The 57,671-nt window shown below is 40.4% G+C and carries 54 protein-coding genes, 2 tRNA genes and 1 pseudogene (2 of these 57 only partly in view); 26 read left to right on the forward strand and 31 right to left on the reverse strand.

Features of this window, described 5'->3' with window-relative positions; genetic code table 11:
* From BK009_RS09565 to BK009_RS09585, 5 genes are all read right to left on the reverse strand, one after another.
* Positions 1 to 320, reverse strand: partial view of a DUF3732 domain-containing protein gene (locus BK009_RS09565; protein WP_100909473.1) — the beginning only. 1,618 nt of this gene lie to the left of the window's left edge; the window shows 320 of its 1,938 coding nt (coding positions 1-320); it begins with the start codon at positions 318 to 320; the stop codon falls past the left edge of the window.
* Complete coding sequence (locus BK009_RS09570; RefSeq protein ID WP_100909474.1) at positions 317 to 814, reverse strand: three component ABC system middle component; 498 nt, start codon at positions 812 to 814, stop codon at positions 317 to 319. The genes BK009_RS09565 and BK009_RS09570 overlap by 4 nt, the downstream gene beginning before the upstream one ends.
* 8 nt (positions 815 to 822) lie before the next feature.
* Positions 823 to 1,995, reverse strand: a complete 1,173-nt coding sequence (locus BK009_RS09575; protein WP_100909475.1) for an ABC-three component system protein — start codon at positions 1,993 to 1,995, stop codon at positions 823 to 825.
* Positions 1,996 to 2,127: 132 nt separating this feature from the next.
* Positions 2,128 to 2,718: a hypothetical protein gene (locus BK009_RS09580; RefSeq protein WP_100909476.1), complete on the reverse strand. Its 591-nt coding sequence runs from the start codon at positions 2,716 to 2,718 to the stop codon at positions 2,128 to 2,130.
* An 88-nt stretch (positions 2,719 to 2,806) separates the two neighbouring features.
* Positions 2,807 to 3,310: a hypothetical protein gene (locus tag BK009_RS09585; protein WP_100909477.1), complete on the reverse strand. Its 504-nt coding sequence runs from the start codon at positions 3,308 to 3,310 to the stop codon at positions 2,807 to 2,809.
* Between the two features lie 95 nt (positions 3,311 to 3,405).
* On the opposite strand from BK009_RS09585, the gene BK009_RS09590 reads away from it, so the two are divergent.
* Both BK009_RS09590 and BK009_RS12880 read left to right on the forward strand, forming a co-directional pair.
* Positions 3,406 to 3,858: a transposase gene (locus BK009_RS09590; RefSeq protein WP_100907644.1), complete on the forward strand. Its 453-nt coding sequence runs from the start codon at positions 3,406 to 3,408 to the stop codon at positions 3,856 to 3,858.
* 52 nt (positions 3,859 to 3,910) lie between these two features.
* Positions 3,911 to 4,315, forward strand: a complete 405-nt coding sequence (locus BK009_RS12880; RefSeq protein ID WP_232728106.1) for a transposase — start codon at positions 3,911 to 3,913, stop codon at positions 4,313 to 4,315.
* Here BK009_RS12880 and BK009_RS12440 read toward each other — a convergent pair.
* Together BK009_RS12440 and BK009_RS09600 are read right to left on the reverse strand one after the other, a co-directional pair.
* The gene (locus tag BK009_RS12440) at positions 4,216 to 4,743 is read right to left on the reverse strand and encodes a hypothetical protein (RefSeq protein WP_157809724.1); all 528 of its coding nucleotides are present in this window, start codon (positions 4,741 to 4,743) and stop codon (positions 4,216 to 4,218) included. The genes BK009_RS12880 and BK009_RS12440 overlap by 100 nt on opposite strands.
* A 59-nt stretch (positions 4,744 to 4,802) precedes the next feature.
* Positions 4,803 to 6,692, reverse strand: coding sequence for an AAA family ATPase (locus tag BK009_RS09600; RefSeq protein ID WP_157809725.1), 1,890 nt, complete (start codon positions 6,690 to 6,692; stop codon positions 4,803 to 4,805).
* A 1,077-nt stretch (positions 6,693 to 7,769) separates the two neighbouring features.
* Here BK009_RS09600 and acs point away from each other — a divergent pair.
* Positions 7,770 to 9,674: an acetate--CoA ligase gene (gene acs, locus BK009_RS09605; RefSeq protein WP_100907205.1), complete on the forward strand. Its 1,905-nt coding sequence runs from the start codon at positions 7,770 to 7,772 to the stop codon at positions 9,672 to 9,674.
* Between the two features lie 279 nt (positions 9,675 to 9,953).
* On the opposite strand, the gene larC is transcribed toward acs, so the two are convergent.
* From larC to BK009_RS09620, 3 genes are all read right to left on the reverse strand, one after another.
* Positions 9,954 to 10,457 carry a nickel pincer cofactor biosynthesis protein LarC2 gene (larC, locus tag BK009_RS09610; protein WP_100907206.1) on the reverse strand — a complete coding sequence of 168 codons (504 nt, stop codon included), beginning with the start codon at positions 10,455 to 10,457 and terminating at the stop codon, positions 9,954 to 9,956.
* A gap of 16 nt (positions 10,458 to 10,473) precedes the next feature.
* A complete protein-coding gene (locus BK009_RS09615) occupies positions 10,474 to 12,255 on the reverse strand; it encodes a hypothetical protein (RefSeq protein WP_100909479.1) in 1,782 nt (593 codons plus the stop codon).
* A gap of 220 nt (positions 12,256 to 12,475) precedes the next feature.
* Positions 12,476 to 14,113: a bifunctional N(6)-L-threonylcarbamoyladenine synthase/serine/threonine protein kinase gene (locus tag BK009_RS09620; RefSeq protein WP_100909480.1), complete on the reverse strand. Its 1,638-nt coding sequence runs from the start codon at positions 14,111 to 14,113 to the stop codon at positions 12,476 to 12,478.
* A gap of 293 nt (positions 14,114 to 14,406) precedes the next feature.
* Here BK009_RS09620 and cobT point away from each other — a divergent pair, with 293 nt between their 5' ends.
* Both cobT and BK009_RS09630 read left to right on the forward strand, forming a co-directional pair.
* Positions 14,407 to 15,474 carry a nicotinate mononucleotide-dependent phosphoribosyltransferase CobT gene (gene cobT / locus BK009_RS09625; protein WP_100909481.1) on the forward strand — a complete coding sequence of 356 codons (1,068 nt, stop codon included), beginning with the start codon at positions 14,407 to 14,409 and terminating at the stop codon, positions 15,472 to 15,474.
* 109 nt (positions 15,475 to 15,583) lie between these two features.
* Entirely contained in the window at positions 15,584 to 16,318 is a 735-nt protein-coding gene (locus BK009_RS09630) for a cyclase family protein (protein ID WP_100909482.1), read from the forward strand.
* 98 nt (positions 16,319 to 16,416) lie between these two features.
* Here BK009_RS09630 and BK009_RS09635 read toward each other — a convergent pair whose 3' ends face one another.
* Together BK009_RS09635 and ilvE are read right to left on the reverse strand one after the other, a co-directional pair.
* Positions 16,417 to 17,262, reverse strand: a complete 846-nt coding sequence (locus tag BK009_RS09635) for an undecaprenyl-diphosphate phosphatase (RefSeq protein ID WP_100909483.1) — start codon at positions 17,260 to 17,262, stop codon at positions 16,417 to 16,419.
* Between the two features lie 372 nt (positions 17,263 to 17,634).
* Positions 17,635 to 18,555: a branched-chain-amino-acid transaminase gene (gene ilvE, locus BK009_RS09640; RefSeq protein ID WP_100909484.1), complete on the reverse strand. Its 921-nt coding sequence runs from the start codon at positions 18,553 to 18,555 to the stop codon at positions 17,635 to 17,637.
* A 243-nt stretch (positions 18,556 to 18,798) separates the two neighbouring features.
* On the opposite strand from ilvE, the gene BK009_RS09645 reads away from it, so the two are divergent.
* A tRNA-Val gene (locus tag BK009_RS09645) sits at positions 18,799 to 18,870 on the forward strand.
* A gap of 82 nt (positions 18,871 to 18,952) precedes the next feature.
* A tRNA-Val gene (locus BK009_RS09650) sits at positions 18,953 to 19,024 on the forward strand.
* A gap of 365 nt (positions 19,025 to 19,389) precedes the next feature.
* On the opposite strand, the gene BK009_RS09655 is transcribed toward BK009_RS09650, so the two are convergent.
* The gene (locus tag BK009_RS09655; RefSeq protein WP_335645304.1) at positions 19,390 to 20,217 is read right to left on the reverse strand and encodes a restriction endonuclease; all 828 of its coding nucleotides are present in this window, start codon (positions 20,215 to 20,217) and stop codon (positions 19,390 to 19,392) included.
* A 153-nt stretch (positions 20,218 to 20,370) separates the two neighbouring features.
* On the opposite strand from BK009_RS09655, the gene surE reads away from it, so the two are divergent.
* Together surE and BK009_RS09665 are read left to right on the forward strand one after the other, a co-directional pair.
* Positions 20,371 to 21,147, forward strand: coding sequence for a 5'/3'-nucleotidase SurE (gene surE / locus BK009_RS09660; protein ID WP_100909486.1), 777 nt, complete (start codon positions 20,371 to 20,373; stop codon positions 21,145 to 21,147).
* Between the two features lie 200 nt (positions 21,148 to 21,347).
* On the forward strand, positions 21,348 to 21,653 hold the full coding sequence (locus BK009_RS09665) for a DUF2098 family protein (RefSeq protein WP_100909487.1): 306 nt from the start codon (positions 21,348 to 21,350) through the stop codon (positions 21,651 to 21,653).
* A 271-nt stretch (positions 21,654 to 21,924) separates the two neighbouring features.
* Here the strand turns inward: BK009_RS09665 and BK009_RS09670 are convergent, their stop codons facing one another.
* The 4 genes from BK009_RS09670 to BK009_RS09685 all read right to left on the reverse strand — a co-directional run bounded on the left by BK009_RS09670 (position 21,925) and on the right by BK009_RS09685 (position 26,486).
* On the reverse strand, positions 21,925 to 22,917 hold the full coding sequence (locus BK009_RS09670) for a methanogenesis marker 12 protein (protein ID WP_100909488.1): 993 nt from the start codon (positions 22,915 to 22,917) through the stop codon (positions 21,925 to 21,927).
* Positions 22,918 to 23,007: 90 nt separating this feature from the next.
* Entirely contained in the window at positions 23,008 to 23,994 is a 987-nt protein-coding gene (ilvC, locus tag BK009_RS09675) for a ketol-acid reductoisomerase (protein ID WP_100909489.1), read from the reverse strand.
* Between the two features lie 252 nt (positions 23,995 to 24,246).
* A complete protein-coding gene (gene ilvN, locus BK009_RS09680; protein WP_100905210.1) occupies positions 24,247 to 24,747 on the reverse strand; it encodes an acetolactate synthase small subunit in 501 nt (166 codons plus the stop codon).
* Positions 24,748 to 24,749: 2 nt separating this feature from the next.
* Positions 24,750 to 26,486 (reverse strand): acetolactate synthase large subunit, encoded by a 1,737-nt coding sequence (locus BK009_RS09685; protein ID WP_100909490.1) that lies wholly within the window; start codon positions 26,484 to 26,486, stop codon positions 24,750 to 24,752.
* A gap of 269 nt (positions 26,487 to 26,755) precedes the next feature.
* Here BK009_RS09685 and purD point away from each other — a divergent pair, with 269 nt between their 5' ends.
* From purD to argF, 3 genes are all read left to right on the forward strand, one after another.
* On the forward strand, positions 26,756 to 28,066 hold the full coding sequence (purD, locus tag BK009_RS09690; RefSeq protein ID WP_100907215.1) for a phosphoribosylamine--glycine ligase: 1,311 nt from the start codon (positions 26,756 to 26,758) through the stop codon (positions 28,064 to 28,066).
* A gap of 22 nt (positions 28,067 to 28,088) precedes the next feature.
* Complete coding sequence (locus tag BK009_RS09695) at positions 28,089 to 28,664, forward strand: hypothetical protein (RefSeq protein WP_100907216.1); 576 nt, start codon at positions 28,089 to 28,091, stop codon at positions 28,662 to 28,664.
* Between the two features lie 146 nt (positions 28,665 to 28,810).
* The gene (gene argF, locus BK009_RS09700; RefSeq protein ID WP_100909491.1) at positions 28,811 to 29,716 is read left to right on the forward strand and encodes an ornithine carbamoyltransferase; all 906 of its coding nucleotides are present in this window, start codon (positions 28,811 to 28,813) and stop codon (positions 29,714 to 29,716) included.
* Between the two features lie 88 nt (positions 29,717 to 29,804).
* Here argF and BK009_RS09705 read toward each other — a convergent pair whose 3' ends face one another.
* The 4 genes from BK009_RS09705 to ilvD form a co-directional block, all read right to left on the reverse strand.
* Positions 29,805 to 30,356 (reverse strand): TetR/AcrR family transcriptional regulator, encoded by a 552-nt coding sequence (locus BK009_RS09705; RefSeq protein ID WP_100905205.1) that lies wholly within the window; start codon positions 30,354 to 30,356, stop codon positions 29,805 to 29,807.
* 131 nt (positions 30,357 to 30,487) lie between these two features.
* Positions 30,488 to 32,182 (reverse strand): arginine--tRNA ligase, encoded by a 1,695-nt coding sequence (gene argS / locus BK009_RS09710; RefSeq protein ID WP_100909492.1) that lies wholly within the window; start codon positions 32,180 to 32,182, stop codon positions 30,488 to 30,490.
* Between the two features lie 77 nt (positions 32,183 to 32,259).
* The gene (locus BK009_RS09715) at positions 32,260 to 32,679 is read right to left on the reverse strand and encodes a signal peptidase I (protein WP_232728098.1); all 420 of its coding nucleotides are present in this window, start codon (positions 32,677 to 32,679) and stop codon (positions 32,260 to 32,262) included.
* Positions 32,680 to 32,760: 81 nt separating this feature from the next.
* The gene (gene ilvD / locus BK009_RS09720; protein ID WP_100909493.1) at positions 32,761 to 34,416 is read right to left on the reverse strand and encodes a dihydroxy-acid dehydratase; all 1,656 of its coding nucleotides are present in this window, start codon (positions 34,414 to 34,416) and stop codon (positions 32,761 to 32,763) included.
* Between the two features lie 224 nt (positions 34,417 to 34,640).
* On the opposite strand from ilvD, the gene BK009_RS09725 reads away from it, so the two are divergent.
* The 5 genes from BK009_RS09725 to BK009_RS09745 all read left to right on the forward strand — a co-directional run bounded on the left by BK009_RS09725 (position 34,641) and on the right by BK009_RS09745 (position 40,743).
* Positions 34,641 to 35,879 (forward strand): MgtC/SapB family protein, encoded by a 1,239-nt coding sequence (locus tag BK009_RS09725; RefSeq protein ID WP_100909494.1) that lies wholly within the window; start codon positions 34,641 to 34,643, stop codon positions 35,877 to 35,879.
* Positions 35,880 to 36,216: 337 nt separating this feature from the next.
* Positions 36,217 to 38,052 (forward strand): threonine--tRNA ligase, encoded by a 1,836-nt coding sequence (locus tag BK009_RS09730; RefSeq protein ID WP_100909495.1) that lies wholly within the window; start codon positions 36,217 to 36,219, stop codon positions 38,050 to 38,052.
* Positions 38,053 to 38,173: 121 nt separating this feature from the next.
* Positions 38,174 to 39,367: a M24 family metallopeptidase gene (locus BK009_RS09735; protein WP_100909496.1), complete on the forward strand. Its 1,194-nt coding sequence runs from the start codon at positions 38,174 to 38,176 to the stop codon at positions 39,365 to 39,367.
* 171 nt (positions 39,368 to 39,538) lie between these two features.
* Positions 39,539 to 40,327 (forward strand): ParA family protein, encoded by a 789-nt coding sequence (locus BK009_RS09740; protein ID WP_100907222.1) that lies wholly within the window; start codon positions 39,539 to 39,541, stop codon positions 40,325 to 40,327.
* Positions 40,324 to 40,743, forward strand: a complete 420-nt coding sequence (locus BK009_RS09745) for an AAA family ATPase (protein WP_100909497.1) — start codon at positions 40,324 to 40,326, stop codon at positions 40,741 to 40,743. The genes BK009_RS09740 and BK009_RS09745 overlap by 4 nt, the downstream gene beginning before the upstream one ends.
* A gap of 134 nt (positions 40,744 to 40,877) precedes the next feature.
* On the opposite strand, the gene BK009_RS09750 is transcribed toward BK009_RS09745, so the two are convergent.
* Positions 40,878 to 41,999 (reverse strand): radical SAM protein, encoded by a 1,122-nt coding sequence (locus BK009_RS09750; protein ID WP_100905197.1) that lies wholly within the window; start codon positions 41,997 to 41,999, stop codon positions 40,878 to 40,880.
* 247 nt (positions 42,000 to 42,246) lie between these two features.
* On the opposite strand from BK009_RS09750, the gene BK009_RS09755 reads away from it, so the two are divergent.
* The 5 genes and pseudogenes from BK009_RS09755 (at position 42,247) to BK009_RS09775 (ending at position 46,652) form a co-directional block, all read left to right on the forward strand.
* Positions 42,247 to 42,468 (forward strand): hypothetical protein, encoded by a 222-nt coding sequence (locus BK009_RS09755; protein ID WP_100905196.1) that lies wholly within the window; start codon positions 42,247 to 42,249, stop codon positions 42,466 to 42,468.
* A 90-nt stretch (positions 42,469 to 42,558) separates the two neighbouring features.
* On the forward strand, positions 42,559 to 43,911 hold the full coding sequence (gene cfbB / locus BK009_RS09760) for a Ni-sirohydrochlorin a,c-diamide synthase (RefSeq protein ID WP_100909498.1): 1,353 nt from the start codon (positions 42,559 to 42,561) through the stop codon (positions 43,909 to 43,911).
* Between the two features lie 502 nt (positions 43,912 to 44,413).
* Positions 44,414 to 44,866, forward strand: coding sequence for a transposase (locus tag BK009_RS09765; protein WP_100907644.1), 453 nt, complete (start codon positions 44,414 to 44,416; stop codon positions 44,864 to 44,866).
* Positions 44,867 to 44,888: 22 nt separating this feature from the next.
* Positions 44,889 to 45,323: pseudogene (locus BK009_RS09770) on the forward strand (IS1595 family transposase); the annotation flags it as partial.
* Positions 45,324 to 45,491: 168 nt separating this feature from the next.
* Positions 45,492 to 46,652 (forward strand): oligosaccharide repeat unit polymerase family protein, encoded by a 1,161-nt coding sequence (locus BK009_RS09775; RefSeq protein ID WP_100909499.1) that lies wholly within the window; start codon positions 45,492 to 45,494, stop codon positions 46,650 to 46,652.
* A 510-nt stretch (positions 46,653 to 47,162) separates the two neighbouring features.
* Here BK009_RS09775 and BK009_RS09780 read toward each other — a convergent pair.
* Both BK009_RS09780 and BK009_RS09785 read right to left on the reverse strand, forming a co-directional pair.
* Entirely contained in the window at positions 47,163 to 47,423 is a 261-nt protein-coding gene (locus tag BK009_RS09780; protein ID WP_100909500.1) for a hypothetical protein, read from the reverse strand.
* 116 nt (positions 47,424 to 47,539) lie between these two features.
* A complete protein-coding gene (locus BK009_RS09785) occupies positions 47,540 to 48,070 on the reverse strand; it encodes a hypothetical protein (RefSeq protein WP_100905192.1) in 531 nt (176 codons plus the stop codon).
* 177 nt (positions 48,071 to 48,247) lie between these two features.
* On the opposite strand from BK009_RS09785, the gene BK009_RS09790 reads away from it, so the two are divergent.
* On the forward strand, positions 48,248 to 49,078 hold the full coding sequence (locus tag BK009_RS09790) for a F420-dependent methylenetetrahydromethanopterin dehydrogenase (RefSeq protein WP_100905191.1): 831 nt from the start codon (positions 48,248 to 48,250) through the stop codon (positions 49,076 to 49,078).
* 144 nt (positions 49,079 to 49,222) lie between these two features.
* Positions 49,223 to 50,419: an HD domain-containing protein gene (locus BK009_RS09795; protein ID WP_100909501.1), complete on the forward strand. Its 1,197-nt coding sequence runs from the start codon at positions 49,223 to 49,225 to the stop codon at positions 50,417 to 50,419.
* Between the two features lie 111 nt (positions 50,420 to 50,530).
* On the opposite strand, the gene BK009_RS09800 is transcribed toward BK009_RS09795, so the two are convergent.
* The 7 genes from BK009_RS09800 to BK009_RS09830 form a co-directional block, all read right to left on the reverse strand.
* Entirely contained in the window at positions 50,531 to 51,004 is a 474-nt protein-coding gene (locus tag BK009_RS09800) for a flavodoxin family protein (RefSeq protein ID WP_100905189.1), read from the reverse strand.
* A 65-nt stretch (positions 51,005 to 51,069) separates the two neighbouring features.
* On the reverse strand, positions 51,070 to 51,711 hold the full coding sequence (locus BK009_RS09805; protein WP_100909502.1) for a TMEM175 family protein: 642 nt from the start codon (positions 51,709 to 51,711) through the stop codon (positions 51,070 to 51,072).
* A gap of 12 nt (positions 51,712 to 51,723) precedes the next feature.
* Entirely contained in the window at positions 51,724 to 52,302 is a 579-nt protein-coding gene (gene hisB / locus BK009_RS09810) for an imidazoleglycerol-phosphate dehydratase HisB (protein WP_100909503.1), read from the reverse strand.
* The gene (locus BK009_RS09815; RefSeq protein WP_100909504.1) at positions 52,286 to 52,492 is read right to left on the reverse strand and encodes a 4Fe-4S binding protein; all 207 of its coding nucleotides are present in this window, start codon (positions 52,490 to 52,492) and stop codon (positions 52,286 to 52,288) included. Before BK009_RS09815 ends, hisB begins: the two co-directional genes overlap by 17 nt.
* Positions 52,493 to 52,651: 159 nt before the next feature.
* The gene (locus tag BK009_RS09820; protein WP_100909505.1) at positions 52,652 to 53,245 is read right to left on the reverse strand and encodes a flavodoxin family protein; all 594 of its coding nucleotides are present in this window, start codon (positions 53,243 to 53,245) and stop codon (positions 52,652 to 52,654) included.
* 162 nt (positions 53,246 to 53,407) lie between these two features.
* Positions 53,408 to 54,628 carry a bifunctional 5,6,7,8-tetrahydromethanopterin hydro-lyase/3-hexulose-6-phosphate synthase gene (locus BK009_RS09825; protein WP_100905184.1) on the reverse strand — a complete coding sequence of 407 codons (1,221 nt, stop codon included), beginning with the start codon at positions 54,626 to 54,628 and terminating at the stop codon, positions 53,408 to 53,410.
* 204 nt (positions 54,629 to 54,832) lie between these two features.
* Entirely contained in the window at positions 54,833 to 56,125 is a 1,293-nt protein-coding gene (locus BK009_RS09830; protein WP_100909506.1) for a TrpB-like pyridoxal phosphate-dependent enzyme, read from the reverse strand.
* A gap of 288 nt (positions 56,126 to 56,413) precedes the next feature.
* Between BK009_RS09830 and BK009_RS09835 the strand changes: the two genes are divergently transcribed.
* Complete coding sequence (locus BK009_RS09835; RefSeq protein WP_100909507.1) at positions 56,414 to 57,439, forward strand: DUF1786 domain-containing protein; 1,026 nt, start codon at positions 56,414 to 56,416, stop codon at positions 57,437 to 57,439.
* A gap of 3 nt (positions 57,440 to 57,442) precedes the next feature.
* Positions 57,443 to 57,671 carry the beginning of a PHP domain-containing protein gene (locus tag BK009_RS09840; RefSeq protein ID WP_100907230.1) on the forward strand. It continues 419 nt past the right edge of the window, so the window shows 229 of its 648 coding nt (coding positions 1-229); it begins with the start codon at positions 57,443 to 57,445; its stop codon lies off the right edge, out of view.

Raw genomic sequence — 57,671 nt, forward strand, 5'->3', positions numbered from 1 at the left:
TTGATATCTACTTTTTGTTGAATTTCATAATAAATGTCTTCAGAAGTATTTTTAACTCCTTCTGGGAGCTTTCTAGCAATAAAAACTTCACCTTCCGTTACCTTTAAACGAAGTCCTGCCCATTGAACTGTTTCACGGATAGTACCTTGAGGTATATTGCATGATCTACTCCCAAGACAGTAATCAATAATATTCAATAGAGCAGTTTTACCTGTACTACTAGCTCCAGTTATTATGTTAAGTTCACCACTTTTAAACGAAATAATGCGATTATGTCCTTTTTCATTATATAAAATTAAATTTAAAATCTGAAAAGTCATGGTCTCACTCCCCAAAGAGCCATCACGGTTTCTGTTGAACCAGCTTTAGCAAACCATCTTCCAACAAAGCTTGAACGCTTAATACAATCTCTAGTTTCGCCTTCTAATTCCCTTAAAAATTTATTCACATCATTCTTGGTCTTCGGTGTTATTAATCTACCTTTTTCATCTAAAAATAGCCAGTCATGTAATAATCCAAATAAAATAGATTCTTGAACATATGGTTTGACCGGAATAATTCTGTCTTGAACAGATAATCTTAAATGTGCATTGTTCCTGATCCAAGCTCCTAATGAAGTACGAGTTGTTATTGGTAACATTTGGCGAGTTTTAGCTTGTAATACAATAGGTAGAACAATGAAAGCTAAAGGTAAAGGGAAACCTTCATCTTTAGTAATGTTATATCCTATAACAGATGATGTTAGGATGGCACAGCAAAAAGCAGGATTTAGCAAATTTGCTGCTTCACTTGACCTTTCATTCCACTTTTTCATGAATTCACCTAAACAAATAGCTTTTTCAATTTGGTTTCAAAATCAGGGTGCCATCCGACTAACCCTTTATCAGAAAGCATATGATATGAACCCTTACATATTGAAGGATGGGTCACGCCAGGCCTAATAGGTTCATTTACATGAGTTTCGATCCAATGATACAATGTTCTCGCACATTCTTTTTTCATTTCTTCAGCAGCTGTTTTACCTAGCTTTTCTTTCATCCTATCGAAACCAGTTTTCCACTCGTCGACTAAAATATCTTCATATTGATCTAATTCATCAGGAATAAACAGATCATCCGTAGCCCAACGGGTTCTATGTTCAAAAGCCCTGTAATAATGCTTAACTGCCAAAAAAATACGTTCATTACTTGATTCAATTATTTCAAGTTGCTGTACAAAATTTCTATCAGCATATGCGGATTTATTTACAGTAACATTAAGAATATCTCGGTCTATGGGTAAGTTATCATCTTTAAACTGTTCTCGAAGCATATCTATTTCTGTATCAATCTCCTTGCTTGGAATTGAGTCCTTGGTTTTTGTTAAATGTTCTAAAACTCTCGTAAACCACCATCCTTCAAGTCGATTAAACAAAGGTTCTAAATATTTTCTTTTTGTAGCATAACGGATCGTTTTCATCATTTCTGAACCTATATCAGAGATTAGTGGTGAAGAATCTACAATAAATACATTATTAAAAAGCATTTCTTTTTCATCATGGGGAATATTTTTAAAAGCTTGGTAAGCCTTTTGGTTAGTTACATTTGTTGATGTTGCGGCAGTATTGTTTAAACGTTTAATAGCCGTGGTTATGTCACGTTTCTTGATGTAATCTGCTGTGGAGCCATCGGAGACTTTTTCAGTAGTTATTAAAAAAAAGGTTGTATCAGAATTAAACTCCCCTGAAGAAATTCCTTCACACCATATTCTAATGGTCTTCCAAAGATCTGGAGAAGCATCATTAAGGTTTGCAGAGTCGTTTATACTGTGTTTAGTTTGTAATATCTCTTTTGAATCTCCTTGGTGGAAAACTACATCGTCTAGCGTTTCTATTGAAACGTTAAATTCTTCGTCATCCTTCATTTTCTTAAGGCTTTCCCACAATGCAAAACGGCATTGATATAAATATCCTTTAAATGAATCTCTAGCCGAAAAAGGTGATTTTTTGCTTTCCAAGTGATTCACAACCCATGTATGTCTGGTATATTTATATATAAAGGATTAAATCCTTATAAAATGGTTATAGAATTAATTCTAATATTTTTCTTGTGATATTATTTTAGCTAATATTAACATTCATTTATTTTATTAAATAGGGGATATAAATGAAACAAAATCAATTCCCAACTCTGTAGTTCTATTCTGGATAAGATCACGTCCTCCCATTGAAGTGTTTAGAACATCTCCTGATTGGACAAGACCTTGCTGATGTAAATCATCCCAAATTTTTCTTAAAAATGTCTTCGATGTTCTGGGGAAGGCTGTATTTAGAACCTCCATTATGCCCATTGTACTGAAATCTTTTCTAATTTCATTATCTGTGGCCCATTTGTTAGGATCATCCAATAACTCCATTAGTTGAAAATGCCAAACAGTGAAATTGTTAATTATTCCAAGAAACATTATAATTTCGTATTCATCATAATCGCCCATGATAGATTTTATCACGACATTGCGTAAATATTCTAATTTTTTAATTTGGTGATTTTTAACGGCAGCTGGCAAAATATGCAGTAAAGCTGTTATAAAAAGTTCATTATTTGACAAGTCATTTATTTTGGTGTTGTCAAGTTTTTCCAACGACTCGTTTAATAAACCAACAAACTTTTCGCACCGTTCCAAAATGCATGGTTCAATAATTCCAGAGACACTGATGATGTTTTTTGCTTTTTCTTCCATAATATACCTCCACAAAGATTTATTCATATGCATTCAAGGGGGTATAAAATAAACCCGTAATATTTTTCACAAATTTTCGAAAATACCATTATTGGAATCTTACTTCTTCTTGGAGAAATCCAAGAGCATCAAAACCATCAATGGGTCTGCGTCTCCCAGAAACAGGTACAACTTTTGCATTTAATTTATCACAAAAATATTCATTAACCTTTTCTTTTTGGGGCCCAGATAACCCTTTAATAGTTCCATAAATCGTTTTTTCATCTAAATTATCCTTAATATGTAACCTATCAAGATTTATTTGATTGTGAAGATTTAAACCTAAAAATACAATTAATTCGGATGAATTAATTAATTTCCTTGCCATTCCAAAACATTTCTTTTCGATTTTTTCGTGAATGATTTTAATTCCGGTTGATGATCTCTCCAATTCGGCTAATGTAGAAGGAATGTCACCGTATGCTCTGCCATAATCATTTTCCCAAGGTAAATCATCCATTTTTCCATGTACATGGATGATTTCAATGTTTTTCTTGATGAGTTCAGCACATTCTTCTGTTTCGTTTCCAAATGTGCTTTTTAAACTGTTCATTAAGGAGTGCTCTAAATGCCGATCATAATTAAAAGTCGCTCATATCCCCATATTAGTGCAAAGGTTTATGTGAGGTTAGTGCCATATTATAATGTATGAAATCCGAAAATTTAGTTCCAAAATTGTTTGTTCCAGATGAAGAAAAGGCCATGGATTTTTTACGACATGTGAGGTGGTCTAGTGGAGTTTATTGTCCGGTGTGCAAATCTTTTGAAGTTTATAATCGGGGTGTTCAGGGTAAATCACGGCGCTATTCTTGCAATAGTTGTGGATTGAATTTTAGTGACCTTACTGGAACGGTATTTGCCAATAAAAAGCTTCCTGTGGGTGAGATATTTTATATCATTATGAATTTGGATAAAAAAAGTGTTCAAAGGCTTTCAGATGAGTTAGGTCATAAGTGGGATAGTGTTTATCGTGTAGCGCATGAATTTAGAGAAAGTTTGATGGATAAATCCACGGATCCTGTTTTGAAGGGTGATGTGGAAATAGATGAGATGTATCAATCTGCAGGTGAAAAGGGTTTAAAAAAACTATCCAAGGACTAGAGGACTTAAATTAAGGGGAAGGGGAACTTGGAAAAAAGATAAACCGCCAATTATTACTGTAGTGGAAAGAGGAACGCGAAATACAATATTAATGGTAGAAAAGAATCTTTCTAAGGATTTAATTCGGGAAAAAATAGATAAGCATTGTAATGAACCTATAAGGTTATTTACTGATGATTATACTATATACTTTGGTTTAGAAGGCCATTCAAAGGTTAAAGAACATCACATAATCAAACATTCAGAAAAAGAATATGCTGATGGTGAAAATCACGTTAATAATTGTGAAAACAGACATTCGCTCTTAAGGCAATATTTAAGAATATTTAGAGGGGTTTCAAAGAAAAAACTGAATACTTATGTTAAATTCTTCCAATTTACTTTCAATAAAGGGGTAAATTGGTTTGGAAATGCAATCCAATTAATATTAAATAATTGCACTAATACCGGGAGATGAGCGTTAAAAGTTATAAAATTAACATTATTGTTTTGACAATATTCCTCTACGGAATGACAATGAGCTAATTCTGCATCGTGTAAATATTCAAACCAGTCCCAAGGGCCTTTTTCACTTTTTTCAGATTCTATAATTCCACATGTTATTGCTAATTTACCTATTGCACAAAAATTTTCTCTATTTTCAAGAAAAGCATCAACTGATGAACGTCTTGATTCGAGTAAATTAGTTTTAAATTCTGTTGATTCATCATATTTTTCTTGTAACAATATTGTTCGAAGTAAAAGATTGGGTAGCTCAATATTCACAGTTCTCTTATTCACATCAAGATTTTCAATGATTTGTTTCCTTAATTTTAATCCAGTGGGGTATCCATAAGGAACACTTGCCCCGGCCCCCAAAATAAAAACTGTCTTTTTTTCAATCAATATTCCTCCCCCGTCAAGCCCCCGTCAAGCAATCAATAGTTAATTTTATTTAACATAACCTAGGAATAACCATTAGATTTTAAAATAAACTCGTACATTTCTCTTACTAAATTTTGGGCATCTTCTGTTAAATCATCCCATTTAACAGTATGTTTCTTTGCTTTCTTTAAGAAAGTATTTTTATATCTAATAGTGCCAGAACTCGTTCCATATGATTTTATAACTTTCTTTTCTTCATCCATAATCATTTCTTCATCAATGAATTTCCCCAGTGGTTTGTTTTTATAATCTTCATAAGAAATATCAGTTTTTATATTTTCTAACCCTTTCTCATGTTCGCCAACGATTTCAAGAAGAATTTCCTCTGAAACCAAATTTTCAATTTCTCTGGAACCCAAAACATGCAATCGGTCACCTAAAAAAATTTTTAACTCTTCATGTCTCTCATTTTTTCCTTCATCTTTATCAACAATCAAAAAAAGTTTTCCACATAACCTTTCAACATTTAATGGCCTTTCCTCTTTATCCAAAAAAGACCAGTGAGTTATATTATTCCCCCCATACTCTACAAATGAGTAGTTATAATCTTCTTTAATGTCATGAACGACATGATCGTCAGGATTTTCTTTAATATAAATGTCCAAATAATGTCTTAAGTAGCCCACATCAGTTATTCCTTCAACCCAAATGGTACAATTTGACAGAAACACGGAAGAATTTCTAACTCCGAGTAATTCTAATGCGTTAGCATCTCCTTTAGATAAGTTTTCTATATTAAAAGTGGCTGTTTTATCTACTAATTCCTTTTTAAAAGCGTAAATTGAAATATCATCATAATCAATTGTTATGTCCAAAAAGTGATTAGAATGAGTAGTAAAGAAGAATTGGAAATTCTCGAACCTATCATCAAAAAATAAATCAAAAATTTTTCTTTGCAATCCGGGATGTAGTAAATGTTCAGGTTCTTCAATAAAAACTAAAACCTGTTCATTGTCTTTTATTTTTCCTTTATGAATAAATAGGGGCAGGGTTAAGATGATTATCGATTGAATTCCATCACCTAAATCGTATATTAATTTACCTTCTTCATCCCCTATTTTAACTTTAATAACATCTTTTTTATTGTATGACTTATTAGCTACAGGAGTGATCTTAACCTGTTCATTATCAAAAAAGTTAATGGACAAATATTCTTGAAATTCTTCTATTATTTCTTGTTTTTCATCAGATTCATTCAACATATAGTCATAAATGTCTTTGTAAGCATTAAGGCCTGTAGAAATTGTAAAATTATCATCTAAATTTCTTTCACGTTTTTCTAAATCAATAAAATAATCATATCTAGTCCGTATTTCATATCCATCAAATGGCTTGGCTTCAACTTCATTTTCACCACAATAACTCACAGGCCGGAGGCCCCTTATAATTGGGATATAAACGTTTTTAAATGGATAATATAGATTAAGACCATCAACTTTTTCTTTAATAAATTTCAAAATGTATTTGGCGTAGTTTAAGGTGTCATAGCTGTTTTGATCATTAACCCCATCTTTTTCATGATCAGCAATGCTTTTCTCACAATCATCAATTAATTCCCCCAAGTCTTTAATAGCATTATTGACTGCCAATTCTTGGTTTGTGGTTAAGAAATCGATTTTATCAAAGTTTTTTTGAAGATATATTCCTGCTACTAGTTGAAAATTGTCATCAATTGATTTATCTCTCAAGGTCTTTAATGCATTATTAATATTATCAATGGCAGTGTTATTTGGCTTAAAATTAAGTTCATTTATAAATAAGAATCTTAAAAACCGACTTTTCCCTTGATTATTTGATCCAACAAAAATATTCACTTTAGATAGATTTTTAATGGAATCAATCTTTCTGGTATCTATTTTTCCATTTTTTAACCTATATTCTTCTATAAATTTGTATGAAGGATCAGGCATCTCGATTTCATTAATTAAAAATCCCATAAAAAATAATACAATTTTATAATATTAAATTTTTACTATTATGTCCCATGAATCTTAACACTTGTAATTTAATCGTTCAACATTGTGATCAAAAGTTTATTAATTTAATCTGGTAACGACAACCAATTTTTTTCTGATAAGTTTTATATGAGGGTTCTTCTCTAGAAAATGCAACCCCTCAATTTTTTTGGCATTTGTATCCTTGCATGCATCTTCAATGAAAGATAACAAGTTTTATATGTTATAATCTAGTTATATACTAACTAGGTGAATGTAGAATCAAAGGTGAAGCCTAAACTGGTTATCTTTTTTTGATTACAAATGTTATGCATAAAGGATCTTCATATTTGTCCATTGAATCTCCACCATGATCTTCATATAATTCCATTCTTTCTTAACATAATTTACTGGTTTTCATGGATTGATAAAACTTACCTCAACAAAGGAATTTTTTCCCAAGTAACCCATAAGTTCTTTGAATAACAATCATTATTGGATAATCCCTGAATTTAGTAATTTTAAAGGAATTAATCTTTATTAAACATGATTTAATCCCACACGATCAACATTGATATATCTGAAAAGCTATATTGAATGATTTAGAAGCGTATGGGGGTGTTGATACTATTTTTTACAAGTCACGTGTTACTATAATAGTTGGATTTATATACTTCTTAAGCCTTTAAAAGATTGTCAGAAGATGAACATGACTTAATAATAGACCACTTAATATCTAAAAATCAAGTTATGAAATCGTGAAAATATTCAAATTTTAATTTTAATCCATGGTGTAAATTTCTGGAAAACCAGCTATAAAAAACCAATTTCTAATATAATTTAAATATATAGTTAAGAATGTAGATTTCTCAATATATTACTTATTCATTATCTTAAAAAAAAATCGCTTTCAAGTACTGGTAATAATAAAATAATAAAATATTATATTTAATTTGCTTTCTAAGAATCTTGGCAGTGAAATTCAAGCTTTAATAAAAAAATTAGCTTATTTCGGGCAAATAAAAAAATTTATACAAATTTAAGGGTGAAAGCATGGTAACGAACGTAAATACTTCAAACAGTAATAAAAAAGTTTTTAAACCTAATTACATGCTGGTGGAAGAGGCTCATGTGAAGAATTGGGAGGCTGAAATAGAGAAGGGTAAAGACCTGGAGAAGTACTGGGGTGAAAAGGCTGAACAATTTGAATGGTTCCAGAAATGGGATAAAGTCCTTGATGAAAGCCAGAAACCCTTCTACAAATGGTTTACCAATGGTAAAATAAATCTAGCTTACAACGCTGTGGACCGGTGGATACACACTGATAAAAGGAATCAAGTGGCCATACTCTACGCCAATGAAAGAGGTGATGAGAGGAAACTCACCTACTACGAACTCTACCGTGAAGTGAATAAAATGGCCAATGCCCTGAAAAATTTAGGTGTGGAGAAGGGTGACACAGTTTCCATGTACCTGCCCATGTGCCCGGAGTTGCTGGTTTCCATATTAGCCTGTAACAAAATTGGGGCCATTCACAGTGTGGTGTACTCTGGACTGAGTGTAGGTGCATTTGTGGATCGGATGAACGATGCCGAGGCCAAAGTCCTCATAACTGCCGATGGAACTTACCGGAGGGGAAAAATAATTGATCTCAAACGAATCGTGGATGAAGCCCTCCTTAAATGTCCCACCATAGAAACCACCATAGTGGTGAAACACACCGGCAACCCTATTAAAATCTCTGAATTAAGTGGTAAGGAAATATTCTACGAAAGACTCCTGGAAGGTGAGCTGGACGAATGTCCTGTTGAAGAAATGGACTCCGAAGATCCCCTGTTCATACTTTACACTTCTGGAAGCACAGGAAAACCCAAGGCAGTTCTGCACACCACTGCCGGGTATATGGTGGGAGTGGCCACCACCTTGAAAACCGTGTTTGACATCCATGATGGTGACTTATGGTGGTGTACCGGGGATATTGGCTGGATCACTGGCCATAGTTACCTCCTCTACGGTCCATTACTGCTGGGAACCACCACCCTGGTGTATGAGGGAGCACCGGACTATCCTGACCCGGGGATATGGTGGAAGATTGTGGAGAAATATGGGGTAACCAAGCTTTACACTTCACCAACTGCGGTAAGACACCTGATGAGGTATGGGAGTAAATATCCAACCTACTATAACCTTTCATCTCTGAAGATTCTGGGCAGTGTGGGTGAGCCAATGAATCCTGCAGCCTGGAGATGGTTATACAAAAACATTGGATATGAAAAGACCCCTATAATGGACACCTGGTGGCAGACTGAGACTGGAATGCACATGATATCGCCTTTACCCATTTCTCCACTTAAACCCGGGTCACCTACTCTTCCCCTGCCTGGTGTGGATATTGATGTGGTGGATGAAAAAGGGAAACCGGTGCCGGTTGGTGAAGACGGGTACCTGGTGATTAAAAGGCCATGGCCTGCCATGTTCAGAACCCTTTACCAGGATGAAGAACGATTTATTAATGTTTACTGGAAAGACCTGCCTGGTGGAGTTTACAGGGCGGGGGACATGGCTCGCAAAGATGAGGATGGTTATATCTGGATACAGGGTCGTTCCGATGATGTGCTGAAAATCGCCGGGCACCGGGTGGGAACCTCTGAGGTGGAAGCAGCATTTTCATCTCACCCTGCAGTGGCTGAAGCAGCAGTCATTGGTAAATCTGACCCCGTCAAGGGGCAGGTTATAAAAGCTTTTGTCATACTCAAAGAAGACTACCAGTTAACCACCGATGTTATTGAGGATCTCCAGAAACATGTACGCTACGAACTGGGACCAGTGGCTGTTCTGGGAGAAATAGCCCAAGTCGAAAAGCTACCCAAAACTAGGAGTGGTAAGATCATGCGCCGGGTGTTACGTGCCCAGGAAGAAGGGAGGGATTTAGGAGATTTATCTACCTTGGAGGAATAAATTCTTGAAAGTTGGATTTCAAAAAATTTGGAAAAACTAAAAAAATAATCTCCCAAATTTCAGAAAATGAATTAAGGGGAATGCTTAACATAATGGGGTAAATTAGCCTCATTATCCTTTTTTTCTACTTATTCTTTTGTAAGAATATGATGATGGTAAGTATAATAAATAACGATCAATTAACAGCTAAAAAAAGTGAAAATAATTAAAATAGAATAGAAAAATAAGATTATTTTAGGGGTCCATACAATCCAATAATTATAAGTCACGGAGTGCCTGTCAATTAACACTTATTTTTATATTTTCTTCAGATAGTGCTTTTTTATAAGCTTCTGCTTCGATTATAGTTTTTAACTTAGATAGTGAAATTTGTATTCCCTTGGATTCCAAGTTCAATGCTATTTTTTTAATGTCCTCATATTCTGCTTTCAAGGATATGATCTGTTCATCATCATTTTTTAGGTATTTAACCCGTACTTCTGCTTCAAACTGGTTCGTGTTTGTTTCAACTGTTACTTTCCTGGTAATTATTTCGAACGGGAGCATTATATGATCAGTGTGGAAGATTTTCATCCCTAGTGTTCCTAGTTCCAGTGCAAGGAATGCTGAAATGTCTTCTAATTTTTTTTCAGTTACTTCTACTAAAAAAATATATTCTACACGTCCTTTTTTGGTAATTCCGTTTAGGACGTGTATATTTTTAGCTCCTCTTTCCATGGTGCGTTCAATGACATAGGGCAAGCCTTCGGTGGGCAGATCGTCTACGGTAATCATCAGCAGCATTTTTTTACACCAGGAATTAAAGTTCAGACATTATTTTAATCGCCCGTTTACTAACCTCTTCAGCTCTTGGAACCCCTCCAGGTATTGCTGATGATATATATGCGCCTTCAACAGCTTTTCTTGCTATTTCCCGTGGTGTTAATTCACTGTTCATTGTTGCAGCAACAGCTGCTGGTACTATGATATTAATGATGGTGTGGCCACATAACTGTAGTTCCACAACTGGAACTGCTGCCAATGGAATTGCTTCGAGTATATCCATTTTTTTATTAACCACCGCATCTGGTATCACCTTTTGTGATAAACCATCAAAAACAATCTTTTCACCATCCACGGTAACTTCTACTGTTGTATCTGTGTCAAATCCACAGTACCTTTTAAGGAACGCATTGGGAGTTCTCCGGCCACAGCCCTGATAGCGGGTAATGTTTATCTTAATGTCTTTCCCCATCATTCCACTGAACAGGGCACTGCATGCTGTTTCCACATCGTTCAATTTTTCATCATCCAGCATGCGCACGATTTCATCCAGTTTTTTACCTTCTTTTAATTTGTCATAGGTAAATTTAGCTCTTTCTGACACGGCTTTGGTTAATCCCCCATCTGTGGCTAGTATCATTGCTTTAGTGACCGGACCTCTTTTAACTTGTTCGGCCTTTCGGGAAATGGTGTTGGTGGCTACTTTGGCTAGTTCTGGTTCAAGCCAGAAGTTTTCTTTAATCTCTTTTATCTTTTCTGCGGCTACTTCCAGGTCTCCACCACTACTTATAAGAACTTTCATTGCCAGTACTGCATCAGCAGTCATATGACCTAGTGGAGGTTGCAATGGACCACCAGAGAAACCGGCACCGATTGCCAGAGATTCTTCGAAGGCGGATAGCATTTCTTCAAAGGCCATCATCCCTATAACTGAGGGTCCTCCAATATCTTTAAGTATAACACCTAAATCTCCTACCAGATGTGCGGTGTCATATTCTTCCCCAGTTCCTCTAATATGGAGTTTTTCAGGAAGTCCTGCTGCTTCAACTGCACCCAAACCAGCTACGTAAGCACTGTTGTCTTTGAAAAGTTCCCCGTATTTTTCCCCAATTTCAGAGTCTGGATGGACTATTTCCAGTATGGCTGCAGCTCCAAATATGGCGGCGGTAATGGGGCTGGGTGGCATTCCTACATTGGCATAGGCTTTTAACATTCCTTTGGTCCCTGCGGCGGCACCGTTTCTGGCAAGTTCCGGGAAAGCTATGTCTTCTCCCAGTGCTCCATGGCCATACAATGGTCCACCCCCCACACCCATGGGGATGATGCTTCCATCTATCTTTGTGATTTTATTGTCAAAAATATCATCATAAACAGCCCTAACTGCTGCATATCCTGATATCCTGTTGTTTACTTTGGCGGTGGGTATGGCAATAACTCCGCAACGATCTACTCCGGCAATTATCCGGGCCATGGCCCCTAACTTTCGGTTCCCGGCAGGAACCCCTGCTTGGGCATTTGTCCCGGCAAAATAACATAAAGTAGCACTTATGAGGGCGGCGTTAGCAGGGTCAGCTCCAGCTAGTGCAGCTGAGTCTATTGCCTTTTTTAACACGTCATCTATTGGTAACTGTTGAACATTATGGTCAGTGAGTTTAATCTCGGTTCCTCTCTGAACATCTTCAGCGATTGAGTTAGCTGCACATATTGCAGCAATATTTAACATCCCATGTCCCTTGGTCAGAGCTTCAATCCGATCATTGGTCATCATATCCACATCGGAGGTTGAAGCCATAATAGCTGCTATTATCTCTTTTTCCATAGAATCACCGTATATTAATATTATGGGAAAGTTCTCATATATTTTCCGATAATAATGGGCCATAATAATTGATTTATAAAAATTATTATTTTGTGAATTTTTCTAATAAGACCTGGATGGACTAATTCTATTAACAGTAAAAAGAGTAGGGTGAGGAACTTTTTTTGGAGATCCCTCCTTTGCTTATAACTTATAACTTATCAGTTATAATTTATAAGGTCTAGGTATAACGTCCCCGTCCTTCTATTTCCTCAATTTTAGCAACTATCTCTTTGCAATCCCGGGCACATGAATATCCTTCAATTATGGAATCAAAACATTCCCGGCTGATATCATGGTGGATGCCGTTAATGGCCTTTTTAAAAACCAGCAAATCCACCCCCTTATCCTCAATTAGATCAGAAATCTTACCCAGACCAAAATCAATGAACACCACAGAATCCCCATCTTCACGGAGAATAATGTTGCTGGTGGTTAGATCACCATGTATTATACCACAGTCATGAAGCCGGGCCACATTTTCCCCAATAATCCTGGAGATAGACTTGATTGTGGATAAATCCATGGAATTTTCACCACTGAAAATCACCTTTACTTCGTTTCCTGCAACCTTCTCCATGGTGATAACACTTTCTTTTAGATCAACATCATAAACCAGGGGAGTCACCACCCCACAACGCTTAGCCTCTCCCAGGAGTTTAGCTTCATTTTTGGTTCTCTTCCTGCGGAGGTACGCATCAATCTCCCTGATCCGGTAACCCTTAACCACCCTCTTTTTTAGGAGAACTTCTTCATCCAGGTAATGACCACTGCAGATATTGGCTTCAGCACCCTTGGCCACCAGTTCCACGGGAAGTTCCAGTTTCCGGGCCGATTTTTCCATCCAGGGAACATCCACCTGGTCAGTTCGGTAACGCTGTATAACATGGGTGTCCGCCATGTTCAGATTTTTAGCGTGCCGGTACATTAACAAACCCAGCCAGGCGTTCATAGCCCCGTTATCCCCGCAGTACTTCATTTCCGGCATGAAAAAATCAGCATAGTGTTCCTGGGTCATGACTTCCAGCATCTCACGTAGGCGCTGGTTGGCGGCTACACCACCCACCAGGAGGACTTCTGATTTTTTAGAATGGGCCAGTGCCCGTTCAGTCACCTCTACCAGCATGGCAAATGTTGTTTCCTGCAAACTGTAACACACATCTTCCAGGGCAGCTCCAGATTCGTATTTACGAATGGCAGCAGTGAGTAACCCGGAGAAGGAAAGATCCATCCCCTTCACTGTGTAGGGTAATTTCAGATAGTTATCAGAGGCCAGTGCCAGTTCCTCCACCCTGGGGCCACCAGGGTGTCCCAGGCCCACTGTACGGGCGAACTGATCTAAACAGTTCCCAATGGCAATATCCAGTGTCTCTCCAAATATTTGGTAGCGGCCACTGTCAAAGGCAGTTACCTGGGTGTTACCCCCACTAACATAGAGTGTAAGGGGGTCCTGGCAGCCAGTGGTCAGTCTGCCAATTTCGATATGTCCTATGCAGTGATTCACACCCACAATAGGCACATCCAGAGACAAAGCCAGGCTTCTGGCAGCGGTGGCCACTGTTCGCAGGGCTGGACCTAGGCCTGGTCCGCGTGCAAAGGCTACCATATCCAGGTCTTCTGGCTTTAAATTTGCTTCTTCTAAGGATTTTTTTATGAGGGGGACCAAGTTTTCCGCATGGTGTTCGGCTGCTTCACGAGGGTGGATTCCTCCTTTATCTGGAAGAAGGGCCCGGCCCTGCAGAGCCAGGATATTACCTTCGGAATCTACTATTCCCACACCAGTTTTTTCTGCTGTTCCCTCTAAACCAATACATATCAATTATATCACACTCTAAAGCCCTAAAAATGAATTAATTGGAATGAATGCTTTAATTATTCATAATTATAATGAGTATAATCCAATTTAAATTAATTTCATAGGATTTATCCCACCATCCATTATCTCTTTTTCATCATTATTTAATTTTCATAAAAGTCTATGAATGCAAAGGGTATTCCCCTGGAAAATTTATTTTTATATAGAACTTCACCCAATTTTATAGTCAAACAAATTTTAACCAGTAAAATTAAAAATTAGTATTTTCTTAAATTATTTTTAAAAGAGGAATAGGTATGGATAAATCTATTAAAAGTTTCGGGTCACGAGATAAACTTCAAAAATTACAGAACAAGGATTCATTATTTTTATGTGTTATTGCCACCACTTTAACTTCACGCATTCCAGGGATAACTGGTGCAGGAGCATCACCTGAACTAACAGATTACACTCCAGCAGCTGATGTGGAATTAATACTCCACGGCAAACCTCAATGTCTTCCTGAAATCCCTCAAACAGTGGTGGGGGGAGAAGCAGCCCCGACTCCTGCAGTGATAACTAAAGCCGCACTTGAAATGGCAGGAATTCCTTTCCTGGTTGTGGATGCAGGTTCAGCCATCAAACCTTCCATTCCATACGTGAATATTAACCATAACCGGGGTGGCAATATTGAAACCGGGGCAGCTGTCCTTAATCCTATGGAAATATTTAATAAGGGAAAAATGCTGGGGAAAACCCTATCTAAACTCACTGATCACCTGATAATAGGTGAAAGCACCCCTGCCGGCACCACCACTGCACTGGGTGTTCTGGAAGCCCTGGGCTATGATGCCTGGGGGAAAGTCAGCGGGAGCACACCTGAAAATCCTCACACACTAAAACGCCAGACAGTGGAAAACGGCCTGAAAGCTGCGGGGTTAGCCAATGATCTTCCCCTGGATCCATTCCAGGCAGTGGGGGCAGTGGGGGATCCTATGATCCCGGCAGTAGCAGGAATCACAGCAGGAAGCACGGTACCGGTAACTTTAGCGGGGGGAACCCAGATGACCGCTGTATGTGCATTCTTAAAAGAAGCAGTGGAAGGTTTTAGTTTCGAGGATGTTTCCATAGCCACCACCATTTTCGTGGCCACTGATGAAACTGCAGATATCAACTATATTGCCCAACAGATTGCACCCATAAACATCTATGCAGTTGACCCTGGATTTGAAAAATCAGAAAACTTGGGACTTCAAAAGTACACCCAGGGAGTGGTGAAGGAAGGTGCTGGTGCTGGGGGGGCGATGCTAGCTGCCCAACTTCAAGGTATTTCTATTGATGATATCAGGGCTAAAACAGAGGACTTATGTAGAGAAATTTTCTAAATACATTTAAGTTGGAAAATATTGCCTATATTAAAATTATGTGGTTGAACTACATAAATTAACTGCGATATTATTCGAATCAGTTTTTGAAACAACCACCAGTGATCAAATGGTAAATGATGAAAAGAATAATGGGAACGATTACCAGTATATTAGGATATCCTACAATCTCACTAGCAAAACACCAGTCCACCCGGACCTTACCAAAATAACCATAACCCCCAAAACTCGGATTACACAGGGGGATGATTACAACACTTCAGTTATTACTGTGGAGAATCATTCCGGAACCCATGTGGATGCCCCCTCCCATTTTCTGAAAGATGGACGTCCCATTTATACCTACGGTCCTGATGAACTAATATTCAATAGTCTTCTGCTGCTGGATTTATCCAAAACAGCAGATGAACTCATTAATAAGGAAGATTTTCGCACGGCACTAGAACAGTTTGAAACAGACCAACTTGATTTTGATTGTATATTAATACGTACTGGGTTTGGGAAATACCGTGAAACTGACCCTGAAAAATATCTAACTAAAAATCCAGGAATTTCACCCGAAGCGGTATCTTATCTGAGAGGTAAACTCCCTAAACTGAGGTGTTTAGCTATTGATACGGTTTCTATGTCTCGTTACGGTAGAATGCGAGAGATGATTGAAGTTCACCAGACTGCTTTCCAGGAAAAGGCAGAGTTCGGCAAACCCCTCCTATTTGTTGAGGACTTGAATCTCCAATCCCTTCAATCCGGTATGATTCTGGAAGAAATTATGATCATCCCCTGGCAGGTGGAAGGAATTGACAGTGCCCCCTGCACCGTACTGGTGAAAATTAAATCAAATTAAATGGGGAAATGGGGTTCAAAATAAGGGGCTTTAAAATAAAGGGGTCAAAAAAATAAAGTGAGCTGTTTCCCCTATTTTTACACTACTTTTTTAGGGGATTATTTCCAGACCAAGGTTATAATTAGGGATAAAGCACCAATTATCCAACAGTAATAGGCGAATATTCGCAGGCTGTGCTTTTGAATGTATCCCATCATAAATTTAACTGCCAGGTAACTGAAGATTGCTGCTGACAAGAACCCTGCAATCATTACTTCCAGACCGGCATCAAAACCAGCAATATCTTTGGCCTGTACAAGTGCAGCTCCCAGTATGGCTGGAATTGACAGTAAAAAACTGTAACGTGCTGCTAATTTTCTTTCCAGGCCTGAAAATAACCCTGCGGCTATGGTGGACCCGGAACGGGATATCCCGGGTGCAATGGCAAATCCCTGGAAAAGACCGATAATGAGGGAATTGGTGAAACTAACCTCTTTAATCTCTTTACATTTAATCTCTTTTTCACGGTTTCTATCGGAAATCCATTCCGCACTCCATAAAATTACCCCGGTTATGAGGAGGAAGAAACTAACTGCTGCTATAGAACTGAAAAGGCTTTCAAACTCGCTTTTTAAGAGAATTCCCATCAGGCCGGCCGGGATGGTACCCACCAACACCAGCCAGGTCAGCCTCTTGAATGGGTCTTCTTTTATACCTTCTTTAAAGTTTCCATTGATAATATCAATTAAACTAGACATGAATGCCTTTATCATGGCTAGAATGTCTTTCCAGAAGTACCCTACCACTGCTACCAGTGTACCAACGTGCAAAAGGGTGTCAAATGCTAAACTGGACTGTGCACCAATTAGCTCAGGGACAAATACTAAGTGTGCTGAACTGCTGATGGGTAAGAATTCGGTTAATCCCTGGACTGCTCCCATGATTATAGCTTGAATGATATCCATAAATTATTTCTCCATTTTTTATAAATTGCTTTCATTTCTTGTTGTATAATTGTCTAAATTCATTGAAGGTATTAGTAAGCTGGGCCTATACTTAAAACTGCTCTTATAAGTTTTAATTTATAAGTTCTAAGTTATAACTTATAATAAGGGTATCCTGATTAACAATATTACTTCAAGCATAATTTTCTTATTCCAATCAAGTATCTGTGTAACTTTAAAATAAGCTTTTTCCCATATTTAATATTATTTTCCTGTTAATTACACCCAAATTCACCATAGATTATAGGTTATTTTCCAAATATCAGTGAAATTTATAATCCAGTAAAAATGGGAAAGGAGAAATTTTTAAAAAGATTCCCTAAAAATTGTTGATTAAATGAAAGTTAGCCAACCATACCTATCGTCAGCATCACCCTCTAAAATTGCAAAGAAACGTTCCTGTAATTGTTTGGTTAATTCACCCCGTTTTCCATCACCAACAGTTATATGGTCAACCGATCGTATGGGGGTAATTTCTGCTGCGGTACCTGTTAAAAAGAGTTCATCAGCAATGTAAAGCATCTCTCGAGGTATTTCTTCTTCTTTAACTTCCAGATCCATTTCCTGTGCCAGGGTGATCACGGAATTTCTGGTGATACCATCCAGTAATGAGGAAGCACGTGGAGGGGTGTGCAGGACTCCATCCTTTACAATGAAGATGTTTTCGCCACTACCTTCACTGACCATTCCATGGTAGTCCAGCATAATAGCCTCGTCATACCCACTGGCTACTGCTTCCATTTTAGCCAACTGGCTGTTCATGTAGTTAGACCCTGCTTTTGCCATGTTGGGCATGGTATTAGGGGCCATACGGCGCCAGGTGGAAACACCAACATCCACCCCGTTTTCAAGGGCCTCTTCTCCAAGGTACTTTCCCCAGGCCCAAACCGCGATAATGGACTCAACTGGACAGTTCAGGGGATAAACTCCCAGCTCGGCATAACCTCTGAAGATAGCGGGACGTATGTAGCAGGCATCAAGTTGGTTAATCTTTATAGTATCCAGGATTGCTTGACCAAAGTCTTCCTGGGAGTAAGGAATTCCCATCCTGTAGATTTTGGCGGAATTGTAGAGGCGTTTCACGTGTTCTGCCAACCGGAACACTGCCGGACCTTTTTTGGTGTTATAGCACCGTATTCCTTCAAAAACACTTGATCCGTAGTGCACTACGTGTGATAATGCGTGAACATTTGCTTCCTTCCAATCAACGAACTCTCCATTGAACCATATTTTTCCTGACTCGTCAAAGGCCATATTATATCCCTCAAAATTAAATAATGATCTTATCCAGAATCTATTGGTTATACTAGTATAAATTGTATTTGCAGTGATAACAGTAATACCAATCATTATAACCCGGCATCTAACCCTCATCCTGAAAATGTTTTATTTGTTTTCACTAACCAAACATAGAATTAATCATTTTTTTTGAATATTACTTGCATTCTTGGAAAACTTTATATAACTTCCCTACCAAACCATGGAAGTACCTAGTATGGGCCGGTGGTCTAGGGGTATGATACCTCGCTTACAACGAGGTGATCAGGAGTTCGAATCTCCTCCGGCCCATTTCAAACCTTTTATTAAATCATTGATTGTTATTTTAGTGTTTAATAGGCATGAAATTCTATTTACAGTCCTATATCCATTCGGGCCGGTGGTCTAGGGGTATGATACCTCGCTCACACCGAGGTGATCAGGAGTTCGAATCTCCTCCGGCCCATTCGATTCCATTTTCTAAACTATTTTTGAAATTCCCCTGTCCACTGATTAGATGGAAGCAATGGATGATAAAAATGGGAAAAACAAGTTCAAAATTTCTAATTCTAATCAATCCTTCACTGTATTTTCAACGCGCCCTGGTTTCCAGTGTTTAACCATTGCATGACATCACTAAATTTTAAGAATAGTATCTTTTTTCCATAATCCATAATGGCGTTAGCTTTTTGAAAGTTTAGAATTCTTAAGGGGTCAGTAAAAAAAACAAGATCTCAATGATGATGGAGTTACATGGAACGTAAGAATGGGAATATTTTAGGGCTATTAAAACGTAAAAGGGAATATAAAGTATGGTTAAAAAAAAGGGTGTTAAAGGGCGATGATCATGATAACGTAGATCAGGAGGGAAACAAAGAACACAATGGTTCCCTTACTGAGAGTAGTAGTCACATCACGTTCAATAGCCATCACCAGCCCGTAGGATAGCACTGCGGAAATTAATATTTTGGCAATTCCTAAAATAGCAGTATTCGTGTATCCCATGCTAATGAAATAAGTTATAATGGATGAAAGTGCGAATACAATGATTATCAATGATATGGTGTTGGTTAAGAGGGGTTTAAGTCCAGGGCCTTCAGGCATGGAAAATGATCTTGATTTAGTGGCCCGATCCAAACTTCCCTTCCCTCTGCTGAAGAACCCGGTTGATGAGGATGTAGTTTTGGGAAATGAAGAAGCTGTTTCTGATGAAGGAGTGTATTCGGCAACCTCGGGAGGTGTTCCTTCTCCTTCTTCATCATCGTATATTTGTACGCCACTGTATTCTTCCTGCTTGGCGGAAAATTTCTTAGCCAGTGTCACTAGGCCGTCTTTATCAATAATTTTGATATTCCTACGGTCAGCGTAGTTCACCGCACTTTTGGTGAAGTAAGAGGTGGTAACTATCACGATCTTGGAGGCTTTAAGGGTTTTTCCCACCATTTCCATTTCCTTTAAAACATCAAGACCTACTTCCCAGCGGTCATCATAGTTTTTACAGGCTACAACCACCCCAATATCTCCGAGGATGGTGGGTAGAACGCCGTAGATGTCAATGATGTGTCGGGAAGTCTGGAAGTTACGGTAGACCTTGAAGCCTGATTCTTCCATTACCCTTGCCATGAATTTGACTAATCTGTTTTTATCCAATTCCCCCACCTTCAAACAGTGATGATATAACATCACCTCATAATTTCTTTATTCACTAGATGATAATATTTGTTTTCTATTTCTTTATACTTAAAACTGTTCCTCTCACCAACTGGTTTCCTCACGCAAACTATTTAGATGTTGAGGTATAAATCTGCCTCTATGACCATTCTCATCACTAATGACGATGGAGTTAACTCCTCAGGCATCATCGCTGCTAAAAAAGCAGCAGAAAAACTGGGAGAAACTCTGGTTGTTGCGCCTGCAACCCAGCAAAGTGGAATAGGCCATGCCCTTACTCTTTTTGAGCCCATAAGGGTTACCAACACCCATATGCTTGATGGTGGGGAAGCTTACATGGTTTCAGGAACACCCACCGACGCGTTAATCATTGGAATCTTCCAAATAGCTGATCAAAAACCGGATTTAGTTATTTCCGGAATTAACATCGGTGAAAACCTTGGAAAATCAGAGTTAACTACCTCGGGAACCATCGGGGCTGCTATGGAGGCAGCAGTCCACGGTATCCCTGCACTTTCAGTTTCTCTGCAGGTTACCCGTGGAGATATCAAATTTCATGATGGACATGTGGATATTGACTTTTCCCATGCACAGAAAATGACAGAGAGGGTGGCACGGATGATTCTGAAAAATGGGTTACCAGATGGAGTTGATTTTTTAAACCTGAACATTCCATCACATCCTGATAGTGACTGCTTAAAGTTAACCCGTTTAGGAGAGAGGATGTATCGGGTGCATATCAAGGAGCGCCTGGACCCCCGGGGAAGACCTTACTACTGGATTGATGGTGATTCTGTGGAAGATGATGAGGTGGGTACCGATGTCCATACTCTCAAACGTGAAAACTGTGCCACCGTAACTCCCATTTCACTGGATGCCACTGCTTCTTTGGAAAATATGATAGATTGGCTGGATTAAATTATTATTTCACCTTTTTATGGGGATATTAAAAAGGCTATTATTTATCCTCCCCCCAAAATATATCTCCCAGAAAATTCAATATTAGATACAGGTCACAATTAGATACAGGTCACGTCTAATTGTTGATTAAATGGATAATTACCCAAGTTAACACCTTATTTTTTTTTAAATTATTTTTGTCCGTGGTAGGTGATCAGATGGAAGCAAAGGACTGCAGAAACAGGATAATAGAGATTGGTTCTACTGTTCGCTATATTGGAACTTGTTCTATGGGAAGGGCTGATGAAATACATGTCCGAAAGTGTGAAACATGGATTAAACTAAACTCCACTGGTCTTTTATACCGATCAGACTTCCTTGAACTTGTTGACCAGTTGCCTTTAAAGGAAAAAAGAGTGGAAAAAAATCTTAAAGAAAAGATTTTGCAGTCTAGAGGGTTAAAAAAAGCTGTAATCACCCAAATATCTGATCATACTGATGGTCCGGGTTACGGTGGAGGTTAATACCACGCTGGATTGGTTAATAAAAGATTGATTAATTCAATCCCTGATTTTCTACAGTAGACAAAATTGTTATTTCGAATCTTGATATTTATCCTCTGTTTACCATAATTATTCTACAGTAGACCATGATTTAGGATATCTCCCACAACATAGTTTCTACAGTAGAAATATAGATTACCTATTTTGAATAGTTTAAAATTCTTTTTAAGTTAAAAAAACGTGATTTTGTAATATAAATCTATAATAATCAAATTTAGTTAAAAATAGGTTGTTAAAAAACTTTAATTCCAAGTATGTCCTGAGCACCTTCGAAAACAGCCTGGGCAATCTGGGCACTTCCAACTGAACCCGAGGTAGGGGGTAGCATTACCACTTCTCCAATGTTTTCCACCGTATCCTTAAGGGTACCGTAAAAATCAAAGGGTTCCTGCATGGCTCCCACCGAACCAGTGAGCACCACACCTTCCATTTCTTCACCGGCAATACCAGCTAGTCCATATATCTCCATGGCAATGGTCATGAGCATGGTTTCCAGGGCCAGTTCCGCCTTAGGGTCTCCCTCCTGGTACCTTTCTAGCAGAACATCCTTGGCATGGGCTACCCTTTCATCTATCCCTGCCACTTTAACTGCCCCTGCACGGGAAAAACACTGGTTGGCAGTGCGTAATCCCTCATCAACATCACGTATCATTTTCAAATCCAGGGGGCCGTGCACAATACCCATTGAACCAAGACAGGCATCCACCGCACCCCGAATATCTCCATTTTCCAGGAGAAGACTAACCGTGTTGGAGCTAATATCTGAAACAATGAAATTATCATAACCAGTTTCCCGATGGGCGTTGTAGCATATGCTTACCTTCTCGGCACTGGCATGATGAGAATAGGCTGCCCGGAAAAGAGGATCCATACAAGGGGTACCCTGGTGCAGTCCAGGTATTAAGACGGTGGGAATTCCGGATTGTTCAATTTCCTCATAAACAGCAGTTCCTCCCCCAGTAACCTTTCCAGCTCCTTCAATGGAAAGAATTCCCCTATTTTTAACCTTTTCCAGGGGGGTTATTTCACTGATACCATCACCCATGGCATAGGTAATGGCCATTAGTTGAATGGAATCTAAGTCAACCACTTTTGAAAGCTCTTCCATAGCTAGAACTTCACCAGAAGAGAGTTCATCCCGACCTATCTTGAGGTGCTGGGGTTGTTGGTGTAACACTGTAAAAGAAACACCGGTGGTGCCGTGATCCATTCCTACAAATACCATTTAGTTCACCTGGGGAGAATTGTGTAATTGTGAATCTGAGATTAGTATTTAAGATTTTTCCTTAATAAAAAAAATATGGGGATGGAAAGTTTATTTTTCCAGTCCGCAAAGTTTCCTTAGTTTTTTGCCCTGTTTTTCAATTTCCAGTTCGCTTTCAATGGCACGCATCCGGTTGAGTTGCGGGCGGCCGGACTGGTTTTCAAGGGCCCATTCTTTGGCAAACTTACCGGTTTGGATCTCTTCTAGGATCTTTTTCATTTCCTTCCGAGATTCATCAGTTATAACCCGGTCACGACGGGTTAGTCCACCAAATTCAGCGGTGTTACTGACGTCGTTCCACATACCAGCAAATCCTTTCTGGTAGATGAGGTCAACGATGAGTTTGAGTTCGTGGCAGGTTTCAAAGTAGGCCACTTCTGGCTGGTAACCAGCTTCCACCAGGGTCTCGAATCCTGCTTTTATGAGTTCGGTGGCTCCTCCGCAGAGAACTACCTGTTCACCAAAGAGGTCAGTTTCAGTTTCTTCCTTGAATGTGGTTTCCAGTACTCCGGCACGGGTAAGACCGCTTCCCTGCCCCATAGCCAGGGCAACCTGAAGTGCATCGCCAGTGTAATCCTGTTCAACTGCCACCAGGCCCGGAACTCCGAAGCCATCTAAATATTGCTGGCGCACTGTGGATCCGGGTCCTTTAGGGGCGATCATGGTAACGTTAACTTTTTTCGGCGGGTTTATGTACTGGAAGTGAATGTTGTATCCGTGGGAGAAACTTAGAGTATTCCCTTCTTTTAAACCATCTTTAATTGATTTTTCATAAACCTGAGCCTGTATTTCATCAGGGATCAACACATGGATAACATCAGCCTCTTTACTGGCTTCTTCCACAGTCATAACTGGCATGTCATGGGATATTGCAGTTTCCCAGGAGTCTCCATCTTTTCTCAGTCCAACAATAACATCCAATCCACTGTCGGCCATATTTCGGGATTGGGCCATTCCCTGACTCCCGTAACCTATAACCGCAACGGTTTTATCCTTAAGCACATCCATATTCACGTCTTTCTCATAATAAATCTTCATGGGGTCACCTCTTTTAAAATGGAAAAGAAATACCACGAATGGTATGTAAGAAATTTTTTTTCTTAGTTCAAAGTTCAATTTTATATGTCTAATATTGATGGAGTTTGATTAATAAAGTTTGCCCTGAGTTAAATTGGGGAATTATAATATCTTTTCAAGGTTAAAACCGCTTTATTTCAAATATAATTTATTTTAAGCAGTTTAATCAATGAAAATACTAAGAAAAAATATGAAGGGGTTTTAAGGAAATCCCTAGATGGTCTTTGAACCCCGGGATATGGCAGTTGGGCCTGTTCTGGAGATTTCTTTAATACCAAAACCTCTTAAAAGATCTATAAGGGCGTCAATTTTTTCGGGGGTTCCGGTAATTTCCAGGGTAAGATTTTCTGGTCCGGCATCAACGATTCTGCCCCGGAAAATGTTGGCGTACTGAATGATCTCTGAACGGGATCTTTCTGAGGTGGCATGGGTCTTTATTAGACACAGTTCCCGGATTACAGTTCCCTCAGGATCCAGATCCCGAACTTTAACTACCTCGATGATCTTGTTCAGCTGTTTGGTGATCTGCTCCAGAACTTTCTCATCACCCCTGGAGATGATGGTCATACGGGCCAATCCATCCTGTTCTGAGGGACCAACGGTGATACTGTCTATGTTAAAACCTCTGCGGGTGAAAAGGCCAGCCACGCGTTGCAGGACACCGGGGCGGTGCATTACTATGGCACTGATTATATGGCTTCTCTGTTTATCCATTTTTAATCCCCTCCAGTTTCCTTGGCAGAATGCTGGTAGGTTATCTCTCCTGGATTTTCCCTTTCAACCTTGTACTCCCCCACGATCTCAGTGAGACCACATCCTGGGGGCACCATTGGTAAGATTTCATTGGGATCGATCATCACATCAATGAGAGTTGGTTCACCAGAATTCAAAGCATCTTTGAGTGTTTCTTTCATCTCACCCGGGCGTTCAACCCGGTAAGCGTTCACTCCGAAAGCTTCGGCCAGTTTAACAAAATCGGGCATGGCTTTAAGTTTGGTCTGGGATATGCGTTCATCGTAGAATAGTTTCTGCCATTGGAACACCATTCCTAGGTAACGGTTATCCAGTACACAGACCACCACCGGGATGTCGTACTCTTTAACCGTGGCCAGGTCCTGGCAAACCATTAAAAAGCCCCCGTCCCCACACACTGCAACCACATCATTGTCCGGCATGGCAACTTTGGCACCCATGGCTGAGGGAAAACCGAATCCCATGGTTCCCAGGCCTCCAGAGGATATGAATTTCCTAGGATTTCTGGAAGTGAAATAATGGGCCATCCACATCTGGTTCTGCCCAACATCAGTGGTAACTATGGTGTCATCAGTAACCGCTTCTGAAATCTCTTTTATAACCTGTTGGGGCTTCAGCGGGATGTCGTCAAATGAAAGACGGGGCATGCAACTGGTCCGGAAGGATTTAACATAATCAGCCCAGTCATGATTGTTAACTGACTTGGTCTGGGATATGATCCTGATCAGGTGTGATAGGATGATCTTGGCATCTCCAACAATGGGCACGTTCACTGTTATATTCTTACCAATCTCGGCGGGATCAACGTCGATATGTATTATTTTAGCGTTAGGTGCGAATTTATTCACGTCGCCAGTAGTACGGTCAGAAAACCGGCATCCTACTGCTATCAGGCAGTCACACTCGTCCACCATCATGTTGGAGGACATACGGCCGTGCATTCCCAGCATTCCCAGTGATAGGGGATGGTCTTCGGGGAAGCATCCTTTACCCATTAAACTGGTGGTTACGGGTGCGCCAATTATTTCTGATAGGTGTTGCAGTTCATCTGAAGAATTGGAGTGGATCACACCTCCTCCGGCAAGTATAACTGGCTTTTTAGACGTTAATATCAGTTCAGCTGCCTTTTTAACCTGCAGGGGGTGTCCTTTTTTGGTGGGTTTGTAACCTGGTAGGTCAATGGTTATGTTTTCTGGATAATCCAGCTCTCCTTCCTGGACATCTTTAGGTAGATCAACTACCACCGGCCCGGGTCTCCCAGTTCTGGCTATGTAAAATGATGATCGTATCATCTGAGGTATTTCTGAGGGGTCCATGGCCTGATAACTGTGTTTGCTAATGGGCATGGTCATACCTATGGTGTCTACTTCCTGAAAGGCATCGTTACCTATCAGGGAAGTACCTACCTGTCCTGCCAAAGCCACGATAGGAGCGGAGTCCATGTAAGCTGTGGCAATACCGGTCACCAGATTGGTGGCTCCAGGACCGGAAGTGCCTATGCAGACACCTACTTTGCCGGAAGCCCGAGCATAACCATCTGCTGCGTGGGCTGCGCACTGTTCGTGCCTTACCAGTATGTGTTTGAGGTCTGAATCGTAGATTACATCGTACAGGGGGAGTAAGACTCCTCCAGGATATCCGAAGACTACGTCCACTCCCTCATCGGTTAGTGACTTGATTATGGCTTGACTGCCCTTCATATTTGACACCTAATTGTGTTTTCTTGAAATAATTTCTATTCTTAAAAAAATCTCCCTATTATTATATGCCGATTTAGTTTTCATGTTATATGTATTTGTATGTATAATAACAATTGCAATCTGTAGATTGGAATCATTGTAATCTTAACTGGTAAATACCTGGACTCCTTTACAATCATATAATGGCTAGTTTAACTTTAAAAAAGAAACCAAGAATTATATTTGTGTGAAATTAAAGATGTTTACATTAAGAAAAGTGGAGGGTTAGTATGAAAATTCTGGTGGTAGGAACTGGAGCAAGAGAACACGCAATTTGTCAGGCATTACATGGAGAAGCTGACATTTATTCAATAATGAGCAACCAAAACCCGGGCATAGCCCGCATTTCCCAATTCAAGATTGGTAGTGAAATGGATATTGAAGGGGTGAAAAAACACGCCCTGGACCTGAAAGTGGATATGGCTATTATTGGACCGGAAGCACCTCTGGAACACGGTATTGTGGACACACTACAGGAAGCAGGAATTCCCTGCGTGGGACCCACTCAGCAGGCTGCCAGAATCGAAACAGACAAAGCATTCATGCGGGATCTGTTTACAAAACATAACATCTCAGGTTCCATTGCCTATGGAGCCTTTAACACAGTAGAGGATGCTGGCGAGTTCATTGACGATTTTGCTCAAGATGTGGTAGTAAAACCAGTGGGTTTAACCGGTGGAAAAGGGGTTAAAATAGTAGGTGAACACCTTAAAGACTCTGAAGATGCTAAAAGTTATGTCAAAGAGATTATTGATAATAAAATAGGCGGTCATGCCAGTGTAGTCCTAGAAGAACGCCTAATCGGTGAGGAATTCACAGTACAGGCTCTGGTTGATGGAGATCATCTGGTACCCATGCCGGCAGCTCAGGATCATCCCCATGCCTACGAAGGTGATCAGGGCCCTATAACTGGGGGAATGGGTTCATACTCTGATAAAAACGGACTTTTACCTTTCCTTGAATCCAAAGACTATGATGCTGCGGTTAAGGTAATGGAAGAAACTATCAGAGCTGTTAAAAAAGAGGTTGGTCCGTATAAAGGTGTTCTTTATGGTCAGTTCATGCTCTGCCGTGATGGTCCTAAATTAGTGGAATATAACGCCCGATTCGGAGACCCAGAAGCTATGAATGTCTTACCTCTACTGGAAACCAGTATGGTGGATTTATGCCAGGGAGTGGTGGATGGAAACCTTAAAAAAGCCCAGTTCAAACCCCAAGCAACGGTCTGTAAATATTTGGTCCCAAATGGTTATCCTGAAAGTGGAAAAGCAGGCCAACCCATCCAGGTGGATGAGGAAAAGATAAAAGCCGAAGGTGGAATGGTGTTCTATGCAGCGGTAAATCAGCAAAATGGTAAAGTGTTAACTACCGGTTCCCGGGCATTGGGTCTGGTCACCACTGCTGATAGTATTCAAGACGCCGAAGAACGATGTGAAAGAGCCACCCAGTACGTAAAGGGTGACTTGTATCATCGTAGTGATGTTGGAACCGAAGAACTTATCTCTAAGCGTATTCAGCATATGAAGGAAATCCGTGGCTGATATAAATAAATAGGTGATTTAAATGACCCGCTCCAGGAAATATCTTAATAATCTGCCAAATGCCCAGAAGATTAAGGATCTTGCCAGTGATATACTGGATCATGAACTGAAACTGGATCGGATCCTCCAGGATCATACAGAGTTAAAAAATGAGATTATGGCATTACAAACTCAGGTTTTATCCTTTGATAATGATGGATCTTCACAAGGGCTGGAATACACACAGATAAAGTTGAATGAGTTATCTAAAGTTCTTATTTTGCAGGATAGTGAAATCGCCGAGTTAAAAAAAAATATTCACAATTTACAGTCTCTTGTGGATGATGAAATACGGGATGGCTTATTTCAACTTTTTCATCAGGCAAAATCAGACCTTGATGAAGCGAAAAAGGACATTATCAAACATCAAAAAATGGTGGAAGACTCCCAACATAGGCTTATGAATAGTTCAGCAAAAGAATCCCAAGAGAACCATGATGAATGGATTAGAAATGTGGGTAAAGTCATTAAGGATGAAGAAAGGGTTAAAGAAAGTGAAAAACAGCTTGAAGCTATTAATAGAGTTTATAGGCTTGAATTCAGTGAAAATACCACTTAATATATTATAATTCTTTTCATAAACTTTAAGTAAAAGTATCGGTAGATATTACAACTTAAAAAGAATTAGAATTTCAATACTCTGAGGCAATAAACTATATTTGCATTGATTTATTTCATTCAAAAAAGGAAATTAGGGATGAGGCTATGAAATACCTTTTATCTGCGTTAGACGCGCAAGACCATCTGGAGAATATACTGGAAGTAGCTGGAAAGTTTAAAAAAGGACAGGGTCCTGAAAAACCATTAAAAGGCAAATCTCTGGCAATGGTTTTTGAGAAAGCCTCTACAAGAACTAGAATATCCTTTGAAGTGGGTATGTACCAGTTGGGCGGACATCCACTTTACTTATCAGCTTCTGATCTCCAATTAGGGAGGGGAGAGATCATACCGGACACTGCCCGCGCCATGAGTCGCTATGTTGATGGTATAATGATCAGGGCACGTGAACATCAAGATGTCCTTGAATTTGCCAGATATGCAGATATACCGGTTATTAATGGTTTAACAAACATTGAACACCCTTGTCAGGCATTCACTGACATTTTTACCATTCAAGAGCGTAAAAACACCCTGGACCTTCAGATGACATTCATGGGTGATGGGAACAATGTCTGTAATTCCCTATTACTGGCCACTGCAATGGTAGGAATGGATTTCACGGTAGCCTGCCCTGAGGGTTATGAACCGGATCAACTTATTTTAAAAGAAGCCCAAAAAATTGCCCAAAAATCAGGTTCAGTTATCCAAGTAACCAGTGATGTTGCTGAAGCAGTTAAATGTGCTGATGTGCTTTACACTGATGTTTGGGTTAGTATGGGTGATGAAGAAGAGGAAACCAGGAGAATATCTGACATGCAGGATTACCAGGTTAACCAGGACATCCTGAACCAGGCTAATAAGAACGCAATGGTCTTACACTGCCTCCCTGCAATCAGGGGACAGGAAATAACTGAGGAAGTTTTAAACGGACCTCAGTCTGCAGTGTGGGATCAAGCTGAAAACAGACTCCATGTTCAGAAGGCCATTCTCTACCTTTTACTTAAGAGCTAATTTTTAGGGTTAGAATCAGTCATTTGTTGACAAATTTTAGGATTTAAAAATTAGATTCAATTAAACTAAAAAGAAATAAATAAAGGGTTTATAGTTCCAAACTGTTTGAATGGTAACTTATAAACTCTTCTATGGCCTGATCCAGATCTAAAAATTTCATTTCTGTTTTTTTATTCAGAATTATGAAGTACAGGAAGCTCAAGATCATAAAGGCCAGAACATTGTGGTCTATTTTCGTTTCAAGTAAAATTTTGTCCAGATAATTGGCTAAATGCGATACGAAAATTTTTGAAACAGAATCTGGGATTTTTTCTCTTTCATAAATAATTATGTTTACGTATTCAAAGTTTTTATCAACCAAATCTACCAGATTGAGTATTAAAGTTCTAAATTGGGTTTTAGGATCATTTTCCCCATCATCCAGGACCATTAGGGAATCAACATCTTCCATTATCTTATGCTTATTTTCGCTTAAAACTCTATTAAACAGATTTTCTTTAGTTTCGAATTTTCTGAATAATGTCATTTCAGTGAAACCTGATTTTTCAGCAATTATCCGAGTTCTAGCACCGTTATATCCTTTTTCTGAGAAAACTTTTAGGGCAGCGTCTAATATTTTTTGTTCAGTATCCGCAGACATTAAATAACATCCCTTAAAACATTTTTTTTAGTTATTGAATCAATTTTTTCAGTTATATTGAGTTAAGATTTAATAATCAAATTAATCTCTTAATATAAAGTTCCATATTTTTTAATCTAAAGTTCCAGAACCTACATTGATACTGGGGATTCTATTCCCAGTAGATCAAGGCAATTTCTAATGGTTATCCTGGACTTATCTACTAAGAGAAGTCTTAAAACTTCTTTTTCTGATCCAATAACTGGAACAGATTTGTAGAACTTGTTGAAGGCACCTGCCACTTCAAGTGCGTACTGGGCCACGGAATGAACCCTCATGTCCTGGGCGGAGGCCGTGACTATACTACTGAATCTGGCCAGAGTTTTCAAGAGGTCAACTTCAAGTGTATCCAGATCCTGGAAGTTCAAAGCATCCACATCTACTTCAACTGGGGTGAATCCGTTAGCTTTTCCAAGTAATTTACATGCCCGTGCATGAGCATACTGAATAGATGCACAACCTCTCTCAAAACTTAATGCTTCATCCCATTTAAATACAATGTGCTTTTCAGGGGATAGTCGCGCGATATAATAGCGGATAGCACCCACTCCAATGATTTTAGCAATATTTTCTTTTTCATCTTCACTTAATTCTGGTCTTCGCTTATCCAGTTCAGCCCGTGCCCTTTGGGTGGCTTCATCAATCAGTTCATCAACGCTAATGAACACTCCTCTCCGGGTGGACATGGATCCTTCCGGCAGGGTGATGAATTCATAGAAAACAACCTCAGGACTTTTACCTCCCAATAGTCCCAGGGCAACTTTCAACTGGTCAATGGCCAGTTTATGATCCGAACCCAGAACATCCACCACAATATCTGAATTTTCCGATTTTTCCAAGTGGTAAGCCAGATCTCTGGTGGTGTAAAGGGAAGTTCCATCGGAACGGGTTAAAATGAGTTCTTTTTCAATTCCGTAATCGGTTAAATCCAGGTAGAGCACCTCATTTTTTGAAGTGTAGTCTTCCAATTTATTCAATATCTTCATTAGGGAACCATCCCTGACAAATTTACTTTCCCAGATGAATGCATCGTGGGTGATGTTCATACGTCGGGAAGTATTTTCCACTCCCTCCAGACACTTACTCACCACTTCTTTAAACATGGATTCCAGTTCAGGGGGGTTTTCTTCTTCATATATTTTTAATATGGTGTCTATCTGTTGCTTGATTTCTGGATTAGTTTTTAATTCCTGGTTAACCTCAAAGTAAAGCTTTCCAATTTCAACATCACCTTTTCCATTTGGATCCATCTGGTAATCCAGGTTTTGGAGTCCCCACACGATCATGGCAATCTGTCTTCCCATATCGTTAACATAGTACTGGGTTTCCACCTGGAAACCGGCTGCCCGTAAAACCCGGGCCAGTGAATCTCCTATAATGGCATTTCTGACATGTCCAATATGCAGAGGTCCGTTGGGATTGGCTGAGGTGTGTTCCAGGATTACTTTTTCATCCCTATTTTCCAGTGAACCATAATCTTCCTGTACGGATTCAGTAACCATTCTGGAAAAGATTTCAGTGTCAAAGAAAAAGTTAACATAGGGGCCTTTGGATTCCACTCCTTTAAAAGGTGAAATGAGTTCAATTTTTTCTACCAGTGTCTGTGAAATCTCCACTGGAGATCTTTTCAGGATTGGTGCAAATTGAAAAGCCACTGATGTGGCCAGATCACCCATATTAGGGTTTGGAGGCACTTCAAATTTAATCTCAGCAGGTTCTTCCCATCCGAGATCTTGAATAGCTTTTTGCACAATGTTAATAGCGGTTTTTTCCAATTTTCTATACATGAATTCACCTTATAAGCATTAATAGTAATTTGATGAATGGATGATTTTATAATAAAAATGAAATGGAAATCCATGGATTAAAGTCCACGGATCCATAAAGTGATGTAGCCTATTTTGGGGATTATAAGGGGCTGGTTACCTAAACTCACCACTTTGGCCTGAACCTGACTGGTGGAGACCAGACTGGGGTCTGGTTTGGGATTATTATCTCCCTTGGTAACGTAATATGTTTGCCCGTCAGATCCTGTCTGGATACTGATTATACGATGGATAACAGGTTCCGGGAACCAGTTAGCATGGTATATGATAATATCTCCCACTTTCAAATCAGAGGGGTTTACTTCCTGAATCCCAAGGAAGTTGGTTTTTTCAATTACCACCACATCCCCACGATAGAAGACTGGTTCCATACTTCCCGAGACCACCACATTCAGGTGCTGGGCTAGTACAATTCCCACCAGTATGATTATGACGTAACTGGCTATCTCCCTGCTCATGCTGGTGGATTTCTCCTTGGGTGATAATTTAGACTTTTTTGCCTTGGTATTGGGATTTCGTTTTTTAGCCATTAAACCACCCTATTTAAGGACCGCACCTTCATCAGCAGAACTGGCCATTTTGCTGTAGCGTGATAACCATCCTTTCAACTGTTTTTCAGGGTGTTTAACATTCTGGAGCCTTTCTTTGATTTCGTCTTCACTAATGAGGAGTTCTATTTTTCTCCGGGGTATGTCTATTTTTATGATATCACCATCTTCAACCACGGCAATAGGTCCGTTACTCATGGCTTCTGGTGATACATGGCCGATACAGGGGCCTCTGGTTCCTCCAGAGAATCTTCCATCGGTCACCAGGGCCACGGATTTGATTCCCATTCCAGATATTGCAGAGGTGGGGTTTAACATTTCCCGCATTCCAGGACCGCCCCGGGGACCCTCGTAACGAATGACAATAACATCCCCTTCCTGAATTTTACCCTGGAATATTCCTTCGGTGGCTTCTTCTTCGCTGTTAAAGACTTTAGCAGGGCCTTCATGAGTTAACATATCAGCACTAACAGCGGCCTGTTTCACCACAGATCCTTTAGGGGCTAAACTGCCCTTTAGGACTGCAATACCTCCTTCCGAGTGTACTGGGTTCTCCATTGAATGTATAACTGTATCATCCACAACTTCAGCTTCAGTGATATTATCTCCCAGAGATTCACCAGTACAGGTGAGGGATCCCTGAATAATCTTGTCTCCTAAAATCTTCAAAACAGCGGGTATGCCTCCTGCCTTGTGCAGATCCAGCATAGTGTGTTTACCAGATGGGCTGATGGCTGCCAGGTGTGGTATTTCTCGGCTGAGGCTATCAAAGAGATCTAAATCTACTTTAACTCCTTTGTCTGCCAGTTCATTGGCTATGGCTGGCAAATGTAAGGTGGTGTTGCTGGACCCTCCCAGGGCCAGATCTATCACCACGGCGTTGTAGAAGGCGTCCTGGGTCATGATCATGGAGGGGGTGATGTTTTTCTTCACCAATTCCATAATTTTCTCACCAGATTCATGGGCCATCTGTATTTTCCGGGAGTCCACAGCGTGGGTGGTGGCACAGTAGGGTAAGCTCATTCCCAGGGCTTCAGTTAAGCAAGCCATACTGTTGGCGGTGAAAAGCCCAGCGCATGATCCTGCCCCGGGACAGGCGCAACGTTCCAGTTCATCCAGTTCCGTTTCACTCATTTTCCCAGCGGAAACCTCACCTACTGCTTCGAAAACATTTATCAGATCCACAGCCTCTCCTTTGTATTCTCCAGGGAGCATAGGGCCACCAGTAACCACGATGCAGGGTATGTCCAGACGAGCAGCAGCCATTAGCATTCCGGGCACGATCTTATCACAGGTTGGTAAAAGAACCAGAGCATCCAGGCTGTGGGCCTGGGCCATGCTCTCCACAGTATCCGCAACGATTTCGCGGCTGGCCAGTGAATAGCGCATTCCATCATGATTCATGGCAATACCATCGCAAATAGCCATGGTGTTGAACTCGAAAGGAACACCTCCGGCCTGGCTTATTCCCATCTTAACGGCATCAGCAATTTTTTTTAAATGAATATGTCCCGGGACTATATCAGTAAAACTGTTAGCCACGCCAATGAATGGTTTATCCATTTCAGCCTCTGTCACGCCACAAGCCCGTAAAAGGGAACGATGAGGGGCTCTTTGAATCCCCTTTTTTATGTTATCACTTCTCATCCAATCACCTGTGATTTATAAAATAAAATATCGTGTAAAACTTATAATGTTATAACTATGTTACAACATCTTTTAAATGCTATCTCTTTTGGTGAATGATAAATATGCTTTGACGGAACTAGTCTTCTATGAATGTCTTTTTAAGGATTTAGTAGATAATTCTTAAGATGCAGTTCTAAAAATTTCGTATTACATTAAATTAGTTAAGATACAATATTACTAACATGGATGTTCTCTTAATTTTAAAGTTCCTAATTGCCCTGGCATTGGGGGCACTGATCGGCATTGAACGGGAACGGAAAAAGGAAGGGGCCGAGTTTGCGGGGGTTAGGACATTTATTCTAATTGCCATCCTGGGAACCATCTCTGCATATCTATCACAGGATTTTCCCTATTTCTGGATAGTTTCCTTCGCTGGCCTGGTGGTTCTGGTGGGATTGAGTTACCTGGTAACCACCCGTAAAAACGATGATGTGGGAATAACCACTGAAATAGCTGCTTTTTTAACCTTTGTTTTGGGCATGCTCTGTTTTGCTGATGAGGGAATGTTGTTGGCTCCTATTTTGGCCATAATCATCACCACACTCCTGGCGATTAAACCCCATCTCCACCAGTTTGCCCACAGGGTAAGTGAAAAAGAGCTAATAAACACACTCAAATTCCTGATAATAGCCTTTGTAATTCTACCAATCCTTCCCGATGAAGTTATGGGTCCCTTAGCGGTGTTCAATCCCTTCCAAATATGGTTGATGGTAGTATTCATCTCTGCCATCAGTTTCACTGGATACATCCTCATGAAAATCATTGGCCCAGAGAAGAGCTTGGGAGTCACTGGAATCGTGGGGGGCTTGGTGTCCAGTACCGCGGTGGCCACATCCATGGCAGCCCGCGTCAAGGAATCAGGACTTCTAATGAAGGCTGCGGTATTCGCCACTGTGGTGGCCAGTTCCATGATGTTCCTTAGAATTCTCTTTGAGGTCTCAGTTATCAATCCTGCTCTGCTCCCAAAGTTATCCGCCCCCATGATGGTGATGGGAGTTCTAGGTATAATATTAGGGATTTTTGTTTGGAGGAGAACTGAGGTAAGGCAGATGGATGCGGATCTTAAACTGGATAATCCCTTCTCATTAAAACCAGCCCTGATATTCGGAGCACTCTTTTTGGCCATTTTATTCCTCTCTAAAATCGCCAATATCTACCTGGGAAGTAGTGGTGTCTACTTGGCTAGCATAATCTCGGGTGTGGCTGATGTGGATGCCATTACCATAAGCATGGCATTACTGGCTCCGGATACCATTTCTAACAATACTGCAGTGACTGCCATCACCTTGGCAGCAATTTCCAATACAGTTTTCAAATTTTTAATAACATTATTCCTGGGAACACGAAAATTCGCCCGTAATATTGGTATTATCTTTTTGGTAGTAATATTGGCGGGTTTAATAACCATATTTGTCTTATGAGGTAGTTGATGTTATTCAAGTGGTAGGATCATAATCTGGTCCAATACTAATAGATCACTAGTGGATTATGATTCAATCAGAAAGAGGGAGAAATATCTAACCTTTCAAGGAATATTCTGATTGAAATTTAACATTTGTTGAAATGGGTTCTATTATTTGCGGGGTTTAATCATCGGTTAATTGGTTTTCCAGATGCATTTTAACTAGGGTCATGGGGAGGTCTTAAAAGAAGTGGTAGTTTATAAATAACATCAAGACAGAACTTTATTTTTATGTACCAGTCTTGACTGATATATCATTACATTAGGACTAACTGAGTTTATATTAAGGTGGTAGCATGCGCATACTTTTGATTCATTCTGATCATTTAAAGTACCAAACAAAATCCAAAACACGAATAGCAGAGGAAATAAGCGATGAAAAGCAGAAAGGCCAGTTTGAAAATGCACTGGTTGTTTTCACAGCCGTAGAAAAGGAAGATGAGGCAAACCCTGCAGCAATAGTGGAAAACGCTGTGAAGGAAATAATGGACGTATCTGGGAAAGTAAAAGCTGAAAACATTGTAATTTATCCCTACGCTCATTTAAGCTCATCTTTAGGAGCTCCTGATGCAGCTAAAAATATTCTCTCCCGGATGGAGTCCGAACTTCTAACTCGTGATTTACCAGTGAGCAGGGTTCCCTTTGGATGGTACAAATCATTCGAAGTCTCCTGCAAAGGACACCCCCTATCAGAACTTTCCAGGAGCATAACTACCGAAACTGCTGAAGAAGAAAAAGAAGAACCGGAAGGGGAAGAATCTAAATTTTACATACTAAAAGACGGTGAACTGCTGAAGACCGGGGATTACAGTTATCCGAATGCAGACCTTAAGAAACTGGTGGACTATGAACTGGGACGGGGAGAATCCACTGGTGAGGAACCACCACACGTGAAACTCATGCGTGAGAAGAAACTGGCAGATTACGAGCCATCCGCTGATGTAGGACACCTCCGATGGTACCCTAAAGGCCGACTTATCCGTGATCTTTTATCGGACTACGTGTACACCCTGGTAACAGACCGGGGTGCCATGCCAGTGGAAACACCCATCATGTACGACCTGGCAGATGAAGCCATCCGTGTGCACGCTGAAAAATTCGGAGAACGCCAGTACCGGTTGGGAGGGGGTAAAAAAGACCTCATGCTCAGATTTGCGGCCTGTTTCGGCGCATTCAGAATTCTAGCAGACTCATTCTTAACCTGGAAGAACCTTCCAGTGGGTATTTACGAACTTTCAACCTACAGTTTCCGTCTGGAGAAAAAGGGGGAAGTGGTGGGATTAAAAAGGCTCCGTGGATTCACCATGCCGGATTTACACACGGTCTGCGCCGACCTAAAACAGTCCCTGGGGGAATTTGAAGGCCAGATCGAAATGTGTAAAAGGACTGGTGAAGACCTGGATGTGAATTATGAGGTTATATTCCGGGCCACTGCCGATTTCATGGAAGAAAACAGGGAATGGATTGACAAAGCAGCAGCCATGATTGGCAAACCCGTGCTGATGGAGATCCTACCGGAACGTAAACATTACTGGATATGTAAAATGGACTTCGCAGCCATTGATGCCCTGGGGCGGCCAATTGAAAATCCTACCATTCAGATCGACGTGGAAAGTGGGGAAAGATTCGGAATATCCTACATAGACTCTGAAGAGAAGGAACACCACCCACTCATCTTACACTGCAGCCCCACTGGAAGTATTGAACGGGTTATATGCAGTTTACTTGAAAAATCAGCTCTGGACATGAAGGAAAAAGTCCCCATGCTACCAGTGTGGCTGGCACCCACCCAGGTAAGGGTTATACCCATAGCCGAAAGACACACTGAATATGCTCATAAACTGGCCCAGGAAATCAAAGATGCTCATATACGGGTGGATGTTGATGACCGGCCCGAAACAGTGGGTAAAAAGATCCGGAACGCCGGAGGAGAATGGGCCCCTTACGTCATTGTGATTGGGGATCGTGAGATGGAAGAAGGCAGTGAACTAACGGTTAATGTCCGGGAAACCGGTCAGAAAGTATCCATGGGTCTTCAGGAACTCATCGATGTTATACAATTGGTAACCAAGGGAATGCCCTTCAGGCCTCTACCTCTGCCAATGGACATTTCCAGAAGGGTTAATTTCTAAATAAGTTAACTCCCAGAGTTATTTATCAAAAAATAATCTTAAAATAATTTTAAAGGACCCCATATCCATAATCTCCCACGATTAATCCTTTCAGTAATATAAATATAAGTCAAGTGTTAATATGATGGAAAAAGTCCCTTTATCTGAATTAAATAGCCGAATGAAAGCATTTAAAAATCAGATGGATTCCTCAACTCCAGAATGGGACATGGCAGTTATTTTCAGTAATATTAACCTCTATTATTTCACTGGGACCATGCAGGATGGTATGTTAATGATTTCCAGGGATGAGGATCCCACCTTCTGGGTCAGACGTAGCTACCAGCGGGCCCGGGATGAATCATTATTCCCAGTTATTAAACCGATGAATAGTTTCCGGGATGCCCGCAAGGATATTGGAACTCTTCCGGATACCATATACTTGGAAACTGAAGTGATGCCCCTGGCTTTGTACCAGCGTTTTGTTAAACACTTCCCCTTTAAAGAATTCAAACCAGTTGATTTACATGTGGCTGCAGTCAGGGCAGTTAAAAGTGAATATGAACTGTCTCTTATGAGAAAGTCTGGTAAGATCCATCAACACGTCCTGGAAGATCTGGTGCCGGACATGTTACTGGAAGGGATGAGTGAAGCCCAGCTGGCAACAGAGCTTTTTAAAGTCCTGGTGGATGAAGGCCATCATGGATTAACCCGTTTCGGAATGTTCGACACTGAAATCGTGGTGGGACATGTTGGTTTCGGTGAAAGCAGTCTTTACCCCACATATTTTGACGGGGCCAGTGGAACACTTGGTTTAAGTCCGGCAGCACCAGTCCTGGGAAACCGAAACCGAAAGCTGACAAAGGGTGACCTGGTATTTGTGGATGTTGGCTGCGGAGTTGATGGATACAACACTGATAAGACCATGACCTACATGTATGGCAGTCCCTTACCCCCACATGCACTGGAAGCACACCAAAAGTGTGTGGAAATACAGAATGAAATAGCAGGGATGCTGAAACCAGGTGAAATACCCTCACAGATTTACCACCAAGTAATGGATAACCTTAACGATGAGTTTTTGGAAAACTTCATGGGGTTTGGTCCCCGTAAAGTGAAGTTCTTGGGCCACGCCATTGGTTTATTAATTGATGAGCTTCCGGTGATCGCCGAAAGATTTGACGAACCCCTCCAGGAAGGAATGGTATTTGCCATAGAGCCCAAAAAAGGAATTAAAGATGTGGGAATGGTTGGAATTGAAAACACCTTCATTGTAACCCCCAACGGGGGAGAATGCATAACCGGCAATAATCCAGGCATGATCCCGGTTTATTAGACATACCATATTTTTGATTATTATTTTTTGATTTCTTATTTTATTGGCTAAATCCACTAAGAATCCATATTAATGAATCTAAAAACTTTAAATATTATAACTTATAACTTATACTTAATAACTTATAATTTATAAGAAATTTCAAAAATAAATAAATATAGGAGAACCATTATGGCTGAAGTAATATCAATACTAAATCAAAAGGGGGGTTGCGGTAAAACCACCACCGCAGTAAACCTTTCTGCAGCATTAGCACTGTTAGGAAAGAAAGTTCTGGTAATTGACATGGACCCCCAGGCCAATGCCACCACCGCATTTGGAGTGGAGAAAAATGAGGAAAATTCGGTTTACAGGGTCCTAACTGGGGAACAAACACTGGGTGAAGCCATTGTGCCCACCGAAATTTCCGGACTGGATCTCCTACCCAGTCACATATCCCTGAGTGGGGCTGAAATAGAACTCAGTAAAGATATTGGATTCCCATTCATATTAAAAGAATCAATGGATGGCATTCTGGATGAATATGACTATGTCCTGCTGGACGTTCCTCCTTCTCTGGGCATACTGACCATCAACTCTCTGGTGGCTGCAGATAGTGTTATCATACCCATCCAGGCGGAGTTCTATGCACTGGAGGGAATGGCTGATCTATTGGATGCCATGAACCTGGTGGAAAGTCGTTTGAACAGTCCTTCACCAATAAAGGGAATACTGATAACTCTCTATGATTCACGTACCCGGCTGGGTAGGGATGTTTACCAGAATGTTAAACAGTACTTTGGTGAAACTGAGTTCATTTTCAAAACCACCATTCCCCGTAACGTGAAACTTGCTGAAGCTCCCAGCCATGGAAAACCATGTATCATCTACGATGAGGAATGCATAGGAACTGAAGCTTACAATGATCTTGCCAAGGAATTATTATCATTGATTGAAGCTGATCTGGAGGATAACAAATGACCTCGGATAGAAAGGGTGAGAGTGCATTGGGGAGGGGATTGGATGCCCTGATCCGTAAAGAAAAACCTAATAAAACGGAAACACCGGATGTTAAAAAAACAACAACCTCAGAAAAGAAATCCTCCAAAAAATCCCAAGTCAAGAGTTCCTCTAAAACTAAAGCCTCTTCTAAAGAGAGAAAAAGTAGGAAAACCAGGGAAGATCCAAATAAAATAATTGTTGATGTAGTGATTCTGGAGGTTCGTAAAAATCCCCGCATATCATTATGGTCTGCTAGGTCTGCGGCGGTTTTAAGGTTTTTAAAAAATACCAAACCGGCATTCAGTATTAGTAAAGAGGCATCGGCCCTCATTGAGGAGGCAGTTCAACAGAAATATCCTGAGATATGGGAAATGTTTGAAAAGGAAGATTTTTAGAAATTAAAGGTTAATCGGGGGCGGTTAGTTATAAGTTATAATTAATTATAAGTTAGAACTTATTAGTTATAACTTATAACTCATTTTTGTTTATTTGAATTTACACATTTTTAGGTTGTTTTTTAAATTTTTTATCAAAATGAAAGTGTGGTCTGCCGGGCATGGTTCATCTGAATGAATGGTTCGGCTCGTTTGGTCACCACACCCAGTTTCTTAATTTCGTCCAGTTTACGGAATGTTTTGCCATTTCTACGGGCGTCCATGATCCGTTGAGCAGATTTTTTCCCGATTCCGGGAACACGCAGTAACTCTTTGTAGCTGGCTTCATTCACCTCCAGGGGGAACATATCTGGATGAGCTTTTGCCCAGAGCAATTTGGGATCATCATCCAGGAATAGGAAACCCTCATCATCCAGAACCATTTCATCCAGTGAAAAACCATAGGAATTCAGAAGAAATTGGGCCTGGTAAAGTCGGGGGGTTCGTTTTTCTTCAGGTTTGGTATGACCTGCTAGTGGAGTTTTATCAATTGGTTCGAAGGGGCTAAGATAACTTAAATTAATATTTAAATGTTTATGGAGCCATTTAGCCCGTTTAAGTATATCCTGGTCTGTTTCGTGGTTGGCCCCCACAATTAACTGGGTGCTCTGACCGGAAGGTGCCAGGTCATGGTGGCGTTTTTTAAGACGTCCAATCCATTTCATCCTCCGCAGAACATCGTTGTGATAGTCTTTGGTGGTGGTGAGCTCCTGGAAACCCGAAGAAGTGGCTGATTCCAGGTTCACACTCACCCGGTCTGCCAGGTTCATGGCCCTTTTAATCATGTCATATGATGCACCGGGAATCACCTTGAGGTGTATGTAACCCTGGTACTCGTACTCCAGACGTAACTTACGGGCCACTTCCACCATATTTTCCATGGCTACATCTGCATCCCCAGGCAGCCCTGAACTTAGAAAAAGACCTTCAGCAAAATGATTCTGGTAATAATGTAAGAAAACTGAAATTAACTCTTCCGGTGAAAATTCAATTCTATCAAAACGGTTATGACAATGGTTGATGCAATAGTTACAGTCACTGGTACAGTGATTGCTCATCAGAACCTTAAATAAGGGCACCTGGCATCCACTTTGGGTGCGAGCGTGGTAAATCCCTGGCAGGTTTGGTGAGGTGAAATTCTCTTGATTAAGACTTACATAGTTGCAGAGGTCATATTGAGAGGCTTCACCCAGAATACGTAGTTTGTCAATATCCATCGAATAGTAGTATATGTGGTTAGGGTTTATAAAAATTTAGAGAGTGCAGATGAGGACTATGTTCCTGCAAAAATAGTTTAAAATACCATATTCAATTATTTCCGTATTTTTTCTCCACTAACCTAATTTATCTTTTATATAGGGGTTAAAATATGTTTTTTGTCTTTGTGGTGGTGTTCAAACACGTAAATCTTTATAAATCATGAAATAGAAGATAATTAATTACAAATTAATGGAGGTTTAAAAAATGGCAAAAAATCCAATCATTGCAGCAATATTGTCTTTCCTGATACCTGGTTTAGGTGAAATATATGCCGGAAAAACCATGATGGGAATTATTTTAGTGATCATAGCAATAATCTTAACTGCTGCCATTTACATGGTAACATTCTATGCATGGATTGTGTACATCATAGTGTGGATTTATTCTATATATGATTCATACACTACTGCTAAGGCGTTAGAATAAAATAAATCCATTATATATTCCAATTTCTATTTTTTTTATATTTTTTATCAAGTACCACTTTTATAATTAAGATGGGTTCTTATTAGACATATGAGAATTGTACTGGCAGGAACTGGAAGTGCAGTGGGGAAGACCACCATCTCCACTGGAATAATGAAAGCCCTATCCTGGGAACAGAAGGTTCAACCATTCAAAGTTGGCCCGGATTACATTGATCCCACCTATCACACCCTAGCCACTGGAAATGTTAGCCGAAACCTGGACTCATTTTTCATGAATCATGGTCAGATCCGTGAGGCATTTGAAAGGGGATTAGGTATCTCAAATTCTAGAATGGGAGTTATAGAGGGTGTCAGAGGACTCTATGAGGGGATAAGTCCCACTGGAGACGTGGGAAACACAGCATCAATTGCCAAAGCACTGAACGCACCGGTTATCCTTATTTTAAATTCACGTAGCCTGGTTAAAAGCGCAGCAGCAATTGTTATAGGGTTTAAAACACTGGATCCCACCATCAAAATCGAAGGGGTTATTCTCAATCTGGTTAAAAACCGGAAACACTATCTCAAAACCAAGGAAGCAGTGGAAAAACTGGCAGATACTCCAGTGATTGGTGGAATCCCTCGAGATGATGCCATCAGTGTGGAACAACGCCACCTGGGACTGGTGCCCGCGGTGGAAAGGGAAAACATCAAGCGGAACATTGAAGACTGGGGACGGGTCATGGAGGAGAACATTGACCTGGATGCACTGATCACCATAATGAAGGGAGCTGGAAGTTTGCCTGGAGGTCGTGAACCACTTTTCCAGCAGAAAAGCGCCCGGAAGGTTAAAATGGGCATTGCCCGGGATGAAGTGTTCACTTTTTATTACCAGGATAACCTGGAGGCACTGGAAGCCAACCAAGCAGAACTGGTATATTTCAGCCCTTTGCATGATGAGGAACTTCCGGATGTGGATGGAATCTACATTGGTGGAGGTTATCCCGAGGTCTTTGCCCGGGAGCTGGAAGCCAACCAGTCCATGTGTAGTTCAGTAAAAAAATTCCACCATGAGGGGCGACCCATCTATGCTGAGTGCGGAGGATTGATGTACCTCACCCGTTCCATAAACCAGCACAGAATGTGTGATGTCTTCGGCTACAATTCCAGTATGACCAAAAAGCCACAAGCCTTGAGTTACGTTATTGCTCGAGCTTCCCGTGATAACATCATCATTCCTGAGGGAGAAACCTTCCATGGGCATGAATTCCACTACTCCAAACTGGAACTGGAGGGTCAACAACCAGAATTTGCCTTTGATATTCTGAGAGGTCGGGGGGTGGTTGATTCCATGGATGGGCTGATAAGTAAGAACACTCTGGCCAGTTACGTGCACACACATGTGGCAGCATGTCCCACCTTTGCCAGTCGACTGGTAAGGGCTGCAGCAGGAGATTATTAGAATTGAAATATTTTCACTTTCATGACTAGGGATTATATTTGCATATTTATGATTCATTTAATCCCTACTGCCTAATCCTTTTTTGATATTATTTTTAGATTATAAGCCCTAATCTAGTTAAAAATCCATATTTAAACTCCAATTATATTTTCTACCGTAGAAATATTCTTGGATTTTCTCTGAGTTTTTTATCCTAATATTTTCTACAGTAGAAATTTAGTATAAGTTTTGTGAAAATTTTTCTACGGTAGACTAATTATTTAAAAGAATATCTAGATGAAATTCATATCTTGGAAATGGATACCCCCAGGGGGATGATAATCATTGCCTCTTATTGTATAAAGATGATGCACGTTATGATAATCCCTCCCCATAGAAAAAGTTTATAAAAAGTTTATAAAATAAAGGGAATAAGAATTAGACAATTAACATTAAAAAAAATTCGCTCATATCCCCATATTAGTGCAAAGGTTTATGTGAGGTTAGTGCCATATTATAATGTATGAAATCCGAAAATTTAGTTCCAAAATTGTTTGTTCCAGATGAAGAAAAGGCCATGGATTTTTTACGACATGTGAGGTGGTCTAGTGGAGTTTATTGTCCGGTGTGCAAATCTTTTGAAGTTTATAATCGGGGTGTTCAGGGTAAATCACGGCGCTATTCTTGCAATAGTTGTGGATTGAATTTTAGTGACCTTACTGGAACGGTATTTGCCAATAAAAAGCTTCCTGTGGGTGAGATATTTTATATCATTATGAATTTGGATAAAAAAAGTGTTCAAAGGCTTTCAGATGAGTTAGGTCATAAGTGGGACAGTGTTTATCGTGTAGCGCATGAATTTAGAGAAAGTTTGATGGATAAATCCACGGATCCTGTTTTGAAGGGTGATGTGGAAATAGATGAGATGTATCAATCTGCAGGTGAAAAGGGTTTAAAAAAACTATCCAAGGACTAGAGGACTTAAATTAAGGGGAAGGGGAACTTGGAAAAAAGATAAACCGCCAATTATTACTGTAGTGGAAAGAGGAACGCGAAATACAATATTAATGGTAGAAAAGAATCTTTCTAAGGATTTAATTCGGGAAAAAATAGATAAGCATTGTAATGAACCTATAAGGTTATTTACTGATGATTATACTATATACTTTGGTTTAGAAGGCCATTCAAAGGTTAAAGAACATCACATAATCAAACATTCAGAAAAAGAATATGCTGATGGTGAAAATCACGTTAATAATTGTGAAAACAGACATTCGCTCTTAAGGCAATATTTAAGAATATTTAGAGGGGTTTCAAAGAAAAAACTGAATACTTATGTTAAATTCTTCCAATTTACTTTCAATAAAGGGGTAAATTGGTTTGGAAATGCAATCCAATTAATATTAAATAATTGCACTAATACCGGGAGATGAGCGAAAAAATTTATTAAAATAATTTTTAATCCTAAAATATTTTTCAGGAATATAATTTTAAAAATGTTAATATATGATATTTTTGATCAATATTATTCACAATATTAAGTTATTCCACTGGATAAACTGATAGAAATGGTAATTAGGTAAATTTTTAGGAGACTATTTATGAAGTTTAAAAGTATTGATCTTTTTTCACCCTACATCCTGGTGGCAATCATAGTTATCTACACAGCACTGGCGGCAATAGCCTACCAGGAACACCTGAGGAACCTTCAGTGGATATCCACCACCACATGGATCTACGTTTTAATGGGAACCCTCTTCTTCATTGCCGGAGTTTTCGCACCTAAGTTCTTATATAACCATAGTGAGAAACTCAAATCCCTCTTAAGTAGTCCTGGTGTCACTGAAAAGAATTCAGAACCCTGGTACAATAAAATCCGAGTCATGCTGGATGAACGGGTGGTACTGGCTGCAGTGCTCATTGGAATACTACTACAAATCATTAACCTCTACCTCCTGGGGGGCATTCCCATCCTGAGCGGATATTTGAAGTTCAAGGCCACCACTGATTTATGGCGTTTTGCATACCCCATATTCCTGCCAGCCATCACCATTCTCCTGGCAAAATACCCTCGTAAATGGTATTATCTCCTGTTCATCATAGGGCTGGGAGTCTTTGCCATTAACGGTTACCGGACCACTACCATGGCCATACTCATCAGTGGATTCATAACTCTGTACTACACTCGGAAGATGAAAACCAGCCACATACTGATTGCCATTCTTTTAATCGGTTTAGTGGGGGTAGCAGCCGGTTACATAGCGGTGATGTCCATCCAATGGCAGCAATGGTCATTAAACCCATTACAGCTAGTTGCTTACCGGGCGGGATTCACTATGATGGTCTTTGACAAGATCGTGCACATGGCGGGAGCCACCGGAGGGGACCTGTTCCAGCAGGCACTATCCACCGGACACCCTCGGGTCACTGTGAGTCAAGTAGTTCTAAACTACCCGGTATCTGGTAGCACACCCACCACCAGTATCACCTCCACCATCTTCGGACCAGCAGTACTGGATTTTGGATTCTACGCCATGATCATTCAGATGTTCGTAATAGGGGCAGTGTTGAGGATAATTTACGCATCCCAAATTAAGGCTAACGGGGCCCTAACTGCATTTTATGCCATTGTGCTGACTCATACCATGATTTGGGTAGAAACCGGCCCTACTGATAGTGTGGTTTACCTGTTTTACCTGCTGGCACTTGTTGCCGTGGTTTTATACGCAACTCAACTAATGAAAAATCCAAGTACCAGTTAAGATTTTTCCCACATTTTTTTTTAAGTGTTTCCTATTTTTAGAGGGTTTATTCAATATTTAAGGGGTAAATAGGTCCCTAATTTTTATTTTAAAATACATAATTGGAATTATAGTTACACTTGAAATGCATGTCTTTTTTAGGTTAATTTAGGGGGGCAGATTAAGGTCTGCTTTTTAATTTTAAAAAAATAGAATTAAGATTATCGGAAAATAAAAAAACATCCTAAAAAATATCCTAAAAAGGAAAAAAATATATTAAATACTCAAGGAAATTTTAGACTATTCAGTATTATGGCAAAGTAGGGTTTCTCCTTATCAAATTCTTCATCAGGAGCTTGAAGTAACATTAAATAGGTTTTATCGTTTTTGACTAAAGATATCTGGGAGATCCTCATTATTTTACTGAATGGCTGTCATTTACCAGGAATATGTCTTCATAAGCGGTTTTATTATCAATGGTCATGGTATAACTTGATTTATTTTCCCAGCTTGGTGAAATAGTGCTTTGAACTAAGTTACATCCTGAATTTGCCTAATTGCCTCTTCTTCAGACATGCCATTGTTGGGCACAATCTGAATCTGGAATTGAACATAGTTAAATGAAATTTTTTTTAAGGCAAATATCATATTACTTCCACTTTCATTTTCACTTTCCACAGTCCAACCACTGGGATATTTAAAACGGATTCCGTATGCAGAATAGGTTTTGGTGGGTGTATTGGCACTTATATTGGCATAACTGGTATCATTGACCAGTTGTTTGTTACCCATCTTGTCATTAATCAGGTCCAGAACACCATTTAAGGATGTACATCCTATGTTAATACAACAGCAACCATAAAAACCATTATTATTCCAACATATTTTTTAGATAACAATTATATCACCTATTGAACATGTATACTGTCCAAAATAGTTTCAAAGCTCTGTTTTTTGTTATTATAATTTTCACTGGGAGCTGTGGTAAGAATGGTGATTGTATTGTTATTTTTTACAAAAACAATCTCTTCGTGCCTCATATCTTTAAATAGATATATAATATCATTACTTCTAAACAGGGTTCTGTATGCAGTCTGATTGTTTAATATGAGGGTGTCGGACAATAATTTTTTCCAACCTGGATAAATAGTCAGATTTTTCTCTTTAAGCACTCCCTCTTCAGACATGCCATAAGTAGGAGTAATCATAATCTGGATCTGGGTATAGTAATCCTCTGAAACTACGATGATGGGGCCGGTATCGTCATTGGAAACACTAACATCCCAGTTGGCAGGATAACTAAAACTAACATTGTTAAAAGTAAAATTTTTAGTGTCATTGTTTGATTTGGCAATATTGGAAGAGCCAATACAGCCTGAAACCAAAACCACAAGAATTATACTCCCTATTATAGCCAAAAATCCGCCACGTTTATTCAAGGGATATCACCAATGATAATAGTATTTTATTATATTTAAATATGTTTTATCATAATTATATTGAGGGAAATAAGAATCCATTTCTGCTGCTACCCAAACCTCATATATAAGCCTTCCCCTAAAAATTAAATGAAAAAATACTTATGCCGATCTTCCAAATAGCAAATCGGTGATAATATGGTTGTAAAAATAGGAGTTATTAAATGCGGTAATATCGGTACCTCTCCCGTCCTTGACTTAGTCTTAGACGAGAGGGCCGACAGACCTAACATAGATGTAAGAGGAGTCAGTTCCGGAGCAAAGATGAACCCAGAACAGATCGAAGAAGTCGTACCAAAAATAATGGATTTCGACCCTGATTTTGTTATATTCATCAGCCCAAACCCTGGTGCTCCTGGACCAGCTAAAGCCCGAGAACTATTATCCGGAATGGACGTCCCAGCACTAATCATTGGTGATGCTCCTGGAATGGGTAAAAGGGAAGAAATGGATGAACAGGAACTAGGATACATCGTAGTCCTGGGCGACCCAATGATCGGAGCTCGAAGAGAATTCCTAGACCCAACTGAAATGGCCTCATTCAACGCTGATGTAATAAAAGTACTGGCCGCTACCGGAGCTTACCGGGTGGTACAGGAAACCATCGATGGAATGATCGCCGCTGCTGAAGCAGGAGAAGCAATCGAACTACCAAAAGTAGTTATTGACGCTGCTAAAGCTACTGAAACCGCTGGATTTGCCAGCCCATACGCCAAAGCAAAAGCAATGGCTGCCTATGAAATGGCTGCTAAAGTAGGTGACATCGACCTCAAAGGCTGCTTCATGGTTAAAGAAATGGAAAAATACGTACCTATCGTGGCTTCCGCACACGAACTCATCGCCACAGCTGCTAAACTAGCAACTGAAGCTCGTGAAATCGAAAAAGCTAACGACACTGTTCTCCGTAAACCACACGGTCCTCAGGGTCAGACTCTGTCCAAAACCGTGTTAGTTTCCAAACCAGAATAATCGTATACTATAAAAAACAGTCCTCTCGGACTGTAACTTTTTTTTATTTTAATTCTAATTTTAGTTTCATTGTACATCTCAACTTTAAATTAATAAAATTATTATTTAATGTATGTTTATACATAACAAACAGGGGGTGTATAAATGATCGAAAACATCATAGAACGTTTCTCTAAGGCAGCCAGCATGCAACGCTGGAATGATCATATCCGTCCTGTGGAATTTACAGAACTGGATAAACAGGCTCATAAGATGGTAATTGCCTACGTGATCGCCCGGTTCGAGGAAGACCGAATGGGCGCGGGTAGTGTGGACTGGATATCCCTCATTGAAGGGGGCATATTTGAATTTCTTCACCGGACGGTTTTAACTGATATTAAACCTCCAGTTTTTCATCGTATGATGAAGGAAAAGGGTGAAGAGCTTAATAAACATGTATTCCATAGGCTGGAAAGTGATATGGAAGGTCTGGATCAGGGCTTTCAGGACCGATTCCGAAATTACTACCGAGAAAGTCCCAGTACCATGGAAAGACGTATACTGCGAGCAGCTCATTATCTGGCCACCCAATGGGAGTTTAAGATCATCTACCACACCGCACCATTTATCTACGGTATTGAGAAAACCAAAGAAAACATTGAAAACCAGATCGAGGATCACTATGACTTAATAGGTGTGCAGAAGATCCTCCTGGGTAAGAAATCCTTCGGGTTCATTGACCTCTGTGGTCAGCTACGTTTCCAGAAACGATGGGCACACATTCCCCGCATACCAGAAACCTCGGTACTGGGGCACATGTTCATAGTTGCAGCCACCAGCTACCTGTGCACCATGGAAATGGGGGCCGATTCCTGCTCTAAACGTTTCTATAATAATTTCTACGCCGGATTATTCCATGATCTCCCTGAAGTCCTGACCAAGGACATAATATCACCAGTTAAAGGTTCGGTGGAGGGACTTAAGGAGATCATCAAGGATTATGAGGACTTCCAGATGAAAGAAGAACTACTCCCCCTACTACCCCGCCCATGGCATGGGGATATGAAGTACTTTTCAGAATCAGAATTTGAAAACAAGATAATGGACAAGCAGGAAGTTATATTGGGTGTAAGCTTCCAGGATCTTAACCAAAAGTACAACCGGGATGAATTTTCTCCCCTGGATGGAGAATTATTACATGCTGCCGATCGCCTGGCAGCATTCATCGAAGCTAAACTCTCCCTGGATCATGGAATAAAATCTGTTGAACTGGAAGAAGCCGCAGAAAACATATACTCCGATTATGTGGGGCGCAAAATATCTGGTATTGATTTTGGAAGGATATTCAATTACTTCCGATAATATTTCAGATTTAGAATTTTATGAGGGCTGCTTCTGGGATATTGTACCTAAAATGGATATTGTATCTAAAAAATAGAATTAAAAGAGGGATTTTAAGAATTCCTCTTTATTTTATTCTTCTTTGAATTTCCTGGCAAAATCATTGGTCATGGATTCCCATTCTCCACTTTTCTGGGCCTTGCCCCCGATAACCATCTGTCCCATCAATTCCATTCCCTTACTTTCCAGAGCATCACGAATCTGTTGGGTGGCATTTTGAGAACCATCTCCCCCCATGGTCACCAGAACGGCACATTTTTTACCGGAAACATTTTCCAATTCTTCCAGGTACTGGTTAATACCGGGAGTGGGACGACCAGCCCAGACAGGGCTGCAGACAATCAAACAATCATAATCACTGATGTCATTTATGCAAGGTTTTATTGGCCATTTTTTCCCCATATATGCGTTTATGGCTTTGATAACATACCATTTATCTTTAACAGGTTCTATGCGAGTGAAATCTGCATTTATTGACTTCTGTAAGTTCTGAGCCACAGTTAAGGTGTTCCCCGAGTAGGAGTAACAGGCAATTAAGGTTTTCATTTTTTTATCTCCATTTATTCTAATATTTTCATTTTTCCCTAAATAAAAAAATCAAGGGTGCTAGTCTACTTTAAAGTTGTAGTTTTTTTTTTAACTGCAGTACTGGACCATATTTTTCTCCCAACAACGAAAAGAACAGGAATAAGAAACAAAACAACCATGCTCCATCTTGGACTAATAAAACTGGTAGTTATGGCTCCAGATATTACAATAGGCATTATTAAAAGACTTTTTTTAATATAAGGATAGTATGGTTCTACTTTTTTGGATATGAGTTCGTTTGCTACCGAATATCTCCAGATTAAATAGAAAAAGAGGCCTATAAAAAGGAGATTGAAGTCAAATATAAGCTGTGCCAGTTGATGTTGCGGAAATTGGGCTATAATTGATGTTGATAAAGGTAAAAGTGCTATGAACATCAGCCAGAAGATGTTTATCCACAGCAGGGTGAAGTTGATTTTTTTAACCAGATAGAACATGTGATGATCCACCCAGAAAACAGCCAGAAGCAGAAAACTTAGAAAGTAAACCGCAAATTTAGGGATGATTTCTGAAGTGGTTTGCACGAACAGGTCTGCGGTGTGGATTGGTCCGATGGGTATCTGGATGGTAACTACCAGGATGGTCATGGCAATGGCAAACAGGCCATCAGTAAGGGTTTCCAATCGGTTGGTGGGTATTAATATGCTGGGGAGATATTCAACCATTTTCAATATCTCCTAAACCACACCCTTGGTACTGGGCACCCGATCATGAACCACCCGGGTGGCATCATGCAGTGCACGAGCCAGGGCCTTGAAGATGGCCTCCACCTGGTGGTGGTCATTGGCCCCTTCAACACGGGCATGTAAATTGATTTTCCCGGTCTGGGCCAGGGACTCTAAGAAGTGACCCACATTTTCAGTGCTGAGGTCTCCTACCTTATCATGGTGGAAGTTCAAATCTAGAACAGTGTAACTTCGTCCAGATAGGTCCACGGCTACCATAGCCAGGGATTCATCCATGGGTACCAGGGCATGGCTCATCCTGCGTATTCCTTTTTTATCCCCCAGGGCTTCAGAGAGGGCTTCCCCCAGCACTATGCCCACATCCTCCACGGTGTGGTGGTCATCTATTTCAATATCTCCCTGGGCTTCTAGTTTCAGGTCGAATTGACTGTGTCTGGTGAATGATTCCAGCATGTGGTTTAAAAACTGGATCCCGGTTTCCACCTGGTACTCTCCGGTACCATCCAGATCCAGTTCAAGATTTATCTTAGTTTCAGAGGTCTTTCTATTTATATTACTTTTTCGGTTCATCTTGAGCATCCCTCACTATACGTATGGCATCTTCCGGACACTTGGAAGCGCATATTGTACACAGGTGACAGTAGCGTAGATTGGTGGCCATGGCCTTCTTATTCACATCCCATATCTTGGCTCCCTTGGGGCATTCTTCCTTACAGATTCCACACCCGGTGCACTTGTCTTCATCAACTTCTATTCTCATCAAACATACTCCTTATAACTTATAACTTATACTTTATAACTAATTTAAGTATTTGCTAAACTATTATTGCAACTGTTTAAATTAATTTAAAGGTTATTTTAATCTAATTTAGTTATAACTTATACCTTATAACTCATGATTTTCAGGGATAAAATTTTATTAATGTTCATTTGTAGGGTATTTCTCCAGGAATTCGCCGAACCTTTTAATGGTTTTTTTGAGGCTCCTGAATCCTTCTTCATCTGCTTTTACACCTTTGAGTGTGTCTTGTGACCAGAAATTAGCCCCTAAATTGGAACCAAAAGGTCCTCCACTAACTGGTATGGTTCCGTTGAGAATGTAAAAAGTCATAATTTGTTGTATGGCTAGTTCCTGACCTCCAACACGGTCACCACCCACAGCAATGGCCATGCCTACCTTGTGTTTTAGGAAATCTATGTCCACAGCTGCTGCTGCACGGGTGCGGTCCATAACTGCCTTGATCTGGGCACTTACTCCTCCATTGTATATGGGGGTGGCCATTATGATTCCCTGAACATCCTTAAAGAGTGGGTAGAGTTGGTACATGTCATCTTTGAGGATGCATTCCTTTTCCCGGAGACAGTAATCGCAATTTCTGCAGGGGCTTATATTTTTACCCCGAACAGTGAACATCTCAGTTTCATAACCTTTCTCTTCCATCATCTTCAGGGCTTCACCTAAGACATGCTCGGTGGCCTGTTTCCTGGGACTTCCGCTTATTCCTAAAATCATTAATCCACCCTCCCTGCAGTTAGTGTATAAATAAAGAATGAGTGTTTTAAGATAATAAAATTTTACATTTCGTGGTACTGGGATTCTGAGGAAAAGATAAAAAAAAAGTTATTTTTCAAATAAAAAAGAGATTGAGAGTATATAAATAGTTATATACTCAGTTTAGATAGCTTCATCTTCATCCAGAGCTAACCGCATGGTGTCGGGGTCCTGGGGCATTTTTTCCAGGAAGTCCTCGGCGGCGCGACGCACATCTCTGGAACCGATGATGTAACGGCCCACCACGATGATGTCTGCACCACTGTCCAGTGCTTGGTCCATCTTTTTAGGAACAATACCTCCGGCAACTGCCACCAACCCATTTTTACCAAGGAGATCCTTGATCTGGTTGATGTTACCCCATTCGGTCATGTCGGCCTGTTCTTCACCACGTTCGGCTTTCATGGTTTCCAGGTCCACATTACGGTGTAAGAGGACGATGTCTGGTTTGTAGTTTAGGGTTTCCAGTTTGCCGGTGAAGTTGTCAACGTTCATCATGTCCAGGATGGAGTAGATTCCCTGTTTCTGGGCTTCGTGGATGGCCTTTTCAATTGACTCCTGAGTTCCCAGTCCGGAAATGGCCACAGCATCTGCAGTCTCGTCAGCTGCCATTTTAACTTCTATACGGCCCACATCCAGTGTTTTGAGGTCGGCGATGATGAAAGCGTCCTTCTTGAGGGCCCTTATTTTACTGACAATTCCCACTCCAAATTTCTTAACCAGTGGTGTTCCTGCTTCGATGAGGATTCTTTCCCGGTCTGGCAGGCTGTCAATGATGCGTTCCATTTCCTGCATGTTATCCAGGTCCAGGGCAACCTGCAGGTATGGAGGTTTCCACAGTCGAGTAACTTTGAAACCCATAATAGGATGTGCTCCTCTGTCTTTTTCTGCTAATACTTTGTTAACGGATGGATATCCTCCCATTGCTCTTCTCAGGGCTAGTTTGGTTGCTCCGTAGTTGTACTGGTAGATCTTACGATAATCTGATGCTTCAGGGTGGATGAACACACTGATGATCAGAACCATGTCTTCAGCTTCTTCAGCAGGTAAAATGCCCTCTTCCACAGCGTCGGCCACTGCACGACCTACAGCAGTTTGTGCTGGTCCGAATATTTTGTTGGCATCATCCAGGCAGCGCACACTGACTTTGGGCACTATTAAGGTTGCTGGTTTGGTCATCAGGTTAGGTCTGACCACTGAAAGCAATGGTGTGTGGCCCAGTGAAAGGTTTGACATGTTATTCACGAAGGCAGTACCTACTGGTCCGTTTTTGTCTCCAATTACTAGATCAATGTGAGCAATTTCATTTCCATTTCCAATTAAGGCTTCCCCTATCTGATACATAATCATGATCCTCCATTTAAGTCTGAATTTACATTTTTAAAATTTGCACATTAATTCTATGAATGATAGATTATAAATAGATATATTCTACCCATTAAAAAAATCTTAAGATTCAATCAATCCTATTATTGTAAGTTAAAAGAAAACAAGATGATTGAAAAAAAACAAAAAAAGTTTTTTATGGTTTAAAAAAAATTGGATGGATTAATCTACAATTTTACCTTCCAAGTAATCATCGTAACCCGCAAGATCCAGGAGGCCGTGGCCAGAGAAGTTGATTACGATGGTTTTCTCTTCACCAGTTTTTTTGCATTCCAATGCTTCGTCTATTCCGGTTTTTATGGCGTGACAGGTTTCTGGTGCAGGCACTATTCCTTCAGTTCTGGCGAAGGTCACTCCACTCTGGAACACACCGGTTTGGTCCACTGCTCTTGCTTCCACAATACCTTCGTGGACCAGGAGAGCCACTAATGGGGACATACCGTGGTAACGCAGGCCTCCAGCATGGTCTGATGGGGGTATGAAGTCGTGTCCCATGGTGTACATTTTAATGAGTGGAGTTAGTCCAGCGGTGTCTCCGAAGTCGTAGCAGTAGTCACCCTGGGTCAGTGTTGGGCAGTGGGATGGTTCCACTGCAATGAATTTACAGTCGATTTTTTCGTCTAACTGGTCTTTGATGAATGGGAATGTTGCCCCGGCGAAGTTACTGCCCCCGCCAACACAGGCCACCATAACATCAGGGTTTTCGTCGAAAATTTCCAGTTGTTTCTGCGTTTCCTGCCCGATAACAGTCTGGTGTAGCATAACGTGGTTTAAAACACTTCCCAATGAGTAGTACACTTTTTCATCGTTTAAAGCGTCTTCAATGGCTTCGGATATGGCCACTCCCAGGGTTCCGGGGTGTTCTGGATTTTCTTCTAGAACTTTCCTACCGAAATCTGTTCTATTGGTTGGTGAAGCTAACACTTCTCCGTCGTAGAGTTGCATGATGGTTTTACGGTATGGTTTCTGGTTAAATGATACTTTCACCATGTAAACAGTGCAGTCCATATCCATTAGGTTACAGGCCAATGATAAGGCGGTTCCCCATTGTCCGGCACCGGTTTCAGTGGTTAATCGTTCAACACCGTCTTTTTTGGCGTAGTATGCCTGGGCTATTGCGGTGTTTAGTTTGTGACTTCCAGTGGGGGAGGTGTCTTCCCTTTTGTAGAATATCTTGGCGGGAGTGTCCAGATGGTCTTCCAAGGCTTTAGCTCTGACCAGTGGGCTGGGTCGGCCCATCTGTTTGTAAATGTTTCTAACTTCCTTAGGAATCTTTATGTAACGTTCTGTGGATATTTCCTGTTCCAATACTCCTTTGGAGAATATTTTTGGTAGATTTTCCAGTTGTTTCCCTTCTTCGGTCTGATCGTAGGCCGGGAACTCCACTGGCAGATCTGCAGCGATATTGTACCATTTTTTAGGAATTTCTTTTTCAGTTAATCTTACACTGTACATGGATTTCACCTCAATAATTTCCTTATATACTAATCTAACTTAATATGGATAACAAATGCGTATTATGCAATACACGTATTATGCAATATTATAAAATTTTTCTCCCCATTACTACACTTCCAATATTATCCGTTAGGGGGAAACTTCATATCATTTTTATCCTGATCTACAAGATATTGGTATGAGTCCATAATATACTTAACGTACTATTTAAATCTTTGTTGTATACATTGGTACATTTGAAGTGGGGGTTTAATTCTTATCCTTAAAGGGTCATATATAGTAACCATGAAAATACTGGCAATAGATGTGGGCACCGGGACTCAGGATATAATGCTATACGATTCTCAGGACCCCATGGAGAATGCCGTAAAGATGGTTCTCCCTTCTCCCACTAAAATAATGGCCAACCGGATACGAAAGCATCATCATGACCTTTTTTTAAGTGGTGAAACCATGGGTGGCGGCCCAGTAAACAAGGCAATTAAAAATCATCTTGATAGGGGTTACAGGGTGTTAATGACTGATATTTCAGCCAGAACAGTCCGGGATGACTTGGAAAGGGTAAGATCCTCCGGGGTGGAGATAGTCCCTGCCCTGGAGAAACATCCAGAAATTCCTGAATTAGAGCTTAAAGATGTTGATTTAGCCGCAATCAAAGAAGCGTTGTTAAATTTTGATGTGGAACTGGACTTCGACCGTATCGGCGTGGCGGTGCAGGACCATGGTTACCAGGAGGGTACTGGTGACCGTAACTTCCGTTTTCAGAAGATCAGGGAAAAACTGGATATTCCCCGGGCTCCAGAAGAGTTTGCCTATTTTGGGGAAGCCCCGGAATACTTCACCCGTATGCAAGGAGTTTTAAGAACCCTTAAGGGATACAAAACCACCATTATGGACAGTAAATTCGCATCCATCTGCGGGGCAACCCTTGACCTTCATGTTAGCCAAATGGATAGTTACGTGGCCTTGGATGTGGGAAACGGGCACACACTAGCTGCATCATTCATGGATGGGAAGATCCATGGAGTTTTTGAGCACCATACTGGTATATTAACACCTAAAAGGATAGAAGAACTAGTAAAAAAATTATCTGAAGGTACCATCACCCATGAAGAGGTTCATGAGGAACATGGTCATGGTGCATGGGTAATAGATGCCATAGATTCCTTTGAATGTGTGGTGGCCACTGGGCCGAAGCGTTCAATTTTATCCCAAACTGATCTCAACGTTTATAATGCGGCTCCTGGTGGGGATGTGATGATGACCGGGCCAGCAGGATTAATAAAATCAATTACTGACAGTAGGAGTTAACTGATGATTATTGATCCCCATATTCACAGCACCTATTCTGGAGACTCCACTGCTAAGGTAAAGGATATAGTTAAACATTCCCGTAAGATTGGCTTGGATGCCATTGCCATTGCGGATCATAACACCCTTAAGGGCTCTGAAGTTGCCTTAAAGGAATTTGGCAGAATGGATGATCTGGTGATCATCCCGGCCATGGAGGTTTCCACCAGTAAGGGACATATCGTGGCCTTGG

Origin of the sequence: Methanobacterium subterraneum (assembly GCF_002813695.1) — an archaeon.
Lineage (GTDB): Archaea > Methanobacteriota > Methanobacteria > Methanobacteriales > Methanobacteriaceae > Methanobacterium > Methanobacterium subterraneum.

Excerpts from the sequence above, each read along its gene's own strand:
- BK009_RS09570 (WP_100909474.1), bottom strand. The coding sequence starts at position 814 with ATGAAAAAGTGGAATGAAAGGTCAAGTGAAGCAGCAAATTTGCTAAAT.
- BK009_RS09580 (WP_100909476.1), bottom strand. The coding sequence starts at position 2,718 with ATGGAAGAAAAAGCAAAAAACATCATCAGTGTCTCTGGAATTATTGAA.
- BK009_RS09585 (WP_100909477.1), bottom strand. The coding sequence starts at position 3,310 with ATGAACAGTTTAAAAAGCACATTTGGAAACGAAACAGAAGAATGTGCT.
- BK009_RS09590 (WP_100907644.1), top strand. The coding sequence starts at position 3,406 with ATGAAATCCGAAAATTTAGTTCCAAAATTGTTTGTTCCAGATGAAGAA.
- BK009_RS09600 (WP_157809725.1), bottom strand. The coding sequence starts at position 6,692 with ATGCCTGATCCTTCATACAAATTTATAGAAGAATATAGGTTAAAAAAT.
- acs (WP_100907205.1), top strand. The coding sequence starts at position 7,770 with ATGGTAACGAACGTAAATACTTCAAACAGTAATAAAAAAGTTTTTAAA.
- larC (WP_100907206.1), bottom strand. The coding sequence starts at position 10,457 with ATGCTGCTGATGATTACCGTAGACGATCTGCCCACCGAAGGCTTGCCC.
- BK009_RS09615 (WP_100909479.1), bottom strand. The coding sequence starts at position 12,255 with ATGGAAAAAGAGATAATAGCAGCTATTATGGCTTCAACCTCCGATGTG.
- cobT (WP_100909481.1), top strand. The coding sequence starts at position 14,407 with ATGGATAAATCTATTAAAAGTTTCGGGTCACGAGATAAACTTCAAAAA.
- BK009_RS09630 (WP_100909482.1), top strand. The coding sequence starts at position 15,584 with ATGGTAAATGATGAAAAGAATAATGGGAACGATTACCAGTATATTAGG.
- BK009_RS09635 (WP_100909483.1), bottom strand. The coding sequence starts at position 17,262 with ATGGATATCATTCAAGCTATAATCATGGGAGCAGTCCAGGGATTAACC.
- ilvE (WP_100909484.1), bottom strand. The coding sequence starts at position 18,555 with ATGGCCTTTGACGAGTCAGGAAAAATATGGTTCAATGGAGAGTTCGTT.
- surE (WP_100909486.1), top strand. The coding sequence starts at position 20,371 with ATGACCATTCTCATCACTAATGACGATGGAGTTAACTCCTCAGGCATC.
- BK009_RS09665 (WP_100909487.1), top strand. The coding sequence starts at position 21,348 with ATGGAAGCAAAGGACTGCAGAAACAGGATAATAGAGATTGGTTCTACT.
- BK009_RS09670 (WP_100909488.1), bottom strand. The coding sequence starts at position 22,917 with ATGGTATTTGTAGGAATGGATCACGGCACCACCGGTGTTTCTTTTACA.
- ilvC (WP_100909489.1), bottom strand. The coding sequence starts at position 23,994 with ATGAAGATTTATTATGAGAAAGACGTGAATATGGATGTGCTTAAGGAT.
- ilvN (WP_100905210.1), bottom strand. The coding sequence starts at position 24,747 with ATGGATAAACAGAGAAGCCATATAATCAGTGCCATAGTAATGCACCGC.
- BK009_RS09685 (WP_100909490.1), bottom strand. The coding sequence starts at position 26,486 with ATGAAGGGCAGTCAAGCCATAATCAAGTCACTAACCGATGAGGGAGTG.
- purD (WP_100907215.1), top strand. The coding sequence starts at position 26,756 with ATGAAAATTCTGGTGGTAGGAACTGGAGCAAGAGAACACGCAATTTGT.
- BK009_RS09695 (WP_100907216.1), top strand. The coding sequence starts at position 28,089 with ATGACCCGCTCCAGGAAATATCTTAATAATCTGCCAAATGCCCAGAAG.
- argF (WP_100909491.1), top strand. The coding sequence starts at position 28,811 with ATGAAATACCTTTTATCTGCGTTAGACGCGCAAGACCATCTGGAGAAT.
- BK009_RS09705 (WP_100905205.1), bottom strand. The coding sequence starts at position 30,356 with ATGTCTGCGGATACTGAACAAAAAATATTAGACGCTGCCCTAAAAGTT.
- argS (WP_100909492.1), bottom strand. The coding sequence starts at position 32,182 with ATGTATAGAAAATTGGAAAAAACCGCTATTAACATTGTGCAAAAAGCT.
- BK009_RS09715 (WP_232728098.1), bottom strand. The coding sequence starts at position 32,679 with ATGAGCAGGGAGATAGCCAGTTACGTCATAATCATACTGGTGGGAATT.
- ilvD (WP_100909493.1), bottom strand. The coding sequence starts at position 34,416 with ATGAGAAGTGATAACATAAAAAAGGGGATTCAAAGAGCCCCTCATCGT.
- BK009_RS09725 (WP_100909494.1), top strand. The coding sequence starts at position 34,641 with ATGGATGTTCTCTTAATTTTAAAGTTCCTAATTGCCCTGGCATTGGGG.
- BK009_RS09730 (WP_100909495.1), top strand. The coding sequence starts at position 36,217 with ATGCGCATACTTTTGATTCATTCTGATCATTTAAAGTACCAAACAAAA.
- BK009_RS09735 (WP_100909496.1), top strand. The coding sequence starts at position 38,174 with ATGATGGAAAAAGTCCCTTTATCTGAATTAAATAGCCGAATGAAAGCA.
- BK009_RS09740 (WP_100907222.1), top strand. The coding sequence starts at position 39,539 with ATGGCTGAAGTAATATCAATACTAAATCAAAAGGGGGGTTGCGGTAAA.
- BK009_RS09745 (WP_100909497.1), top strand. The coding sequence starts at position 40,324 with ATGACCTCGGATAGAAAGGGTGAGAGTGCATTGGGGAGGGGATTGGAT.
- BK009_RS09750 (WP_100905197.1), bottom strand. The coding sequence starts at position 41,999 with ATGGATATTGACAAACTACGTATTCTGGGTGAAGCCTCTCAATATGAC.
- BK009_RS09755 (WP_100905196.1), top strand. The coding sequence starts at position 42,247 with ATGGCAAAAAATCCAATCATTGCAGCAATATTGTCTTTCCTGATACCT.
- cfbB (WP_100909498.1), top strand. The coding sequence starts at position 42,559 with ATGAGAATTGTACTGGCAGGAACTGGAAGTGCAGTGGGGAAGACCACC.
- BK009_RS09765 (WP_100907644.1), top strand. The coding sequence starts at position 44,414 with ATGAAATCCGAAAATTTAGTTCCAAAATTGTTTGTTCCAGATGAAGAA.
- BK009_RS09775 (WP_100909499.1), top strand. The coding sequence starts at position 45,492 with ATGAAGTTTAAAAGTATTGATCTTTTTTCACCCTACATCCTGGTGGCA.
- BK009_RS09780 (WP_100909500.1), bottom strand. The coding sequence starts at position 47,423 with ATGGGTAACAAACAACTGGTCAATGATACCAGTTATGCCAATATAAGT.
- BK009_RS09790 (WP_100905191.1), top strand. The coding sequence starts at position 48,248 with ATGGTTGTAAAAATAGGAGTTATTAAATGCGGTAATATCGGTACCTCT.
- BK009_RS09795 (WP_100909501.1), top strand. The coding sequence starts at position 49,223 with ATGATCGAAAACATCATAGAACGTTTCTCTAAGGCAGCCAGCATGCAA.
- BK009_RS09800 (WP_100905189.1), bottom strand. The coding sequence starts at position 51,004 with ATGAAAACCTTAATTGCCTGTTACTCCTACTCGGGGAACACCTTAACT.
- BK009_RS09805 (WP_100909502.1), bottom strand. The coding sequence starts at position 51,711 with ATGGTTGAATATCTCCCCAGCATATTAATACCCACCAACCGATTGGAA.
- hisB (WP_100909503.1), bottom strand. The coding sequence starts at position 52,302 with ATGAACCGAAAAAGTAATATAAATAGAAAGACCTCTGAAACTAAGATA.
- BK009_RS09815 (WP_100909504.1), bottom strand. The coding sequence starts at position 52,492 with ATGAGAATAGAAGTTGATGAAGACAAGTGCACCGGGTGTGGAATCTGT.
- BK009_RS09820 (WP_100909505.1), bottom strand. The coding sequence starts at position 53,245 with ATGATTTTAGGAATAAGCGGAAGTCCCAGGAAACAGGCCACCGAGCAT.
- BK009_RS09825 (WP_100905184.1), bottom strand. The coding sequence starts at position 54,628 with ATGTATCAGATAGGGGAAGCCTTAATTGGAAATGGAAATGAAATTGCT.
- BK009_RS09830 (WP_100909506.1), bottom strand. The coding sequence starts at position 56,125 with ATGTACAGTGTAAGATTAACTGAAAAAGAAATTCCTAAAAAATGGTAC.
- BK009_RS09835 (WP_100909507.1), top strand. The coding sequence starts at position 56,414 with ATGAAAATACTGGCAATAGATGTGGGCACCGGGACTCAGGATATAATG.